The sequence below is a fragment of the Kitasatospora sp. NPDC098652 genome (assembly GCF_044760155.1).
In the GTDB taxonomy this organism is placed as follows: Bacteria; Actinomycetota; Actinomycetes; order Streptomycetales; family Streptomycetaceae; genus Kitasatospora.
This window is the reverse complement of sequence record NZ_JBIWAQ010000013.1, coordinates 166,131-221,233: the sequence shown is the minus strand read 5'-3', so window position 1 is coordinate 221,233 and position 55,103 is coordinate 166,131. Positions and strand designations below refer to the sequence as shown.

Annotated in this window: 51 protein-coding genes (2 of these 51 cut by a window edge); 24 read left to right on the top strand and 27 right to left on the bottom strand. The window is 73.4% G+C overall.

Features of this window, described 5'->3' with window-relative positions; all coding sequences use genetic code 11:
* Positions 1–1,237 carry the 5' portion of a nitrous oxide reductase family maturation protein NosD gene (locus ACIQWA_RS26670; protein ID WP_402486745.1) on the bottom strand. 158 nt of this gene lie to the left of the window's left edge, so the window shows 1,237 of its 1,395 coding nt (coding positions 1–1,237); the start codon lies at positions 1,235–1,237; its stop codon lies off the left edge, out of view.
* A gap of 31 nt (positions 1,238–1,268) precedes the next feature.
* On the opposite strand from ACIQWA_RS26670, the gene ACIQWA_RS26665 reads away from it, so the two are divergent.
* Entirely contained in the window at positions 1,269–2,477 is a 1,209-nt protein-coding gene (locus ACIQWA_RS26665) for a Dyp-type peroxidase (RefSeq protein WP_402486742.1), read from the top strand.
* Between the two features lie 64 nt (positions 2,478–2,541).
* Here ACIQWA_RS26665 and ACIQWA_RS26660 read toward each other — a convergent pair whose 3' ends face one another.
* Both ACIQWA_RS26660 and ACIQWA_RS26655 read right to left on the bottom strand, forming a co-directional pair.
* Complete coding sequence (locus ACIQWA_RS26660; protein ID WP_402486739.1) at positions 2,542–3,774, bottom strand: cytochrome P450; 1,233 nt, start codon at positions 3,772–3,774, stop codon at positions 2,542–2,544.
* Between the two features lie 132 nt (positions 3,775–3,906).
* On the bottom strand, positions 3,907–4,524 hold the full coding sequence (locus tag ACIQWA_RS26655) for a helix-turn-helix domain-containing protein (protein ID WP_360243320.1): 618 nt from the start codon (positions 4,522–4,524) through the stop codon (positions 3,907–3,909).
* 105 nt (positions 4,525–4,629) lie between these two features.
* Between ACIQWA_RS26655 and ACIQWA_RS26650 the strand changes: the two genes are divergently transcribed.
* The gene (locus tag ACIQWA_RS26650) at positions 4,630–5,082 is read left to right on the top strand and encodes a DUF4345 domain-containing protein (protein WP_402486736.1); all 453 of its coding nucleotides are present in this window, start codon (positions 4,630–4,632) and stop codon (positions 5,080–5,082) included.
* Positions 5,083–5,125: 43 nt separating this feature from the next.
* Here ACIQWA_RS26650 and ACIQWA_RS26645 read toward each other — a convergent pair whose 3' ends face one another.
* A complete protein-coding gene (locus ACIQWA_RS26645) occupies positions 5,126–6,769 on the bottom strand; it encodes an FAD-dependent monooxygenase (protein WP_402486733.1) in 1,644 nt (547 codons plus the stop codon).
* Between the two features lie 112 nt (positions 6,770–6,881).
* Here ACIQWA_RS26645 and ACIQWA_RS26640 point away from each other — a divergent pair, with 112 nt between their 5' ends.
* Positions 6,882–7,484, top strand: a complete 603-nt coding sequence (locus ACIQWA_RS26640) for a TetR/AcrR family transcriptional regulator (RefSeq protein WP_402486730.1) — start codon at positions 6,882–6,884, stop codon at positions 7,482–7,484.
* A 171-nt stretch (positions 7,485–7,655) separates the two neighbouring features.
* On the opposite strand, the gene ACIQWA_RS26635 is transcribed toward ACIQWA_RS26640, so the two are convergent.
* From ACIQWA_RS26635 to ACIQWA_RS26610, 6 genes are all read right to left on the bottom strand, one after another.
* Positions 7,656–7,976 (bottom strand): metal-sensitive transcriptional regulator, encoded by a 321-nt coding sequence (locus ACIQWA_RS26635; RefSeq protein WP_402486728.1) that lies wholly within the window; start codon positions 7,974–7,976, stop codon positions 7,656–7,658.
* Positions 7,977–8,049: 73 nt separating this feature from the next.
* Entirely contained in the window at positions 8,050–8,367 is a 318-nt protein-coding gene (locus ACIQWA_RS26630; protein WP_402486725.1) for a heavy-metal-associated domain-containing protein, read from the bottom strand.
* A 134-nt stretch (positions 8,368–8,501) separates the two neighbouring features.
* A complete protein-coding gene (locus tag ACIQWA_RS26625) occupies positions 8,502–9,011 on the bottom strand; it encodes a hypothetical protein (protein ID WP_402486722.1) in 510 nt (169 codons plus the stop codon).
* Positions 9,008–9,397, bottom strand: coding sequence for a hypothetical protein (locus tag ACIQWA_RS26620; RefSeq protein ID WP_402486719.1), 390 nt, complete (start codon positions 9,395–9,397; stop codon positions 9,008–9,010). Before ACIQWA_RS26620 ends, ACIQWA_RS26625 begins: the two co-directional genes overlap by 4 nt.
* Positions 9,394–10,965 (bottom strand): hypothetical protein, encoded by a 1,572-nt coding sequence (locus tag ACIQWA_RS26615; protein ID WP_402486716.1) that lies wholly within the window; start codon positions 10,963–10,965, stop codon positions 9,394–9,396. The genes ACIQWA_RS26620 and ACIQWA_RS26615 overlap by 4 nt, the downstream gene beginning before the upstream one ends.
* The gene (locus tag ACIQWA_RS26610) at positions 10,962–11,279 is read right to left on the bottom strand and encodes a hypothetical protein (protein ID WP_402486713.1); all 318 of its coding nucleotides are present in this window, start codon (positions 11,277–11,279) and stop codon (positions 10,962–10,964) included. The genes ACIQWA_RS26615 and ACIQWA_RS26610 overlap by 4 nt, the downstream gene beginning before the upstream one ends.
* A gap of 234 nt (positions 11,280–11,513) precedes the next feature.
* Here ACIQWA_RS26610 and ACIQWA_RS26605 point away from each other — a divergent pair, with 234 nt between their 5' ends.
* Positions 11,514–12,686 carry a permease gene (locus ACIQWA_RS26605; RefSeq protein ID WP_402486711.1) on the top strand — a complete coding sequence of 391 codons (1,173 nt, stop codon included), beginning with the start codon at positions 11,514–11,516 and terminating at the stop codon, positions 12,684–12,686.
* A 55-nt stretch (positions 12,687–12,741) separates the two neighbouring features.
* Here ACIQWA_RS26605 and ACIQWA_RS26600 read toward each other — a convergent pair whose 3' ends face one another.
* From ACIQWA_RS26600 to ACIQWA_RS26590, 3 genes are all read right to left on the bottom strand, one after another.
* Complete coding sequence (locus ACIQWA_RS26600; protein WP_402486708.1) at positions 12,742–13,512, bottom strand: hypothetical protein; 771 nt, start codon at positions 13,510–13,512, stop codon at positions 12,742–12,744.
* A complete protein-coding gene (locus tag ACIQWA_RS26595) occupies positions 13,496–14,698 on the bottom strand; it encodes a hypothetical protein (protein ID WP_402486705.1) in 1,203 nt (400 codons plus the stop codon). Before ACIQWA_RS26595 ends, ACIQWA_RS26600 begins: the two co-directional genes overlap by 17 nt.
* 283 nt (positions 14,699–14,981) lie before the next feature.
* Positions 14,982–15,899 (bottom strand): hypothetical protein, encoded by a 918-nt coding sequence (locus tag ACIQWA_RS26590; RefSeq protein WP_402486702.1) that lies wholly within the window; start codon positions 15,897–15,899, stop codon positions 14,982–14,984.
* A 248-nt stretch (positions 15,900–16,147) separates the two neighbouring features.
* Between ACIQWA_RS26590 and ACIQWA_RS26585 the strand changes: the two genes are divergently transcribed.
* From ACIQWA_RS26585 to ACIQWA_RS26570, 4 genes are all read left to right on the top strand, one after another.
* Positions 16,148–18,394 (top strand): heavy metal translocating P-type ATPase, encoded by a 2,247-nt coding sequence (locus ACIQWA_RS26585; RefSeq protein WP_402486699.1) that lies wholly within the window; start codon positions 16,148–16,150, stop codon positions 18,392–18,394.
* Between the two features lie 367 nt (positions 18,395–18,761).
* Positions 18,762–19,814 (top strand): iron ABC transporter substrate-binding protein, encoded by a 1,053-nt coding sequence (locus tag ACIQWA_RS26580; RefSeq protein ID WP_402486696.1) that lies wholly within the window; start codon positions 18,762–18,764, stop codon positions 19,812–19,814.
* Positions 19,811–21,349 carry an ABC transporter permease gene (locus ACIQWA_RS26575; protein WP_402486693.1) on the top strand — a complete coding sequence of 513 codons (1,539 nt, stop codon included), beginning with the start codon at positions 19,811–19,813 and terminating at the stop codon, positions 21,347–21,349. Before ACIQWA_RS26580 ends, ACIQWA_RS26575 begins: the two co-directional genes overlap by 4 nt.
* On the top strand, positions 21,346–22,380 hold the full coding sequence (locus ACIQWA_RS26570; RefSeq protein ID WP_402486690.1) for an ABC transporter ATP-binding protein: 1,035 nt from the start codon (positions 21,346–21,348) through the stop codon (positions 22,378–22,380). The genes ACIQWA_RS26575 and ACIQWA_RS26570 overlap by 4 nt, the downstream gene beginning before the upstream one ends.
* A gap of 171 nt (positions 22,381–22,551) precedes the next feature.
* Here ACIQWA_RS26570 and ACIQWA_RS26565 read toward each other — a convergent pair whose 3' ends face one another.
* Positions 22,552–23,130, bottom strand: coding sequence for a TetR/AcrR family transcriptional regulator (locus ACIQWA_RS26565; protein WP_402486687.1), 579 nt, complete (start codon positions 23,128–23,130; stop codon positions 22,552–22,554).
* A 91-nt stretch (positions 23,131–23,221) separates the two neighbouring features.
* Between ACIQWA_RS26565 and ACIQWA_RS26560 the strand changes: the two genes are divergently transcribed.
* Entirely contained in the window at positions 23,222–23,668 is a 447-nt protein-coding gene (locus tag ACIQWA_RS26560) for a DUF1772 domain-containing protein (RefSeq protein WP_360243266.1), read from the top strand.
* A gap of 53 nt (positions 23,669–23,721) precedes the next feature.
* Here the strand turns inward: ACIQWA_RS26560 and ACIQWA_RS26555 are convergent, their stop codons facing one another.
* The gene (locus ACIQWA_RS26555; RefSeq protein WP_402486684.1) at positions 23,722–25,512 is read right to left on the bottom strand and encodes a hypothetical protein; all 1,791 of its coding nucleotides are present in this window, start codon (positions 25,510–25,512) and stop codon (positions 23,722–23,724) included.
* 211 nt (positions 25,513–25,723) lie between these two features.
* Here ACIQWA_RS26555 and ACIQWA_RS26550 point away from each other — a divergent pair, with 211 nt between their 5' ends.
* The 7 genes from ACIQWA_RS26550 to ACIQWA_RS26520 all read left to right on the top strand — a co-directional run bounded on the left by ACIQWA_RS26550 (position 25,724) and on the right by ACIQWA_RS26520 (position 36,466).
* Positions 25,724–29,881, top strand: coding sequence for a hypothetical protein (locus ACIQWA_RS26550; protein ID WP_402486682.1), 4,158 nt, complete (start codon positions 25,724–25,726; stop codon positions 29,879–29,881).
* 178 nt (positions 29,882–30,059) lie between these two features.
* Positions 30,060–30,485 (top strand): hypothetical protein, encoded by a 426-nt coding sequence (locus tag ACIQWA_RS26545; protein ID WP_360243257.1) that lies wholly within the window; start codon positions 30,060–30,062, stop codon positions 30,483–30,485.
* Positions 30,482–31,297 (top strand): nucleotide exchange factor GrpE, encoded by an 816-nt coding sequence (locus ACIQWA_RS26540; protein ID WP_402486679.1) that lies wholly within the window; start codon positions 30,482–30,484, stop codon positions 31,295–31,297. The genes ACIQWA_RS26545 and ACIQWA_RS26540 overlap by 4 nt, the downstream gene beginning before the upstream one ends.
* A 31-nt stretch (positions 31,298–31,328) precedes the next feature.
* Positions 31,329–33,929 (top strand): Hsp70 family protein, encoded by a 2,601-nt coding sequence (locus ACIQWA_RS26535; RefSeq protein ID WP_402486676.1) that lies wholly within the window; start codon positions 31,329–31,331, stop codon positions 33,927–33,929.
* Positions 33,926–34,363, top strand: a complete 438-nt coding sequence (locus ACIQWA_RS26530) for a hypothetical protein (protein ID WP_402486673.1) — start codon at positions 33,926–33,928, stop codon at positions 34,361–34,363. The genes ACIQWA_RS26535 and ACIQWA_RS26530 overlap by 4 nt, the downstream gene beginning before the upstream one ends.
* 92 nt (positions 34,364–34,455) lie before the next feature.
* Complete coding sequence (locus ACIQWA_RS26525) at positions 34,456–34,695, top strand: chaplin (protein WP_360243245.1); 240 nt, start codon at positions 34,456–34,458, stop codon at positions 34,693–34,695.
* Between the two features lie 139 nt (positions 34,696–34,834).
* Positions 34,835–36,466, top strand: a complete 1,632-nt coding sequence (locus tag ACIQWA_RS26520) for an AMP-binding protein (protein WP_402486669.1) — start codon at positions 34,835–34,837, stop codon at positions 36,464–36,466.
* 64 nt (positions 36,467–36,530) lie between these two features.
* On the opposite strand, the gene ACIQWA_RS26515 is transcribed toward ACIQWA_RS26520, so the two are convergent.
* From ACIQWA_RS26515 to ACIQWA_RS26495, 5 genes are all read right to left on the bottom strand, one after another.
* Entirely contained in the window at positions 36,531–36,935 is a 405-nt protein-coding gene (locus tag ACIQWA_RS26515) for a YccF domain-containing protein (RefSeq protein ID WP_402486667.1), read from the bottom strand.
* A 166-nt stretch (positions 36,936–37,101) separates the two neighbouring features.
* Positions 37,102–37,710, bottom strand: a complete 609-nt coding sequence (locus ACIQWA_RS26510) for a hypothetical protein (protein ID WP_402486664.1) — start codon at positions 37,708–37,710, stop codon at positions 37,102–37,104.
* A gap of 179 nt (positions 37,711–37,889) precedes the next feature.
* Positions 37,890–38,492: a hypothetical protein gene (locus tag ACIQWA_RS26505; RefSeq protein WP_402486662.1), complete on the bottom strand. Its 603-nt coding sequence runs from the start codon at positions 38,490–38,492 to the stop codon at positions 37,890–37,892.
* Positions 38,493–38,671: 179 nt separating this feature from the next.
* Positions 38,672–39,211: a hypothetical protein gene (locus tag ACIQWA_RS26500; protein ID WP_402486659.1), complete on the bottom strand. Its 540-nt coding sequence runs from the start codon at positions 39,209–39,211 to the stop codon at positions 38,672–38,674.
* Positions 39,211–39,861, bottom strand: a complete 651-nt coding sequence (locus tag ACIQWA_RS26495) for an alpha/beta hydrolase (protein ID WP_402486657.1) — start codon at positions 39,859–39,861, stop codon at positions 39,211–39,213. The genes ACIQWA_RS26500 and ACIQWA_RS26495 overlap by 1 nt, the downstream gene beginning before the upstream one ends.
* 264 nt (positions 39,862–40,125) lie before the next feature.
* Here ACIQWA_RS26495 and ACIQWA_RS26490 point away from each other — a divergent pair, with 264 nt between their 5' ends.
* The 4 genes from ACIQWA_RS26490 to ACIQWA_RS26475 all read left to right on the top strand — a co-directional run bounded on the left by ACIQWA_RS26490 (position 40,126) and on the right by ACIQWA_RS26475 (position 45,531).
* The gene (locus ACIQWA_RS26490; RefSeq protein ID WP_402486654.1) at positions 40,126–40,530 is read left to right on the top strand and encodes a DUF6153 family protein; all 405 of its coding nucleotides are present in this window, start codon (positions 40,126–40,128) and stop codon (positions 40,528–40,530) included.
* Positions 40,531–40,640: 110 nt separating this feature from the next.
* The gene (locus tag ACIQWA_RS26485; protein ID WP_402486651.1) at positions 40,641–42,278 is read left to right on the top strand and encodes a multicopper oxidase family protein; all 1,638 of its coding nucleotides are present in this window, start codon (positions 40,641–40,643) and stop codon (positions 42,276–42,278) included.
* A 294-nt stretch (positions 42,279–42,572) separates the two neighbouring features.
* Complete coding sequence (locus tag ACIQWA_RS26480; RefSeq protein WP_402486649.1) at positions 42,573–44,528, top strand: amino acid transporter; 1,956 nt, start codon at positions 42,573–42,575, stop codon at positions 44,526–44,528.
* Between the two features lie 241 nt (positions 44,529–44,769).
* Positions 44,770–45,531 (top strand): class I SAM-dependent methyltransferase, encoded by a 762-nt coding sequence (locus tag ACIQWA_RS26475; protein ID WP_402486647.1) that lies wholly within the window; start codon positions 44,770–44,772, stop codon positions 45,529–45,531.
* A gap of 210 nt (positions 45,532–45,741) precedes the next feature.
* Here ACIQWA_RS26475 and ACIQWA_RS26470 read toward each other — a convergent pair whose 3' ends face one another.
* Positions 45,742–46,440, bottom strand: coding sequence for a transglycosylase family protein (locus ACIQWA_RS26470; RefSeq protein ID WP_402486644.1), 699 nt, complete (start codon positions 46,438–46,440; stop codon positions 45,742–45,744).
* Between the two features lie 470 nt (positions 46,441–46,910).
* Between ACIQWA_RS26470 and ACIQWA_RS26465 the strand changes: the two genes are divergently transcribed.
* Positions 46,911–48,539, top strand: coding sequence for a purple acid phosphatase family protein (locus ACIQWA_RS26465; RefSeq protein WP_402486642.1), 1,629 nt, complete (start codon positions 46,911–46,913; stop codon positions 48,537–48,539).
* A gap of 152 nt (positions 48,540–48,691) precedes the next feature.
* On the opposite strand, the gene ACIQWA_RS26460 is transcribed toward ACIQWA_RS26465, so the two are convergent.
* The 3 genes from ACIQWA_RS26460 to ACIQWA_RS26450 form a co-directional block, all read right to left on the bottom strand.
* Positions 48,692–49,099 carry a hypothetical protein gene (locus ACIQWA_RS26460; RefSeq protein WP_402486639.1) on the bottom strand — a complete coding sequence of 136 codons (408 nt, stop codon included), beginning with the start codon at positions 49,097–49,099 and terminating at the stop codon, positions 48,692–48,694.
* Positions 49,100–49,202: 103 nt separating this feature from the next.
* Complete coding sequence (locus tag ACIQWA_RS26455) at positions 49,203–50,531, bottom strand: hypothetical protein (RefSeq protein ID WP_402486637.1); 1,329 nt, start codon at positions 50,529–50,531, stop codon at positions 49,203–49,205.
* Positions 50,531–50,848 carry a type VII secretion target gene (locus ACIQWA_RS26450; RefSeq protein ID WP_402486634.1) on the bottom strand — a complete coding sequence of 106 codons (318 nt, stop codon included), beginning with the start codon at positions 50,846–50,848 and terminating at the stop codon, positions 50,531–50,533. Before ACIQWA_RS26450 ends, ACIQWA_RS26455 begins: the two co-directional genes overlap by 1 nt.
* Before the next feature lie 247 nt (positions 50,849–51,095).
* Between ACIQWA_RS26450 and ACIQWA_RS26445 the strand changes: the two genes are divergently transcribed.
* Both ACIQWA_RS26445 and ACIQWA_RS26440 read left to right on the top strand, forming a co-directional pair.
* The gene (locus tag ACIQWA_RS26445) at positions 51,096–51,737 is read left to right on the top strand and encodes a ClpP family protease (RefSeq protein ID WP_402486631.1); all 642 of its coding nucleotides are present in this window, start codon (positions 51,096–51,098) and stop codon (positions 51,735–51,737) included.
* Between the two features lies 1 nt (position 51,738).
* On the top strand, positions 51,739–52,341 hold the full coding sequence (locus ACIQWA_RS26440) for an ATP-dependent Clp protease proteolytic subunit (protein ID WP_360238510.1): 603 nt from the start codon (positions 51,739–51,741) through the stop codon (positions 52,339–52,341).
* A gap of 48 nt (positions 52,342–52,389) precedes the next feature.
* Here the strand turns inward: ACIQWA_RS26440 and ACIQWA_RS26435 are convergent, their stop codons facing one another.
* Positions 52,390–52,893 carry a helix-turn-helix domain-containing protein gene (locus tag ACIQWA_RS26435; protein ID WP_402486627.1) on the bottom strand — a complete coding sequence of 168 codons (504 nt, stop codon included), beginning with the start codon at positions 52,891–52,893 and terminating at the stop codon, positions 52,390–52,392.
* A 55-nt stretch (positions 52,894–52,948) separates the two neighbouring features.
* Here ACIQWA_RS26435 and ACIQWA_RS26430 point away from each other — a divergent pair, with 55 nt between their 5' ends.
* Positions 52,949–53,401 carry an alpha/beta fold hydrolase gene (locus tag ACIQWA_RS26430; RefSeq protein WP_402486624.1) on the top strand — a complete coding sequence of 151 codons (453 nt, stop codon included), beginning with the start codon at positions 52,949–52,951 and terminating at the stop codon, positions 53,399–53,401.
* Positions 53,402–53,434: 33 nt separating this feature from the next.
* On the opposite strand, the gene ACIQWA_RS26425 is transcribed toward ACIQWA_RS26430, so the two are convergent.
* Together ACIQWA_RS26425 and ACIQWA_RS26420 are read right to left on the bottom strand one after the other, a co-directional pair.
* Positions 53,435–54,139 (bottom strand): sirohydrochlorin chelatase, encoded by a 705-nt coding sequence (locus ACIQWA_RS26425; RefSeq protein WP_402486621.1) that lies wholly within the window; start codon positions 54,137–54,139, stop codon positions 53,435–53,437.
* On the bottom strand, positions 54,139–55,103 hold the 3' portion of the coding sequence (locus tag ACIQWA_RS26420; RefSeq protein ID WP_402486618.1) for a uroporphyrinogen-III synthase. It continues 223 nt past the right edge of the window; 965 of the gene's 1,188 nt are visible here — the last part of the coding sequence; its start codon lies off the right edge, out of view; the stop codon is at positions 54,139–54,141. Before ACIQWA_RS26420 ends, ACIQWA_RS26425 begins: the two co-directional genes overlap by 1 nt.

Sequence of the window (55,103 nt, the reverse complement as noted above, 5' to 3'; positions counted from 1 at the left end):
GGGCTTGGACCGGGGCGGCCCGGCCGGTCGCGAGCGGGCTGCGACTCTGTGCGTCGCAGGCGGCCCGGCTCTCCAGGTCGTCCGGGCTCTGGGTGGCGGGCTGGTTGCCGGTGAAGCAGTTGCCCGGGTCGGCGGAGGCGAGCACGAGGTCGATGCCGTTGCCCTCGGCGCGGTTGCCCTTGACCAGGTTGCCGGCGGCCGGGTGTCCGGGCGGGTCGGTGACGATCACGCCGGCCGAGCGGTTGCCCTTGACCAGGTTGCGCTCGACCCGGTTCGCGGTGCCGCCGCCGATCCCGATGCCGATGCCGAAGCCGCCGTCGGCCTGCTCGGGGGTGTCGGAGGCGTTGTTGTCGGTGACGGCGTTCCCGGCGATCACGGCGCCGTGCTGGGGTGCGAGGGCTTCCAGGTCGTTGGAGTTGACGGTGACGCCGACCCGGTTGCCGACCACCCGGTTGCCGAGGAACCAGAGGTTGTCCGAGGCGTTGGTGATCTCGATGCCGACCGCGTTGCGCTCCACGGTGTTGCGGCGCACCAGGGTGTCGCAGGGCTTGCACTGGCCGACGTAGACACCGGAGTCGGCGCCGCCGGAGGCGTAGGAGTCCTCGATGATCCCGGCCCGGGCGTCGAAGGCGTAGATCCCGTACAGGCCGTTGTTGTAGGCGGTGACCCTCGTCGCCCGGAAGCCCTGGAGGGCGGGGAAGCGGGTGGTGTCCAGCGGGTTGTAGGCGGAGCCGCCGGCGCCGCGCTGCTGGAGCTTCTCGTCGGTGACGCCGGTGAACAGCACGCCGTTGGCGAGGTAGCCGTGCACGGTGAGGTTCTCCACCACCGAGCCGGCGCCGGTGACGGTGACCCCGTTGACCAGCCGCACGCCGCCGTCCAGCACCACCGAGTTGCGGTCGGTGCCGCGCAGCACGATCCGGGGCTTGGTGATCCGCACGCTCTCCTGGTACGTCCCGGGCGAGACCAGGACGGTGTCGCCCTCACGGGCGACGTCCACTGCCTTCTGGACGGACGGGAAGTCCTGCGGGACGCGGACCACGGTGCCCTCCGGGTGGCGGGCGTCCGAGGAGGGGCCGCCGGCCGAGGAGCAGCCGGTCAGGGCGAGGGCGGCGACCAGCAGGGCGGGCAGGGCGCGGACGGCGCCGCGCGGGCGGACCGGACCGCGTGAGCGGCGCGGACGGCGCGGACGGTGCCGCGGTGCTTCGGAAGCGGATTGACGGACGGTCAAAAGTTGCATACGGGGTGTTCTATCGTCTCCAATGTCGGTCATGCATGCCGAAACCGGAAAGGCGCGGAAACAGCCGGGAGCCGCCAGGGGCGGGGTGGACCGGAGGACGCTGATCGCGGGCGGCGGCGCGGTGCTGGCCGCCGGGGTCGGCGCGGGGGCCGTGGCGCTGGGGCGCGGGCCGGCCGCCGCGCCACCGCCGCACCCGGCGCCCCCGTCGCTGCCGGAGACGCCGTTCCACGGGGACCGGCAGGCCGGGGTGACGGCCCCGCAGCAGCCCGCCACCCTGCTGCTCGCCCTCGACCTGGCGCCCGCCGCCACCTCCGACGGGCGGACCGTACTGCGCTCCCTGCTGGGGGAGTTGACCCGGGTACTGGCCGACGCGACGGGCGGCAGCCCGGCCGATCCCCGGCTGCGGGACGGCGAACCGGCGCGACTGAGCAGCCTGGTCGGGGTCGGGCCGGGGCTGGCCGCCCGGCTCGGGCTGAACGTCCCGCCCGCGCTGGCGGAGCTCCCGGCCTTCCCCGGGGACCGGCTGGACCAGGCCCGCGGCGGCGGTGACCTGGTGGTCCAGCTGTGCGCCGCGGACCGGTGGCCGCTCACCGTGGTGGCCGAACTCCTCGGCGGCGCGGCGAAGTCGGCGGGCGCGACGGTGCGCTGGAGCCAGCCCGGCTTCCTGCCGCGCACGCCCCCGGGGACCACCCCGCGCAACCTCTTCGGCTACAAGGACGGCACCGCCAACCCGAGCCCGGCCGAGGCCCAGCAGTGGGTCTGGGGCCCGCCCGGCCCGTACGAGCACGGCACCGTCCTGGTCTACCGCCGGATCCGGATGGACACCGCGGGGTTCGCCGCCCTCCCGGAGGAGCGGCGCGACCTGGCCATGGGCCGCCGGCGCGGCGACGGCGCCCCGCTCACCGGTAGGGCCGAGCACGAGGACCCGGACATCTACGCGAAGAACCCGGACGGCTCGTACGTCATCCCCAACAGCGCCCACGTCCGGCTCAGCAGCCCCCGGCTCGACTCCGGCGCCCGGATGCTGCGGCGCGGCTACAGCTACGACGACGCCCCCGACGACCGGGGGCTGCTGTTCTGCGCCTTCGTGCGGGACCCGGCGCAGTTCACCCGGGTGCAGAACCGGCTGGCGGCCAAGGACGCGCTCAACCCGTTCCTGGTGCACACGGCTTCCGCGGTGGCCTACGTGCTGCCGGGGGTGCGGGAGGGCGGGGTGCTGGGCGAGGGGTTGTGGGGGTGACGGGGCGGGGTCGAGCGGTCGAGCGGCGGGGTTGAGCGGTCGAGTGGGCGGCAGCCGGACGGCCTCACCAGGTGACCGGGATCGCGGCCGGGCTGCGGGTGGTGCCGCCCAGCTGCCAACTCAGCTGCTCCAGCGGGACGGTGAGACGGAGGCCGGGCAGGGCGGTGGCCAACCGGCGGAGCGATTCGCGCAGTTCTAGGCGGACCCGCCAGGCGCCGATGCAGTAGTGCGGGCCGACGCTGAACGCGAGGGTGGGTGCGTCGAGCGGGGTGCCCAGGTCGGCCTCGATCCCACCGGGGAAGACCGCGGGATCCCGGTTGGCGCTGCCGAGGCTCGCGGCGACCACGGCTCCGGCCGGGACGGTCACGCCGCCGACGTCGAACGGCGCGGTGGCGCGGCGGAGGGTGGCCTCGTCGTCCCCCAACGGGATGTAGTGCAGCAGGCGTTCGGCGGTGTGCTCGGTGACCACCGGGTCGGTGAGCCGGCGCCAGTGCTCGGGGCGCTCACCCAGGAGGTAGACCAGGGCGTTGCCGAGGGCGCCGGTGACGCTCTCGTTGCCGCTGGCGGTGAGGCCGAGGACGAGGAAGGCGAGCGCGTCCTCGGGGACGCCGCCGTCCCGGTCGGCGGCCTGCACCAGCCGGCTGACCAGGTCCGGGCCGGGGCTGCGGCGCCGGCGTTCGATCAACTCCTCGGTGAAAGAGCCGAATTCGGCGAGGGCCTCGGTCCGTCCGGCTTGTTCGTCCTGCTCCGGTTCCTGGTCGCCGCCGCCCTGGGCGAGCAGGGCGAGGGTCCAGTGCCGCAGTCGTCCTTCGTCCAGGCGGTCCGGGCCGTCGCCGTCCAGGCCCATCAGCCGGGCGGTGACGGCGAAGGGCACCGGGCGGGTGAAGGCGGTGACCAGGTCGGCGGGCGGTCCGGCGGCGAGCAGCGCGTCCACGGACTGCTGGACGGCGGCCGCGACCCAGGGCTGCCAGCTCGCGATGGCGCGCGGGGTGAACGCCCGCTGGACGGTGGCGCGCAGGCGGCGGTGGGCGGCGCCGTCCTGGTTGAACAGCGAGGCGGGGTTGGCGGCGACGTCCGCGGTGCTGCCCGCGGTGCCGACCTCGTGCAGGTCGCTCCGGGTGAGGCGGGGGTCGCCGAGGACCTGCCGGACGTCGTGGTAGCGGGTGACGAGCCAGGCGGGGGTGCCGTCCGGGAGGGTGGTCGGGTGCGGCGGCCGGGCGGGGGTGAACGGCAGCCGGTGGAGCGGTGGGGGCGGGGTGTCGGTGTCGGTGCCGGTGTCGGCTGCGGGGGAGGACATGGAACCCTTCGGGGTCGGCGGCGCTGCGGGGCACGGGCATCCAACTGTCATATTTTCTGAGGGAATTGGATCCTTCTGACGGTTTTCCCGTTTCGGCCCGATGCTACGCCCCCGAACCCTCCGTACGTGGTCTCAACGCCCCCACTCGGGTGCCGGGTCGACCGGCAGCAGCGGCCGCACCGCGCCCAGCACGGCGCCGATGCAGGTGTCGCGCAGCTCCGTCCGGGTGCAGCTCGGCTCGGTCAGCCAGTCCACGACCAGCACCCGGACGAACACCAGCCAGCTGCGCAGGACTTGGGAGACGGCGAGGCGGCCGTCCTGGTCCGCCAGCGGCAGGACGGCGAGCAGTCGGGCGCGCAGGGCGTCCAGCTCCTCGGTGATGATGGTCTGGACGACCGGGTCCCCGGCCAGCTCGCGGTTGGCGGCCAGCACGGTGTGCCGGTTGGCGACGAAGTGGTCGAGATGGGCGTCCAGGCCCTCGATCAGCTGCTCGACCAGGGTGTCCGCCGGGTCGAACCTGGTCCGGGCCAGCAGGTCGTCCGAGGCCTGCCGGTGGACCGCCGCGAACAGTTCGCGCTTGCCGGCGAAGTGCCGGTAGAGCAGCGCGCGGGAGACCCCGGCCTGCTCGGCGACCTCCTCCATCAGCACGTCGGCGTACGGCCGGGCGGCGAAGGCCCGGGCGCCGACGGCGAGCAGCTGGGCGCGGCGTTCGGCGGGGGAGAGGCGTCGGCGGCGCTCGTGAACGGACATGTGGCACAGGCTACTTGACATGTGTCCAGTAGTGGGCGCTAGCTTGGTGGAAGCGCTGGTGGACACGTGTCTACTGGCGTCCGACGGGTGATGGGTGGTCGGCTCATGGCACAGGCGAGGGCGAAGGCGCAGGCACCGGCGCGGGGAACGGCGCAGGCGCGGCGAGGGGCGAAGGCGAAGGCGCTGCGGGTGCTCGCCTGGACGATGGGGGTCGCCTGCGTGGCGATCGGGTTCGAACACCTGCTGGGCGGGCCGGTGGGCTTCCCCGGGATCCCGGACCCGGGCCCGACGGTCGACAGCTTCGGCCGCTTCATGGGCGCGGTCTTCGCCGGGTACGGCGTGGCCTGGATCCGGGCCGCCCGGCAGATGCCGGTGCCCGCACGGGAGGTGCGCTGGCTGACGGCGGTGCTCCTGCTGGGCGGCCTCGGCCGGGTGCTCGGCCTGGCGGTGGACGGGCGGCCGCACTGGTTCCAGCTGGTGCTGATGGGGATCGAACTCGGTCTTCCGGCGGTGTACTTCTGGCTCGCCGACGCGGACGAGCGGGCCGCCCGGGGCTGAGCCTCCGGGGGCGCCCGTTCAGGGCGGTCGGGGCACGGGCGGGTCAGACCGCGAAGGCCCGCAGGTGCTCGGTGAGGGTGCTCCGGTCGACGCTCGCGCCGGTGAGCGAGACGTACCCGTCCGGTCGGACCAGCACCACGGCCTCGCCGCGCAGCCCGTACGCGCGGGCGGCGTGGCCGTCGGGGTCGCGGACGGCGGCGACCCGCAGGCCGGGGAGGTCCTGGAGCACGGATCGGGCGGCCGGGTCGGCCGGGCCGGACTGGTCGGCCGGGGCCGGGTGGTCGCCGAAGGCCAGCAGGGTGAAGTGCGGGCCGCGGAACAGGTCGAACAGCCGGACCGGTGTGCCGTCCGCCGTGGTGCAGGGCGCGTCCGGGGCCCGGTCGCCGGCCCGGATGCCGGTGGCCTCGTCCAGGTCCCGGCCGAGCGGGCCGCCGCGGTAGTCGATCGAGAGCCCGGTGAGGTCGGTGCCCTGGACGGCCAGGGTGCGGAACTGTTCGGTCAGCACCGTGGCACCGTCGCCCCGGAACGCCGCCTTGTGGTGGGCGGAGGTGGCGGCGAGGCCGGCCAGGGCGATCGGCCGGCGCTCCTCCTGGTAGCTGTCGAGCAGCTCCGCGGGCGCGCCGCGCAGCACGGCGGCGAGCTTCCAGGCCAGGTTGTGGGCGTCCTGGATGCCGGTGTTCATGCCCTGGCCGCCCGCCGCGGACTGGCAGTGGGCGGCGTCCCCGGCGAGCAGCACCCGGCCGTCGCGGTAGCGCTCGACCAGCCGGACGGTGGGGCGCCAGACGGTGGACCAGATCGGTTCGTGCATCCGGACCCCGGGCAGCCCGGCCCGTTCGGCGAAGAGCCGGCGGAAGGTCTCCAGGGTGGGCGCGGGCAGCTCGCCGTGCTCGTCCGGTTCGACGGCAGCGTGCACCGCCCACTTGCCGTCCTGCCGCATCGGGACGATCGCCATGGCGCCGGCGCCGAACTTCGGGTGGTTCCAGAGGTGCATGTGGTCGGGGTCCAGGCCGTCCAGGTCCATCGAGGCCATGATGAAGCGCTCCTCCTCCCAGGTCTCGCCGAGGAAGGGGATGCCCGCCAGTTTGCGGACGGTGCTGCGGCCGCCGTCGCAGCCGACCAGGAAACGGGCGCGCAGCTGCGCCGTCCGGTCGCCCTGCCGGACGGTGGCGAGCACGCCGGCGGTGTCCCGGGCGCCGTCGGTGTCCTGGATGCCAGCGGCGTCCTGGGCGTAGGCGTGGCCGGTGTCCTGGGTGCAGTCGGTCAGTTCGCTGCCGGTCTCGACCTTGACGCCGTACTCGGCGAGCCGGTCGCGCAGGACGGCCTCGGTGTGGTGCTGGGCGATCATCAGCATGCCGGCGTACGGGCGGTCGGGGGTCGTCGGCCGGGTGGCCCCTGGGTCGAACTCCTGGACCAGCCGGGTGCCTTCGTAGGCGCGGACCTTGAGGTCGAGCACGCCCCGGTCGAGGATCCGGGCGACCACGCCGAGGTCGTCGAACACCTCCAGGGTGCGCGGGTTGACGCCCTTGCCGCGGACGCCCGCGGTGCGGAACGCGTCGTCCCGCTCGATGATCCGGCAGTCGACGCCGGCCCGGGCCAGCCCGATGGCCAGGGTGAGGCCGACCGGGCCGGCGCCGACGATCAGCACGTCGGTGGTGGGTGTGGAGTCGTGCGAGAGTGCAGCGCGCATGGCGGACGCCCCTGTCATTCGGCCATAAGATACGGCGCGTTTCCTGTCTTCGACTGTAGGCTGTCCCCGATAAGAAACGCAACGTGTCTACGAGGGTCGGGTGCGGAAACCGGTGGCGAGCGGCAGAACGGGCGCCCCGCGGCGGCGCGGGGACGAACTGGAACGGGCGATCCTGGACGCCGTCTGGGCCGAACTGGCCGAGCACGGCTACGACCGGCTCACCATGGACGGCGTCGCCGCCCGCGCCCGCACCAGCAAGCCGGTGCTCTACCGCCGTTGGCCGAACCGGGTGGAGCTGGTGGTCGCCGCCCTCGGCCGCAACGCCCCGGACTTCCGGGAACCCCCGGACACCGGTGACCTGCGCACCGACCTGGCGGTCCTGCTGGGGAGCCTGCTGCACCGCTTCGACGACCTGCCGACCGACGCCGTCCACGGCTTCCTGGTCGACCTGATGCGCGACCCCGAACTGCGCGTCGTCTTCCACCGGGGCCTCACCACGCACGGGCCGGTGGACGCGCTGGCCACGATCATGCACCGGGCCGCCGAGCGGGGTGAGGTCGACCCGGCCCGGCTCACCCCGCGGGTCCTCTCGTTGCCGCTGGACCTGCTGCGCGACGCCTTCCTGATGGGCGGTTCGGTGCCGTCCGACCAGGTGGTCGCCGAGGTGCTGGACGAGATCGTCCTGCCGCTGCTCCGGGCGCCGGCCGGAGGGTAGGGGCCGGAGGGTAGGGGGCGGAGGTCAGGGGCCGGAGAGAGGGCCCATCGGGCCGCGGATACCCCTACCCCGTAATGACGAACGCCCTCCGGCGGCGATGTGCCGCCGGAGGGCGCCGGTGTGTGCGAGCCCCGGGTCGGGTCCGGGTTCGGGTCCCCGTCCGGGGTCGGGTCAGGAGCGGACCAGGCGGGCGATGGCCTGGTTGGCCTCGCGGACCTTGGCGTTCGCCTCCTGGCCGCCCTCGGCGATGGCGTCGCGGACGCAGCATTCGATGTGCTCGTCCAGGAGTTGCAGGGCGAAGGACTGGAGGGCGCGGCTGGCCGCGGAGACCTGGGTGAGGACATCGATGCAGTAGGTGTCCTGCTCGACCATGCGCTGCAGGCCGCGGATCTGGCCCTCGATGCGGCGAAGCCGCTTGAGGAAGTCGTCCTTGTGGGGGCTGTAGCTGGCCATGGCCGTCTCCGGTTCCCGTGCGGTGAGGAGTTCTCTCACTCTACCGGGGTGGGGTGGGAGGGGAGTCGGCCCGGACGGGGCGCGGGGCGCGGGCGTCCGGGCCGACGGGGCGTCAGGCTTCGAGCCGGCCGACCAGGTCGTAGCCGGCCTCGTCGATGGCGGCGGCGAGCTCGGCGTCGGCCAGCGGGGCGGTGCTGTCGACGGTGACCCGGCCGGTGGCGAGGTCGACCGCGACCTCGGCGACGCCGGGGACCTTCTTGAGCTCGGCGGTCACCGAGCTGACGCAGTGTCCGCAGGTCATGCCCGTCACCTGGAGGACGGTGCGCTCGGCGATGCTGGCGGCGGGGGCCGCGGCGGCGCCGGTGCCGCACGAGCCGCAGCAGGAGCCCTCGCTGGCGGACGGCTCGACGGTGACGGTGGTCTCGCTCATGGTGTGCTCCTGTCGTCAGTGCGTGCGATGCCTTCCGGAGTGTCCCGGGCGGCTGCTTCGCTCGAGAACATACCATACCCCCCTAGGGTAATTGAAGGGGTGTCGGAGGCCGGCCGCGGGGGAGGAACCGGGCGTCAGCGGACGGTGATCTGGACGCTCTTGGAGATGTCGCAGCGCTCCGCCGGGTACCTCGGCACGCCGGCCACGCAGCCTCCCTGACCGAACAGCCAGGTCAGTGTGGTGGTGCCGGGCGTCAGCGCCTCGAAGGTCAGGTCGAACTCCGGGGCGCAGCCGGGTACGGGCGGGTTCGTCGGGCAGGGGGTGATGACGAAGTCCGGCCCCGGGCGCAGCACTTTGCCGTCGCCCGCCGCACCGAGGTACCAGCGGTGCGACAGGGCACCCCCGGTCGTCCGCACCCCGAGCCGCTGTCCGACCGCCAGGGTCACCGTGCTGGGCGGGTACGGGGAGGTGGCGGTCCACCCGTCGCTGGGGAGGGAGACCTCCTGCTGCGGCCGGGCGGCGGCCGAGTTGGCGGCCGAGTCGGCGGCCGGGTCGGAGCCGGACCACCAGCCGTCGAGGTAGGAGACGAGCAGCAGGGCGGCGGCCAGGAGCGCGACCACGGCGGTGGTGATCCGGCGCCTCACCGGCCTTCCTCCCGGACCCGGCGACGCATGGTGATGAGCAGTGCGACCTCGGCCAGCCAGCGGGCGAACAGGACGTCGCGCCGCAGGTCCGCCCCGCCGGCCGCGGCCGCGCGCAGCCAGCCGCGGACCAGCTCGCCCGGCTCCCGGCCGATCACCGGTTCGGACAGGTCGAGCGCGGCGGCGATGCCGCCGGCCCGGACGTACTGGGCGAGGAAGTACAGCGGATGGGGGCCGATGCCCAGGCGCTCGGCCTGGTAGGAGGCGGCGATCGCGGCCTCGGAGAAGAGCACCCGGCGAGGGGTGCCGTCGATCAGCAGGCCGCGGGTGAGGGCGGCCTCGACGTCGTAGCCGGTCATCAGCTCGGTGTCGGGCAGGATGTCGGTCATTTCGGCAGCTCCGCGCCGTAGGGCGTGTTCATTTCCTCATCGTTGGTGATGCCGCCGGCGTTCATCTGGCTGTGGATGAACTGGTCCTCCGTGACCCACTCCGAGTGGCCCCAGGGGTTGTAGACCTGGAGCCGGTCGCCGTCACGGGCGACGATGACCATCTGGTGGGCGCCGGCCTTGCCGGTGGTGCAGAACGGCACGGGCTTGCCCTCGTCCACGGCCTTCTCGATCCGGGCGACGGCCGTGCGCCGGTCGTCGTCGGTGCTCAGGTTGACGTACTCGTAGGTCGAGCCGGTGGCCTTGCCGAGGTTCTGGTCGGCGAGGAAGGTGTTGCCCTTGGGGCCGATCCCCCCGGTGTCGTCGGGGTAGACCTTCTCGTTGCCGTTGGCCAGCTGGCCCTGCTTGTACTGGCCGAGGTACAGCTGCTGGAGGCGCTGCTGGAAGTACTGGGGCGAGTCGGCTCCCGGGACGTCGGGCATGTTGCCGGTGGTGACCTGGAGCATCGTCACCGGGTCGAGCTTGAGGCCCGCGACCACGGTGGAGGCGGCGACGCAGTCGTTGTAGCCGCCCTGGTCGTAGATCTGACGGTTGCCGAGGATCACGGTGCCCTTGTAGGTGAGCCCCACCTGGCTCGTGGTGGACTCCTGCTGGGCGGGGTCCGAGCCGAGGGCCGGGACGAGGTGATCGGACAGCCAGACCGGGTCGTCGCCGTGGGGGTGGATCTGGGCGGCGAACTGCTGGATGTCCGGGATCGAGTGGCCGGCGGCCAGGGCCTTCCAGAGGTAGGCGGCCTCCTCGGGTGACTTGGCGCCGGACACCAGCTGCTGGAAGGCGAGTTGGTCGGCGCCGCCCATCACGGACAGGGCCTGTTCGGCGCGGTCGAGCTGGTTGGCGGAGAGGATGTAGTCGCCGTCCTCGTTGCCGCCGGGCCCCTTCTCGTTGGCCATGACCAGCGCCGCGAGCGGGTCGACCGTCCCCTGCCCCGCCCGTTCGGTACGGGCCTTGGCGGCGAGCTGGTTGAGCAGGCTCGCGGTGCGGGTGCCGCTGCTCTCCGCCGCCTGGGCGGCGGCGATCCGGGTGCCCACGGCGGTGTTGGCGGGATCGATGGCGGCGATGGCCTTGCCCACGTCGAAGGCGTCGTGGCCGAGCGACTTCTGGATGTTCTCCAGGGCGGTGATGCCCTGGGCGTCGGTGTTCCGGGCCGCTTCCAGGGCGTCCGCCCAGGCGTTCAGCTGGGTGGACGCCTGTTCCAGGGTCTTCTGGGAGACGGTCAGTTCGTTCGCCAGCGCCTTGATGGACTGGGTGGCGTTCTGGGCGACCGAGCCGGTCCAGGCGTTCGGCAGCTCCTTGTCGGCGACCGACCCGAGGTCGGTGGAGGCCTTGGCGTAGGCCTTCGCGGTCTCCGCGTACTCCTTGGCCCGCTCGCGGATGGTGCCCGGGTTCCCGGCCGGCCCCGGTACGGCCAGGGCCTTGTCGATCGCGCCGAGCAGTTCGACGCCGAGGAAGAGGCCGGAGCCGGGGTGGGTGATGGCCTGCTGCGCCTTCTGCAGGTCCGCGACCTTGCTCATCGGGCTCCGGCCGGGGTCATCTCGGTGGCGACCTTGGTCTCCGCGGCGCGGTAGTTGGCGCTGGTCGTCGACATCTTCTGGACCAGTTCCGTCACGGCCCGCTGGGTGACCTGCAGTTCCTGCGCCCACTTGGTGTCGAAGCCCGACCAGGCCTGGTCCACTCCGAACTCGCCGAAGTCGGCGGCCGGGTGCACCGCCTTCGCGGTGTAGGCCTGGCCCGCCGACGTCAGGTCGGTCGCGACGTTGCCGAGTGCCGTCGTCACGCCGTCCAGTGCGTCGGGATGGACCGTGTAGCCGGTCGGTTGATCCCCCATCGACCGCTCCCCCTCCTGCAGTTGCCCGCTCGCCGTGCTCGGACGAACACGACCGATGAGCATAGACGCATCCGGGCGAAGTGCGGTTGCGGAGCCGCGCACCCCGCGCCCGGGGGCGGGGGCGGCTGCCTCGGGCGCGGGGGCGGTGTGCGGCGGATCGGCGCGCCGTGGTGGCGGAATACCCCGTACGGGTATACGTTCGCCGACGGGGACTGAGGAAGGCGGACCACCACCATGCACGCGATCCTGCACGCGCTCGCCATCGCCGGGGCGATGACCTGGGAGATCACCTGGGCCCTGGTCCTCGGCTTCCTGCTCTCCGCCGTCGTCCAGGCCGTCGTCCACAAGTCCACCGTGGTGCGACTGCTCGGCGACGACCGCCCGCGCACCCTCGCCGTCGCCTCGGCCCTCGGGGCGGCGTCCTCCTCCTGCTCCTACGCGGCGGTCGCCCTGGCGCGCTCGCTGTTCCGCAAGGGCGCGGACTTCACGGCGGCGATGGCCTTCGAGATCGCCTCGACCAACCTGGTGGTCGAACTCGGCGTGATCCTGGCCCTGTTGCTGGGCTGGCAGTTCACGGCGGCCGAGTTCGTCGGCGGGCCGGTGATGATCCTGCTGCTCGCCCTGCTGTTCCGGCTCTTCCTGCGCGACCGGCTGCTCCGGGAGGCCCGCGAACAGGCGTCGTACGGGCGGGCGGGTTCGATGGAGGGCCACGCCGCGATGGACATGTCCGTCGCGGGGGAGGGCTCCTTCGCCCGGCGGCTGCTGTCCCGACAGGGCCTCACCTCGGTGTCGCACGTGTTCGTGATGGAGTGGGCCGCGATCCTCCGGGACCTGGTGGTCGGGCTGCTGATCGCCGGCGCGATCGCCGCGTGGGTCCCGGACTCGTTCTGGCAGGCCTTCTTCTTCGCCGACCACCCGCTGGCCGGGAAGCTCTGGGGACCGCTGGTCGGACCACTCGTGGCGATCGCGTCCTTCGTCTGCTCGATCGGCAACGTGCCGCTGGCGGTGGTGCTGTGGAAGGGCGGGATCAGCTTCGGCGGGGTGGTCGCGTTCATCTTCGCGGACCTGCTGATCCTGCCGATCCTGAACATCTACCGGAAGTACTACGGGGCGCGGACGGCGCTCTTCCTGCTCGGGACGTTCTACGCGGCGATGGTGGCGGCCGGGTACCTGGTGGAGCTCCTGTTCGGCGGGCTGGGGCTGGTGCCGGACCAGCGGGACGCCGAGATCCCGATGTCGGGCGTGGAGTGGAACTACACCACCTGGCTCAACATCGCCTTCCTGCTGCTGGCGGCGGCGATGCTGGTCCGCTTCTTCCGCACCGGCGGGCGGGCGATGCTGCGGATGATGGGCGGGGCGCCGGAGGCGGAGGGACACCAGGGACGCATGGGGCACGACCATCACTGAGACTGCCTGCGCGAGAAGTCGGACGGGCCGACTTCTCGCGCGGTGCCGGTCAGGGTCAGACGGGCGGCAGCAGGTCGCTCTCGCTGACGGTGTACGTCAGCGGGGGGTAGCTGAAGTCCGTCTCCTGGTTCTCGCGGCGTCGGAGCCGGTAGAACTCGCGTCGCTGCTCCTCGTCGGCCGAGGTGAGGCGGGCGCCCTCCGGGAGGTACGGGCGCCCGTCGCGGAACCGCACGAGGGTCCTCGAGGTGCGGAAGGTCAGGCCCAGCCAGACGTTGTCCGCTGCGGGGACGGGCTTCTCCAGGACGATCCTGTGCCTGAGCCGCCGGTTCGACTCGACGGAGAAGACGACGAAGGTGTCGTGGGCGAGGGGGACTTCGTACCTCTCGCCGTCCGGCTCCTTCGACTCGACGACCAGCTTCCTCGGCGGGCCCGCTTCGGGGTCGCGGTAGCAGGAGAAGACGGCGATGTACGAGCCCTCGGCCAGGTCGAGGGCCTGGTCGGAGTGGGCGCCCATGGTCGTGTAGGCGTTGGTGTAGCTCTCGAACAGGGCGTTGTCGAAGGCGAGCGGAAGCCCGGCGCGCTCCTGGATCCGCTGCGCCAGACGTTCGTGGACGGGGCGGAAGCGCTGCGCCGGGGCGGCGTACCGGGTGGTGGTGCGGACGAGGGGCACGCCGCCCGTCCGGTCGGGCCGGGTGAGCGTGGTGCCCCGGCGGCCCTTCCCGAGGTCCTCCAGGTCGGCCGATGCGGACAGTTCCGCGAAGAGGCCCGGCTCGGCGGGCAGGGTGAAGGAGCGGATCTCGTCCGAGATGCTAGGCACGCGGGGCACGGTAGTCTCCCGCGTTCATGCTGAACAGGAACTGGTCGCCGTAGTCGACGAAGGCCGAGGACCTGTTCTCCTCGGCGTACCGCCTGCGCAGCTCCGCCATGCCGGCCTCGGTGGGCGGCTCCAGCTCCACCAGGCCGCCGGCCGAGGTGAGGAAGGTCCGGCCGTCGCGGTGCACGGCCTCGGTCTTCGAGCAGCGCACCACGTAGCCCAGGCGGGTCGGCAGCAGCTCGGCGTCCAGGGCCGAGGGGCGGATCTCGTGGGTGTAGAGGCGGTTGGTGGACAGCGGCATGAAGAACACCGACCCGGGGTGGAGGGTCAGGGCGAACTGCCGGGGGAGCGCGTGGCCGTACTGTTCCGCGGCCGAGTCCTTGAGGCGGAAGCGGAGGCTGGTCAGCGCGCTGGAGTTCTTCGTGCCGTAGTCGAAGGGGTCGTCAGGGAGGGGCTGGAGCTTGTCCAGGCCGTCGTAGAAGGTGCAGAAGGCCATGACGCCGTTGACGGGCATGTCCTTGGTCTTGTCGGCGTGGGAGGAGATCCTGGCCTTGGACTGCTTGCGCTCGGGCGTGGCCAGGGTGTTGTGGTAGGTCTGCGCGAGGACGTGGTTCAGCGGCGCGTGGCCGCGGAAGACGGTGGCGGCCTCGCGGTTCAGGGCGTCGACGATGTCGGTGTCGGTCGGGCCGAAGTTCTCCGTCGGGCCGGACAGGTTGGTGGAGCAGCGCAGCAGGCGGAAGTGCAGCTCGTCGCCGTCGCGGGTGACGGGGGTGAGGTAGATGCCGCTGCGGTGGGCCGAACCGGGCTTGGTGGACTCCGTCAGGGACTGGAAGGTGTGCTCGGCGCGGATCCGGTGGAAGTGGTCCGCCTCGGGCTCGAAGAAGCGGGGGTAGTACACGCCGGCGCCGTGGACGCGGATCGGGACCCGGCCGAGGCCGACCAGGGGCCAGGGGGCGTCGGAGTGGTTCTGCGCGAGCTCCCGGACGACGAAGACGCGGGCGGCCGAGTCGAGTTGGCTGGTGTCGAGCGTGGCCAGGTCGCCACAGAGATAGACCGTCTTCTGCGCGAGGTCGGTGGAGGCGAGGTCTTCGGGCGCGATCACGGCCCCGAAGAAGTCGATGCGCTGCGCCGTCGAGGGCACAACCAGCACGTTGCCCGCATCGTCGATGCGGGCTTCGGTGGGATCTGTGGTCTGCATCGAGTGCTACCTACCGTTCGCCGGCCGTTCAGGCATGTTCAGGTGGTGGGGAGTTCGTCGGTCGTGACTGCGGTGACGAAGCCGTCCACGCGTCGTCGGGGAAGACGAGCGCCGGTCCGGCGGGGTTCCCTGGATGACGAAGACGACGAGGACGACGAGGACGACGAGGACGACGAGGACGACGAGGACGACGAAGGTGCCGGGCGATCCCCCGCGGATCGCCCGGCACCCCCGGCCTGCCTCATCCCGCCTCGAGGGCGTCGGCGCCCCCAGGACCTCCTCCTCAGTGCTGCTGGTCGCCCGTGGTGACGGTGAAGGCGGCGGTGTGGACGGTGCCCTGGTGCTGGAAGTCCAGGAAGAGCCGGTAGCTGCCGCCGCTCGGGGCGGTGGTGGTGAAGCCGATGCCGGGGCCGGGGGTGGTGGTGTCCGGGTGGACGTGGAGGTAGGCGAGGTCGCCGGCGCGCAGGGCGACCAGGTGGCCGTAGGCGCCGAGGTAGGGCTGGAGGTCGGTGATCGGGGTGCTGTCCTTGCTGATGGTCAAGGTGAGGTGGCTACTGCGGTCGGGGGTGAGGTCGCCGCCGAGGGTGACGGTGTAGCCGTCGACCGTGACGGTGCGGCCGGTGTCGGGCAGCGGGGCGGGGCGCAGGTCGCCGGCGGCGTGGAGGTCGGCGCCGAGGGTGAGGCCCTCGTCGGCTCCGGCCGGGGTGAAGTCGGCGAAGACCCGGTACTCGCCGGCGGCGGGGACGGCGGCGGTGGCGCTCCAGGTGCCGTCGGCGGCGAGGGTGGGGTGCAGGTGCTGGAAGGTGGAGAGGTCGCGCGGGGCGACGATCAGGTGGAGTTCCTTCTCGTGCTCCTGCTGGTAGGCGGTGACGGGCCTGCCGTCCGTGCCGAGGATGCGGAAGCGCAGGTCGGTGGGGGAGCCGGCGGTGACGAAGGGGTTGTCGACGCTGAGGGTGTAGCCGCGCTCGGAGACCTGGAGCCCGCCGGGGAGGTGTTCGGCGGCGGCTGCCCCGCTCCCTGAGTCGTGTCCGCCGTCGTGTCCGCTGTCGTGTCCGGTGTCGGGTCCGCTGTGGGCGGCGTGTCCGGTGGCGGGCCTGGGCTCGGCGGGGCCGGTGCCGGTCGCGTGGCCGACGCCGAGGGCGAGGCCGAAGACGGCGGCGAGGCCGGCGGTGAAGGCGGTGATGCGCAGGGCGGTGTTCACGGCGGTCTCCTGGGACGTTCCGGGTTCCGGCGGGCAGTGCCATGAGTGAATACCCCATGGGGGTATCACGTCAAGCGGTCTCCGCTCCAGGAAAATACCGCCCTGGGGTATCGGCCGGGGCTTGCCCTCAGTACCCCCCAGGGGTATAAATGAACCCGGCACCGCCCGATACCCCCAGCGGGTATGACGGCCCGGCCGCACCGTACCTCGCACGTACCTCGAAGCAGCGACAGTCACCAGGAGCAACGATGACCACCCAGGCACCCGCCTCCACGGAGGTGGAACTCTCGATCGGCGGAATGACGTGCGCCTCGTGCGCCGCCCGGATCGAGAAGAAGCTCAACCGGATGGACGGCGTCTCGGCCAGCGTCAACTACGCCACCGAGAAGGCGAAGGTCTCCTTCGAGGGCGAGGTCGAGGTGGCCGACCTGATCGCCACCGTCGAGGCCACCGGCTACACCGCCGCGCTGCCCACGCCCCCGGCCGCCGCCGGTGGCGAGGGCGCCGAGCCGGGCGAGCCCGCCGACGGACTGGCGCCGCTGCGCCAGCGGTTGTTCACCGCCGTCGCCCTGGCCGTCCCGGTGATCGCGATGGCGATGGTGCCGGCCCTCCAGTTCGACAACTGGCAGTGGCTCTCGCTCACCCTCGCCGCCCCGGTCGTCACCTACGCCGCCTGGCCGTTCCACCGCGCCGCCTGGACCAACGCCCGGCACGGCGCCGCGACCATGGACACCCTGGTCTCGCTCGGTACGGGCGCCGCGTTCCTGTGGTCGCTGTGGGCGCTGTTCTTCGGCGACGCGGGGATGCCGGGCATGCGGCACGGCTTCGAGTTCACCATCGCCCGCAGCGACGGCGCCTCGAACATCTACCTGGAGGCGGCGGCCGGCGTCACCGCCTTCATCCTGGCCGGGCGCTACTTCGAGGCCCGCTCCAAGCGCACCGCCGGGGCCGCCCTCAAGGCGCTGCTGGAACTGGGTGCCAAGGACGTGACGGTGCTGCGCGGCGGAGCCGAGGTGCGGATCCCGATCGCCGAACTCGCCGTGGGGGACCGGTTCGTGGTGCGGCCCGGCGAGAAGATCGCCACCGACGGCACCGTGGTCGAGGGCAGTTCCGCCGTGGACGCCTCGATGCTCACCGGCGAGTCCGTCCCGGTCGAGGTCGGGGTCGGGGGCTCCGTCACCGGCGCGACCGTCAACGCGGGCGGCCGGCTGGTGGTCGAGGCCACCAGGGTCGGCGCGGACACCCAGCTCGCCCGGATGGCCAAGCTGGTCGAGGAGGCCCAGAACGGCAAGGCCGCCGCCCAGCGCCTGGCCGACCGGATCTCGGCGGTCTTCGTGCCGATCGTGATCACCCTGGCGGTGGCCACCCTCGGCTACTGGCTGGGCACCGGCGAGGGCTGGACCGCCGCCTTCACCGCCGCCGTGGCCGTGCTGATCATCGCCTGCCCGTGCGCCCTGGGCCTGGCCACCCCGACCGCCCTGCTGGTCGGCACCGGCCGCGGCGCCCAACTGGGCGTACTGATCAAGGGCCCGGAGGTGCTGGAGTCCACCCGCAAGGTCGACACCATCGTCCTGGACAAGACCGGCACCGTCACCACCGGCCGGATGACCCTGCTCGCCGTGCACACCGCCGAGGGCGTCACCGAGGCCGAGGTGCTCCGTCTGGCCGGCGCCCTGGAGCACGCCTCCGAGCACCCGATCGCCCGGGCGATCGCCACCGCCGCCGCCAAGGCCGGTGAACTGCCCGCCGTCGAGGGCTTCGAGAACGTGCCCGGGCTGGGCGTCCAGGGCGTGGTGGCCGGCCACGCGGTGCTGGCCGGCCGGGAGGCACTGCTCAACGAGTGGTCGCAGTACCTGCCGGAGGCCCTCGCCGAGGCCAAGCGCACCGCCGAGTCGGCCGGCCGCACCGCGATCGCGGTCGGCTGGGACGGCGAGGCCCGGGCCGTCCTGGAGGTGGCGGACGCGGTCAAGCCGACCAGTGCCGAGGCCATCACCAAGCTGCGGGCCCTGGGCCTGACCCCGGTGCTGCTGACCGGTGACAACAGGCTGGTCGCCGAGGCGGTCGCCGCCGAGGTCGGCATCGCACCGGAGCATGTGATCGCCGAGGTCATGCCGCAGGACAAGGTCGACACCGTCAAGCGGCTGCAGGCCGAGGGCAGGGTCGTGGCGATGGTCGGGGACGGCGTCAACGACGCGGCCGCGCTCGCCCAGGCCGACCTCGGCCTGGCGATGGGCACCGGGACGGACGCCGCGATCGAGGCGGGCGACCTCACCCTGGTCCGCGGCGACCTGCTGGCCGCCGCCGACGCCATCCGGCTCAGCCGCAGGACCCTCGGCACCATCAAGAGCAACCTGTTCTGGGCCTTCGGCTACAACGTCGCCGCCCTGCCGCTGGCGGCCGCGGGCCTGCTCAACCCGATGATCGCGGGGGCGGCCATGGCCTTCTCCTCGGTCTTCGTGGTCGGCAACAGCCTCCGGCTGCGCCGCTTCCGCTGAGCTCCCGCCGCAGGCCACGAGATGGCCCCGAGGCCCCGGAACCGCTGACCGGTTCCGGGGCCCTCGCCCGTCCGGGCGCCGCTCCGGCCGCCGTGCGGGCACTACCCACCGTGATGGCGGGCCCGGGCCGCCGGGGATCCGGTTCGTCCGTACTTGCCGGTGATGACCAGTGCTTGGCGGTCGTTTTGCCCGTACTTGGGAGTCCGCTCACCGAAGTCCTACCCTGCCGCGACCGGGCCGAGATGTGACGCTCCGACACTTGTTAGGCAAGCCTTTCCTGCCTTAGGTTCTCGTGCCGTCAGGTCGCCGACCCTCGCATTCCGAGGGCTCCGGCGGCTGTTCCCTGCCCTTCCGGAGGACCCTCACCATGCCCGGTACCGTGCGGCCGCTGGCCGGCCTGTCCCTCGTCGCCGTCTGCGCCCTCGCCCTCACCGCCTGCGGCAGCTCCGGCGGGACGGGGGGCACGGACGGCGCCACCGCCGCGGCGGGCCAGACCATCACCGTCTACAGCGGTCAGCACGAGCAGACCGTCAAGGCGCTGACCGAGGACTTCACCAAGCGCACCGGCATCAAGGTCGAGCTGCGCTCCGGCGACGAGGCCGAGCTGGCCAACCAGATCCTCCAGGAGGGCGACGCCTCCCCGGCCGACGTCTTCTACGCCGAGAACCCGCCCGCGCTCACCGTCCTCGGCGACAAGGGCCTGCTCGCCAAGGTCGCCCCCGACACCCTCAAGTCCATCCCGGCCAACGACAGTTCGGGCAAGGGCGACTGGGTCGGCGTCTCCGCCCGCAGTGCCGCCTTCCTGGCCGCCACCGGCAAGGGCGCCGACACCGCGCCGCCCGCCTCCGTGCTCGACCTGGCCAAGCCCGAGTGGAAGGGGCGCCTGGGCATCGCCCCCGGCGAGACCGACTTCGCCCCGGTCGTCACCCAGGTCCTCAAGGCCAAGGGCGAGGACGCCGCCAAGCAGTGGCTCAAGGGCCTCAAGGACAACGCCAAGGTCTACGACAGCAACGAGACCCTCTCCGCCGCGATCAACAGCGGCGAGGTCGAGGGCGGCGTCATCGACCACTACTACTTCTACCGGATGCGCGACGAGAAGGGCGCGGCCGAGACCCACGCGACCCTGCACTACTTCCCCAAGGGGGACCCGGGCTCGCTGATCGACGTCTCCGGCGCCGCCGTGCTCAGCCACGGCAAGCACCAGGCCGCCGCCCAGGCCTTCCTCGGCTACCTCGCCTCCGCCCCGGCCCAGACCGTCATCGCGAACTCCGCGAGCTACGAGTACCCGCTGGTCGACGGCGTGAAGGGCAAGCCCGAACTGCCCGCCCTGGACGGCATCGGCACCGTCGCCGACCCGGCCCAGCTCGGCGACGGCAAGCAGGCCCTGGCCCTGCTGCAGGACGCCGGACTGCTCCAGTGACGACCCCCCTGCCCCGGCGGCGGTGGCGGGCCGGCGGCCTGCTCGCCCCCGTCGCCGTCGCCGTGGTCGCGGTGGTCGCCGCGCCGCTCGGCTTCGTCACCGCCCAGGCCGCCCAGGCCGGTTGGGACCAGACCCGGCGGCTGCTCGGCCGCCCGCTGATCGCCACCCTGCTCGGGCACACCCTCGGCCTGGCCGCCGCCGTCACCCTCGCCACCGCCGTCCTCGGCTTCGGCGCCGCCTACCTGGTCGAGCGCACCACCCTGCCCGGCCGCCGGGCCTGGACCGTCGCGCTCGCCCTGCCGCTCGCCGTACCGGAGTTCGTCCGCGGCTACTCCTGGGTCTCGCTGTTCCGCTCCGTCCACGGCTACTGGGGCGCCGTCCTGGTGATGACCTGCTCGCTCTACCCACTGGTGTTCCTGCCGGTCGCGGCCGCGCTGCGGCACGGCGACGCCGCCGCCGAGGAGGTCTCCCGCTCGCTCGGCCGCGGCCGGCTCGCCACCCTGTGGCGGGTCACCCTGCCGCTCACCCGGCCCGCCCTGGCCGGCGGCGTCCTGCTGGTCTCGCTCTACCTGCTCGGCGAGTACGGCGCCTTCGCGATGCTGCGCTACACCACCTTCGCCACCGCCGTGTTCACCCAGTACAAGCTCGGCTTCGACGCGGCCTCCGCCTCGCTGCTCACCCTGGTGCTGGTCGGGCTCGCCCTGCTGCTGGTCGCCCTGGAGGCCTGGGCCGGCCGCCGGGCGCGCACCACCCGGCACGGCGCCCTGGCCCGCCCCGCCGTGCCGGTGCGGCTCGGCGGCTGGACCGCCCCCGCGCTCGGCGCGCTGGCCGCGCTGGTCGGCGTCTCGCTCGGGGTGCCGCTGTACGCGCTGGCGTACTGGCTGGTCAGGGGCAGTTCCACCACCCTGCCCTCCGCCTCCGTGCTCGGCGCCACCCTGGCCACCCTCGGGTACGCGCTCGGCGCCGCCGTCGTCGCCACGGCCGCCGCCCTCCCCGTCGCCCTGTACGGCTGGCGGCGCGGCACCCGGCCCGCCCGCGCCGTCGAGCGGATCGCCTACCTCACCCGAGCGCTGCCCGGCATCGCCGTCGCCCTCGCGGTGGTCTTCTTCGCCGTCCGCTGGGCCCGGCCCCTGTACCAGCAGCCGCCGATGCTGGTCCTGGGGTACGTCCTGCTGTTCTTCCCGCTGGCCCTCACCGCCGTCCGCGCCGCCCTCGCCCAGGTGCCGCCCGGCGTCGAGGAGGCCGCCCGCTCGCTCGGCACCCGGCCGCTCGCCGTCCTCTGCCGGGTCACCCTGCCGCTGGTGCTGCCCGGCCTCGGCGCCGCCGTCGCCATGGTCGGCCTCACCGCCTCCACCGAACTCACCGCCACCCTGCTGCTGCGCCCCACCGGCACCCAGACCCTGGCCACCCAGTTCTGGGTCTACACCAGCGGCCTCGCCTACGGGGCGGCGGCGCCGTACGCGGCCCTGATGGTGGCGCTGTCCGTCCCCTCCGTCCTGCTGCTCACCCGCCGTAGCCCAGGGAGCCCCCGATGACCGGACTCTCCGTCGTCGACCTGCACGCCGCCCACGGACGCAGCCCCGTCCTGCACGGCATCGACCTGACCGTGCCGGACGGCGCGCTCGCCTGCGTCCTCGGGCCCTCCGGCTGCGGCAAGTCCACCCTGCTGCGGGTGCTGGCCGGCTTCCACCCGGCCGCCGCCGGGCAGGTCGTGCTGCACGGCCGCGTCCTCGACGACGGCCGCGGCAGGCTGCCCGCCGAACAGCGGGGCATCGGCCTCGTCCCGCAGGACGGCGCGCTCTTCCCGCACCTCAGCGTCGCCGCCAACATCGGCTTCGGACTGCCCCGTTCGCAGCGCCGCGCCCGGGTCGCGGAACTGCTCGACCTGGTCGGCCTGCCCGGCCTGGGGGAGCGCCGCCCGCACCAGCTCTCCGGCGGCCAGCAGCAACGCGTCGCCCTGGCGCGGGCGCTGGCGCCCCGCCCGCGTCTGCTGCTGCTCGACGAACCGTTCGCCGCCCTGGACGCGGCCCTGCGGGCCGACCTGCGCCGCGAAGTCGCCGCCGCCCTGCGGCAGTCCGGCACCACGGCGGTGCTGGTCACCCACGACCAGGACGAGGCGCTCTCCTTCGCCGACACCGTCGCCGTCCTGCGCGACGGCCGGATCGCCCAGGCGGGCAGTCCCGAGGAGCTGTACCACCGCCCGGCCGACGCCGCCGTCGCGGGTGTGCTGGGCGAGGCGAACCTGATTCCGGCCGAGGCCAGGGGAGTCGAGGCGCTGACCGCCCTGGGCGCCCTTCCGCTGGCCGGCCCCGCGGTTGACTCGGGCGGTGCGCTCGCCCTGCTCCGGCCGGGCCAACTGCGGCTCACCGCCGGGCCGGTGGCGGGCGCCGTCCCGGCGAAGGTGCTCGGCAGCGACTTCCGGGGCCATGACCACCGGGTCGAACTCCGGCCCGGGGCACCGGGGTTGCCCAAGGTGCTGATCGTCTCGGCCGACCGCCCGTGGCCGGTGGGCGGCGAGGCCTATCTGGCCGCCGCGGGGCCGGTGCACCTGCTGCCGGGGGAGTGAGCCCGGTTCGTACGGCGGGTGCTCGCGGTTCGTACGAGGTCGCTTGCCGGTGCGGGTCCACGCGCCGTCGGCGGCCGGGGCGGCTTCGACGAGCGCGGCCCAGGGGGCGTGGTGGTGCCCCCGGCTCGCGGTCGACGGTGCGTCGACCGCAGGCCGGGCGGAGGCGGGGCGTCAGAGGACGGCGAGCCGGTCCACCAGCAGTTCCACCCTGCGTTCGGTGTCCTCCGGGGGGAGGCGTCGGGCCCGGGTCAGGGTGGCCACTCCGTGCAGGGCGGCCCAGAACACCTCGGTGAACAGTCCCGGGTGGACGCCGTCGCCGGCCACCTCGCCGAGACTTTCCAGCAGGGCGGCGAAGGCGTCCTTCAGCGGTTCGGGGGTCTCCTCCTGTGCGAAGGCCAGGCCGCCGTCGAGCTGGAACAGGGCGTCGTAGACCGCCGGGTTGCGGGCGGCGAAGTCGAGGTAGCTGCGGGCGAGGGCGGTGACCCGGGTGCGGGGGTCGTCCGTGGCGCGGGCCGCGGCCCGCATGGCCGCGGCCATCTCGGTGGCGCCTTCGAGGGCGACGGCGCCGATGATCTCCCGTTTGCCGCGGAAGTGGCTGTAGAGGACGGGCTGGCTGTATTCGATGCGCTCGGCGAGGCGGCGGGTGGTGACCGCGTCCCAGCCCTGCTGCTCGGCGAGTTCGCGGGCCGTCGCCACGATGAGGCGTTCGCGCTCCGCCCGTTCGCGCTGCTTGCGTTCTTGTACGGACATGATTCGATCCTAGCAGCGCTAGACAAGCGAGTGACAGTAGGTCTAGCGTTGCATCATCATCTAGCAGCGCTAGATCCCAGGAGGGGTCATCATGCTCAACGCACTCCAGGTCTTCACCACCGTGGTCGTCGGCGTGATGGTGGGGGTGGAGTTCTCCGTCGCCTTCTTCATGAACCGGATCTTCAGCGCGCTCCCCGAGGACAGCGGCCAACTCGCCCGCTCCCACGGGGGTCGGATGCTCGGCGCGGTGATGCCGGTCTGGTACATCTCCTCGCTCGTCCTCGCCGCGATCTGGGCCGTCGCCGGGTGGCACCACCACGGCGCGGGCCTCGTCGTCACCGCCGGCGGGCTGCTGATCGTCAGCGTGCTCATGTCGGTCCTGCTGCTCGTCCCGATCAACAACCGGAGCAAGACGTGGACCCCCGAGAACCGGCCCGCGGACTGGAAGGAGCAGAGCGCGCGCTGGGACCGCTACCACTACGCCCGCGTCGCCGTCATCATCGCCGCCTTCGCCCTGCTGGTCGCCGCCCTCGGCTGAGCCCGGTGTGTTGTCGCACCGGCCGCCGGGCAGGCGGGAGTTGAAGGCGGGCCCTACGGCCCCTCCGGCAGCTCCACCGCCTGCCAGCGGTAGGCCGCGTCCTCCTGCCAGACCTGCAACTCGCCCTCCACCACGGCCGCCAGGCACAGCCGCCAGTCGTCCCCCATGGCGAGGGCGACCCGGGTGGCGGGACGCAGCGTCGGCCGCCACCAGCGCGGACGCCGGGAGGCCCCGCCGGCCGGCAGACGCAGCCGTACGCCGCCCGCGCCCGCCAGGGCGACGGTGGGGCCGCCGCGGTGGCCGACCATGGCGATGCCGAGCGAGGGCTCCCCGTCGCCGATCTCGGTGCCGGCCGTCGCCGCGCCCAGGGTGTGCAGCTGGGCGGAGCCGTCCGTCCGCAGGGTGGCGGCCTGCGGTCCGGCGGAGGCGCGGGCCAGCGCCCCGGCGCGCAGGGTGCCGGGCGGGCCGAGCGGGACGGGCGGTTCGCCGGAGCCCGGCCGCCAGCTGAGCACGCGGTCGCGGTGCTCGACCAGGACCAGCCAGGCGCCGGGCCGTTCCTCCTCGGCGGCGAGCACCCGGTCGGCGGGGCAGCCGGGGTGTTCCTGGCCGGTGAGGGTGAGGCCGGGGGCCCAGCGGTAGGAGCGCAGGGCGCCGGCGGCGGCGGTCCAGACGGTCAGCTCCCCGGCCGCGCCGACCGCCCCGGCCAGGCCGCTGACCCCGCGGGCGGCCTCCCACCAGCCGGCCGCGGTGCCGACCCACAGGGTGCCGGAGCGGTCCTCGGCGCAGACCACCAGCTCGCCCTGGCGCCCGGCCCAGCCCGCCGCCAACTCCCGTACGGCACCGGGCCCCTGGCCGGCGGGCAGCCGGTGGCCGGTGCGCCCGGGGCCGGCCAGCGCGGTGCCGTCGGCGCCGGCCGTGACCACCAGCGGCCGGCCGGCCCGGTCCGGGAGTACGGCCAGGCCCGCGGTGCGTGCCACCGGGCGGTGGGCGCGCAGCAGTTCGCGGCCGCGGGCGACCCAGGGGCCGAGCGGGGTGGGGCGCCGGTCGGGCTCGCGGGCGAGCGGTTCGCAGGCCCAGCGGGCCAGTTCCTCGCCGTAGCCGGCCGCCAGCAGTTCGGCGCGGGCCTGTTCGGCGGCGAGCCGGTGGTCGAGTCGGCCGTGGTCGGGCAGCAGCAGGGTGCGGGCGAGGGTGCCGACCGCGAAGAGGTCCTTGGCGGTGGTGGGGAAGCCGCCGACCTGCTCGGCCTCCGGCGGTACGTGCCCGGGGGTGAACACCGCGACGGTCAGGGTGTGGTCGAGCGGGGCGAGGAAGGTCAGGTCGATCAGCTTGACCAGGCCCTGACCGTCCACCAGTACGTTGGCGGGGGAGATGTCGCGGTGCACCCAGCGCTTGCGGTGCAGCTCGTCGACGATCCGGCACAGCCGGGCCAGCACCTCGGCCACCGCGGCCGGACCGCCGCGCTGGCTGCGGGCCCAGGTGTGCAGCGGCACGCCGTCGACCCAGGGCGAGATCTGGTAGCCGAGCAGCCCGCCGGAGGGCACCGCGCCGGGCCGGTGCGGGGAGGGGCCGAGCAGGAAGCTGGGCACCACCAGGTCGGTGATGCCGAGCCGGTGGGCGTTGTGCGAGACGTCGTCCCAGCGGCCGAGCCAGCGCCGCACCTCGGACGGGTCGCGCTCCAGCATGATCTTCGCGGCGACGAGTTCCTTGATCCCGTTGTGCCCGGTGCGCACCGCCCGCCACACCTCGGCCTCGCCGCCCCGGTGGTGGAACTCCAGCAGTTCGTACTGTTCGGGGTCGAACTCGGGCCCGAAGCGGAGCCCGGGTACCCAACGAGACTCTGACACGCAACCCCCGACGCTTCCTCACCGCTGCGGACGCGCGACTGCCGTACGGCCTGCGCGCTGCTCAGGATAGTGCGCATTTCTGTTCGTCTGCCCGGAGGAGGGCCTATTCTGATGGGCGCCCGAGCAACATCACAAAACAACGTCAACTCATGATCGTACGGGGAATGTTGATCATGAAGTAGGACGGCCTCAAGGCACAGGGGGACGGTGCATGCTGCAACTTGCGGTGCTGCTGATCGTGGTGGCACTGGCCGGGGCGGCCGCCGTCGTGCTCGCCCGCAGGCGAACCACTCTGGACCCGGCCGGAGTTGCCAAGGCCCTGGCCACGGCCGCCGGACAACTCGCCGCCGGGAAGGCCCCGCAGGCCCGCCGCCGCTACGCCCGGCTCGCCCGCCGACTCGCCACCGGGCCCGCCGAACTGCGCACCCAGCGCGGCCTCGCCCTGCTCGGCCAGGCCGAGGCCACCATCCCCACCGGCGACCAGCAGGCCACCCTCGCCCTGTTCCGCGAGGCCTTCCCGCTGCTCACCGACCCGGCCCGGCAACTGCCCCGGTGGAGCCTGCGCCGGCTCGCCGAGGAGCGGACGCAGGCCCCGGACGGCGACCTCGGCCCGGTCCTCGCCTACCTCCGGGCCGCCGCCACCGGCACCGAACCCGGCGAGGACACCGACACCGCCGCCCGCACCGTGCAGTGGCTCCAGCGCCGCTGCCGCGAGGGCACCCCCGAGCAGCGCGACCACGCCACCGACCAGGCCCTCGCCGCCCTGCCCGGCCAGGACTGGCCGGTCCTCGCCCGGGCCGCCCTGCTGAACGCCACCGGCCGCACCGAGCAGGCCGAACCGCTGCTCGCCGCCACGGCCCCCGGCGGCAGCGCCGAACTCTGGTTCCGCTGGGGCGCCCAGCTGTTCACCGCGCACCGGGACGAACCCGCCGTCGCCGCCTTCGACGAGGCCCTGCGCCGAGGCCCCGGCGACCCCGGCCCCTGGGGCCGCGGCCCGCTCCTGCGCACCGACAGCCTGCTCTTCCGCGGCCTCGCCCGGCAGCGGCTCGGCGACACCGACGCCGCCTGGGCCGACCTCGCGGCCGCCGCCACCGAGACCCCCGGCGACCCGCGCCCGCGCTACGCCCTCGGCCGGCTCGCCCTGCTGCTCGGCGCCGACGACCAGGCCCGGGAGCAGTTCACCGCCGCACTCACCGTCCAACCCACCTTCGCCCCGGCCCGGTTCGGCCTCGCCCTGGTCCACGAACGGGCCCAGCGGCACGCCGAGGCCGCCGCCGACTACCGCACCGGCCTCGGCCTCGCCCCCGACTGGCGCCCCGCCAGGATCCGGCTCGGCGCCGCCCTGACCGCCGCCGACCGGGCCGCCGAGGCCGAGCCGCTGCTGCGCGCCGAGGCCGACACCGAACCCGACTCCCGCTGGAGCCGGATCGCCGCCTACCACCACGGCCTCGCCCTCGCCCGCACCGGCGACCCGGCCGCCGCCCTCGCCCGCTGGGAACCCCTGGACGACCCCGAACTGCACGTCCGCCAGGCCCTGGCCCGCGACCGGCTCGCCCGCACCCGGCTGGCCACCGACCCGGCCGCCGCCCGCGAACTGTGGCAGCGGGCCGCCGCCGAACACCCCGGTGCCCCCGGCTACCGGTCCGCGCTGCGCGAGGCCGCCCTGCGCGAGGCCGCCCACCTGCTGGTCACCGGCCGGGATCACGCCGCGACCCGGGAGGCCGCCACCGCCGCGCTCGCGCTGGCCGACACCCTGCCTGGCGCCCTCACCCACCGGCAGTCCCGGCTGCGCGCCGCGCTCGCCCTCGCCGAGGGCGCCACCGAGCGGGTCACCGCGCTGCTCGACCCGACGGCCGGGCTCCGCGACCGCTACCACCTGGCCGCCGCCGCCCTGCTGGCGGGCCGTCCGGTGCAGACCATCGCCCTGCTCGGCCCGCTCGACCCCGACCCGGCCGGCGACCCGGCGCTCGCCCGGCTGCGCGCCCTGCTCGCCGAACGGGCGGGCAACTGGGCCGCCGCGCTGGACTGGTACCGGCACTTCCTGACCGCCCCCGCGGGCGACCCCGCCTCTGGTCCCGGCGCCGACCCGGTCGGCGACTGCGCGGCCTGCACCCGCCCCGCCACCGGCGCCTGCGGCGGCTGCGGCCGGGAGGCCTGCGCCGAGCACCTGCACGCCCCGGCCGGATCCGGCTCGCCCCGCTGCACCCACTGCACCGGCCCCGCCCTGCGCGCCGTCCTGGACTGCGCCCGCCGGGCCGGCACCCCCGAACAGGCCGAACCCGTCCTGGCCGCCTGGGCCGAGGCGCTCGGCGACGGCGCCGACGCCGCGCCCGTACGGCTCGACCTCGCCCTGCTGCGGGCCGAACTCGGCCGCCTCGACGAGGCCCTGGCCGACCTGCCGGAGGAGGCCGGCGCGGCCCGGGCGGCCGTCCTGGTCCGCCGGGCCGGCGCCGCACTCGCCGCCGAGCAGCCCGGCCGGGCGGCCGGCGACCTGCGCCGGGCCCTCGCCCTCGCGCCCGGCCACCCGCAGGCGGCCGCCGCGCTGGTGCTGCTCGGCGAGCACGAGGCCCACCAGCACGCCGTCGAGGGCCGCCACGGCGAGGCCTACCGGGCCTACCGCGCGCTGCTGCTCGACGACCCGGCCCACCCCCGGCTGCTGCACGCCCTCGGGCTGGCGGGCTACCGCTTCGCGGCCTCCACCCGGCCGACGGCGGAAGGAGCCCCCGCCGAGGCCTCGGCCGAGGCCGCCGACGAGCAGGTCTGGGCCTGGACGCTCGGCTGCCTGGTCGCCGCCCTGCACCGCGAGGAACTCTGGGCCGAGACCGCCCGGATCACCGGCCGCGAGGCCGACCCCCAGCGGACCGCCGCCGCCCGCACCGCGCTCAGCGACCGCCTCCGCGAGGACCTGCGCGCCCTCGACCGGGCCGCCGGCCGCAGCGGTGACGAGACCACCGCGTGGACGCTGCGCCTGGGCATGGAGTCCCACGCCGCGGACGCCTTCGCCCAGGAGGACGTCCGAATATCCCTGCCCGGCCGCCCCGCCCGCCGACTGGTCCTCGGCCCCGGCCTGGACCGACTGCTCCGCGCCGAGCTGCCCGGCTGGGGCGAGGCCTACCAGCAGGCCGTCGGCGCCTGGCGGCGCGGCCCCGGGGCCACCTCCGGGCCCGCGCTCGGCCGCGCCCTCAGCCTGTTCGGCGCGCTCGGCCCGCAGCAGTACCTGCACCTCCAGGGCCGTCAGGCGGCCGCCGTCGCCGCGCTGGACGCGGTTCCCGACGGCGAGCGCGGCGCCGCCTGGCAGTCGCTGCTCGGCGCGGCCCTGGTCAGCCAGGCCCGGGAGCACCACCGCAACCAGGACTGGCGGGAGGCGCTCGACTGCCTCACCCGGGCCCGGACCGTCCCCGACCTGGTGCTGCCCGCCGACGTGGCCCGGGTCGCCGCCGAGTCCGGGGTCCGGGCCGCCCGCGCCCTGTTGAAGAGCAGCGTGGACGACCAGGAGGGCGCGGCCGGACTGCTGGAGAAGGCCCTCGCGCTGGCCCCGGACGACCCGGAGGTGCGCGGCGACCTCGGCGCGACCTACGCCCAGTGGGCCCGCAAGATCAACAACGAGGAGAAGGACTACCTGCGCGCCCTGGAACTGCTGGCCAAGAGCGCCGAGCTCGCCCCCGGCGACCCGACCGCCCGGCACTTCCTCCGCGCCGCCCTCGGCAACCGGGCCGGTGAGCTCAGCCGGGTGGACGCCTCCGACGCGGAACTCGAGGAGGCCGTCGGCACGTGGAGGCGCCTGATCGAGCTCGACGACGACCCCGAGAACCGCCGGGGCCTCGCCTTCGTGCTGCGCCAACTGGCCCGCTCCGCCGCCTTCGCCGACGACAGCGCCCGCGCCCTCGGCCGGATGCTGGAGGCGCTGGTCTGGGACCCGGACTGGGAGGGCGATGCCGGGCGCGAGGCGGGCCGCCGGATCTCGGTGCTGCTCGCGAACCACGTCATCGACCACATGCAGAACAGCACCTTCCAGGCCCAGGCCGCGATGCTCCAGAAGGCCAGGTCCTACGACGACTCGCCCGACATCCGCGGGCTGATGGTCAGCGTCTGGCGCGGCCGGGCGATCTCGTTCTACGAGGAGCGCCGCTACGTCGAGGCGATCAACCTGCTGCGCGAGGCGCTCGAACTCGCCGCCTCGCCGGAGGACACCGCCAAGCTCAAGAGCGAACTCGGCATCGTCCTCAGCTCGTTCGCCGTTGCCCGGGCCAATGCCGGCAACCACCTGGAGGCCCAGGGGGCGATGGAAATGGCCCTCCAGCACAATCCCCACGACCGCGAACTGCGCGCCCTGGCGGACCGGATCAACAAACTCGGCCGCCGCTACTGACCGAACCGGCAACCGCCGGGCGGCCGGCGCCGTCGTAGCCCGTGCACCCGTGCACCCGTACACCCGTTCGCCACCGCCCGCCCGGCCACCGTCCGCACCAGCCACCGACCCCCGTCACCCAGCCCGCCACCCCAACCCCCCTTCCCCGTCCGGACCGTGAGGAGAGAGACCGCCCGTCATGCCACTGCACGAACCGTCGCCGTACGAGGTCCTGGGCATCCCGCCCACGGCCGGGGTGCGCGAGATCAACCTCTCGGTCGGGAAGGCGCTCAAGGCGGGCCGGTACAACCGCCAGCAGATCCAGGACGCCGCGGCCCTGCTGCGCAACCCGGACCGGCGCCTGGAGGTGGACCTCCAACAGCCGCTTCCGCCCGAACCGGTCGACCAGGCCGCCGAGTTGCTCGCCCCCGCGCTCGCCGAGCCGCTGCTGGTGATCGAGCGCCCCGGCCTCCCGCCCGCCGCGGACCTGCTCGCCCTGCACCGGGCCGAGGCCGCCGCCGACTTCGCCGAGCCCGCCCCCGGCGGCGCCGACCCCGAACCGCCCGTCCCCGCCCGCTACGCGGCCGACCTGTCCGTGCTGCCCCAGATCGAGGTCCCCGAATGACCGACGCACCGACCGCACCGATCGCACCGACCGCACCGACTGTGCCGTCCGGGCCGACCGCACCGGCCGGGTCGACCGCAGCCCTGCTCGACGGCCACCGGCCGCTGGAGGTTCCGCCGGGTGCGGAGGCCGTCGACCTGGAGGCCAAGTTCACCCAACTGCTGTTCCGCTCCTCGCTGCTGGGCAACAAGCTGACCGAGCAGAAGCAGCAGGCCCGGGCCGAGCAGCGGGAACTGCTGGGCGTCCTGGTCGAGGTGGACGACGCGCTGGCCGCCCTCGGGCTGGACCGCGAGCTGGTGGCGCTCGGGCGCGGTGCCGGGCTGGAGGCGACCCGCCGGCGGCTGCTCGGCCGGCTCGCCAAGGCCGGGGTGCGGCCGATGCGGCTGGAGGGGCTGGCGGCGGACCCGGCGCTGACCGAGATCGTCGGCACCGAGGTGCGGCCGGGGGTGGCGCCGGAGACGGTGCTGCAGACGGTGGTGACCGGGTTCTTCTGGGAGCAGGAGGTGCTGCGCCGGGCCCAAGTGGTCGTCGCCGCACCGGAGTCGGCGCCGGGGACGGGGCCGGTCGAGGATCCGCGGATCGTGGCGCTCAAGCCCGAGGAGCCCGAGGAGCGCGAGGAGCCCGAGATCGTCGAGCCGGCGGCCGTCGCGGCGGAGCCCGTCGCAACCGACCCCGTCGAGCCCGGTGAGCTCGTCGACCCCGGCGACCCCGTCGAGCCCGGCGAGGCCCCGGCCAGGCCGGTTCCGCCCCGGGCCCGTCGGCACGCCAGGGCGACGGGCCGGCCGGCCAAGCGCGCCAAGCGCAAGAAGTAGCCAGGACCACGAGGGGCAAGAGGGGAACGACATGTACCGCACACTCGGCATCGACCTGGGCACCACCAACTCCGTGGTGGCCCACCTGCGCCGGGGCGCGCCGGAGATCATCTTCAACCGGCAGAACCAGGAGGCCACGCCCTCCGTGGTCGGCAGCGGCCGCAAGGGCGAGCTGCTGGTCGGTTCGACCGCGCGCAGCCGGATCGCCATCGACGGCGCCAACGTGATCCGCTCGGTCAAGCGCTTCATGGGCCGCAAGTTCAAGGACCCGCAGGTCCAGGCGGCGCTCAAGGAGGTCGACTACAAGGTCACCGCGGGCACCGACGGCGACGTCAACGTCTGGTTCAACGGCCGCTCCTACACCCCGATCGAGATCTCCGCGATCATCCTGCACCGGCTCAAGCAGGACGCCGAGCAGCGCCTCGGGGAGCCCTTCCACCGGGCGGTGATCACCGTCCCCGCGTACTTCGGCGAGCGGCAGGTGGCCGCCACCCAGGAGGCGGGCCGGATGGCCGGCCTGCACGTGCTGCGGATCATCAACGAGCCGACCGCCGCCGCGCTCGCGTACGGTCTGGCGAGCGACGCCGGGGACGAGGGCCGCACCGTCCTGGTGTACGACCTCGGCGGCGGCACCTTCGACATCTCCATCCTGCTGCTGGTGCCCGGTTCGGTCTCGGTGCTCGGCATCGAGGGAGACAACCTGCTCGGCGGCGACGACTTCGACCGGGCGATCACCACCGCACTGCTGGAGGACATCCGCGAGGAGTACGGCTCCGACTACCAGCCGGACCTCCGGGACCGCCCGAAGATCGCCTCCACGGCCGAGACGGTCAAGATCGAGCTGTCCAACCAGCAGTCCTCCGAGGTGATCCTGCCCGGCCTGGGCGCCGGACAGCTGGTGCTGGAGACGGAGTTCGAGCGCGCCCGCTTCGAGGAGCTGATCGAGGCCCAGATCGAGCGGACCATCGAGCTGACCCACAAGGCGATCATGCAGGCCAACCTGACCGTCGGGGACATCGACGAGGTGGTGCTGGTCGGCGGTTCGACGGCGATCCCGCTGGTCGAGCGGCGCCTCGGCGAGGTGTTCGGCACCCGCCGGATCAAGCGCGGCGTCAACCCGATGCAGTGCGTGGCGCTCGGCGCGGCCGTGCAGTCCGCCCTGGTCGGCGAGGTGGAGTGCCCGGAGTGCCGGGCCCCCGGGGACCTCTCGGCCTCCAACTGCGCCAACTGCGCGACCTCCCTGCTCGGCGGCGACCGGGTCTCCTGCCCGACCTGCCACATCCCGGTCGAGGCCGGGGCGCCGGCCTGCCCCAAGTGCGCCCAGGAGATGGATGGTTCGGCCGCCGGCGGTTCGGCCGGGTCCGGTCCGGTCGGCTCCGGCGCGACGATCCCGCAGCAGTCCCAGGCCACCACCGTGCTGCGCGCCGACAACTGCCCGCAGTGCGGCACCCCGGCCGCCCCCGGCGTCACCGCCTGCGAACTGTGCGGTGAGCCGCTCAACTCGGCAGCCCCGGGCCACACCAAGGTGTCCTCCACCGCCGCCGAGGACGTCGGCCTGCGCTGCGCCTCCTGTGCCACCGTCAACCCGCCAGGTAGCGAAGTCTGTTCGGGCTGCGGCGAGTTGATGCAGGTCACCAACCCGTTCGACATCACCCCGAAGAACCTCGGCATCGAGCTCAACGACGGCCGGCTGGCCGTCATGATCCCCAAGAACACCAGCTACCCGACCAGTTCGCCGGTCAGCCGGGAGTTCGTGGTCTCCGGCAGCGGCCGCCAGCGCCTGGAGATCGCCGTCTACGAGGGCGAGCACGAGATCGCCCAGCAGAACGAGCTGATCGGCCACCTCACCCTCCGGCTGCCCGAGGGCCTCGGCGGCCGCACCCCGGTGGAGGTCTCCTTCGGCCTGGACCGCGACCGCACCATCACCCTGTCGGTGCGGATCCAGGGCGGCGCCGAGAAGACCGTCAAGCTGGAGCGGGTCACCCTCGACCCCGAGTTGAAGGTGCAGGTCGAGGAGCAGCAGCGGCAGATCGAGTCCTTCACCGACCGCTGGGGCGGCGAGCTCACCGAGGCCGAGATGCGCGAGGCGCAGCGGCTGATGGACGCCCTGGACGACCTGGCGGCCGGGCAGACCCGCGGCCAGTCGGTGGACGAGGCGCTGGAGCGGGCGCAGCGCCAGCTCAAGGCGCAGCGCTGGGTGCGCGGCTCGGAGGCCTACCTGAGCCTGTTCATCCACTACTGCGAGAAGCACCTGGACCCGAGCGACCTGGACCGGCTGCGCTCGGTGGCCGCCGAGCTGCGGCTGCGCCGGGAGGCGGCCGACTGGGAGGGCGCGATGCGCGCGGCCCAGAAGGCGGACGAGCTGTGCGACTCGCTCGGCCACACCTTCCGCATGCTCACCATGTGCAACGTCTACGTCAACCAGAACATGGTCTCGCCGGCCCTCGGGCAGCGGATCATGGCGGAGCTGCGCGGCCTGGACGAGGCGGTGGAGGCGCCCAACATGGAAGCGGTCAACACCCACATGTCGAACCTGCTGGCGCTGTACGCGCAGGCGCAGCGGGAGCTGGGCAGCGAGCCGGCCGCCGAGTCGCTCGGCCCGGTGCGCCCGGAGGAGGCCGGTCCGCGATGACCACTCCTGAGGTGTCCGAGGCGGCTGGCGCGGCTGACGTGCCCGGCGTGCCCGAGGTACCCGGCGTACGCGACGTGCCCGGCGTAGGCGACGTGCCCGGTGTGCCCGGCGTACCCGACGCGCTGGAGGTCCGCTGCCCGCTGTGCAAGGTTCCGGCGGACCGGCGGTCGCTGGCCTGCCCGTCCTGCCGGGAGGACCTGGGCGTGCTGTTCCGCCTGCGTTACGCCGGTCGGATCGACTACAACCGGGCCCTGGCGGCGCTGGCGGCGGGGGAGGAGGCGCTCGCGCTCGGCCTGCTGCACCGGGCACTGGAGGCCGAACCGGGGCTGGAACCGGCCCGGGAGCTGCTGGGATCACTGAGCGTGTCCGCGGTCGGCGGGCCGGGAGCGGAGCGGCGGGAGGGTCGGCGGGAGGGCGACACGCCCTCTGAGTGACCAATTCGGACGCTTCCGGCCTGCCGTCGAGTTCGATCGGTGCGAGTGTGATCGTCACACGGAGTTCTGCCACCCTCTCAAGGAGTGACGCAATGCGTATTCGCACCACCCTCGCCGCCACCGCGCTCGCCGCGGTGGCCGTCCTCGCCGGTGCCGGCACCGCCGCCGCCGGCGGCGCGACCGCGAACGGTGTCGCCTTCGGTTCGCCCGGTGTGCTCTCCGGCAACCAGATCCAGATCCCGATCAACCTCGAGGCCAACATCTGCGGCAACTCGATCGGCATCATCAGCGTCCTCAACCCGGCGTTCGGCAACACCTGCATCAACGCCTGACCCGCGCGCCGGGGCCGTCCGTCGAAACCGACGGGCGGCCCCGGCGCCGTGCCGGTACCCCCGTTCGGGGGTGGCGGCGCGGGCCCGGGAGCGCCAGCATGGTCCCCTGTCCCGCACCGCCGCACCCAGGAGCCCGCCCGTGCCGACACCGCCCGCCCAGCGCAGCTACGCCTCCGGGACCTCGGACGTCCCGCTGCTCGGCGACACCATCGGCGAGAACCTCGACCGCGCGGTGCGGGCCTTCCCCGACCGCGACGCCCTGGTCGACCGCCCCACCGGCCGCCGCTGGACGTACGCCCAACTCGCCGCCGACGTCGACGCGCTGGCCCTCGGCCTGCTGGAGCTCGGCATCGCCAAGGGCGACCGGGTCGGCATCTGGGCCCCCAACTGCGCGGAGTGGATGCTCACCCAGTACGCCACCGCCAAGCTCGGCGCGGTCCTGGTCACCGTCAACCCCGCCTACCGGGCGCACGAGTTGGAGTACGTGCTGAACCAGGCCGGGATCCGGCTGCTGGTCGCCGCCGAGCGCTTCAAGACCTCGGACTACGCCGGGATGATCGGCGAAGTCCGGCCCCGCTGCGCCGCGTTGGAGCGGGTCCTGCTGCTCGGCAGCCCCGCCTGGGACGAGCTGCTGGCCTCCGGCCGCGCCGCCGACCCGGCCCCGCTGGCCGCCCGGCAGGGCGAGCTGGCCCCCGACGACCCGATCAACATCCAGTACACCTCGGGCACCACCGGCTTCCCCAAGGGCGCCACCCTCTCGCACCACAACATCCTCAACAACGGTTACTTCGTGGGCGAGTTGCTCGACTACACCGAGCAGGACCGGATCTGCGTCCCGGTGCCCTTCTACCACTGCTTCGGCATGGTCATGGGCAACCTGGCGGCCACCTCGCACGGCGCCTGCGTGGTCATCCCGGCCCCCTCCTTCGAGCCCGGAGCCACCCTGGCCGCCGTCGCCGCCGAGCGCTGCACCTCGCTGTACGGCGTGCCGACCATGTTCATCGCCGAACTCGCCGACCCGGACTTCGCCCGCTACGACCTGGGCAGCCTGCGCACCGGCATCATGGCCGGCTCGCCCTGCCCGGCCGAGGTGATGAAGGAGGTCATCGAGCGGATGGGCATGGCGGAGGTGTCCATCTGCTACGGCATGACCGAGACCTCGCCGGTCTCCACCCAGACCCGCACCGACGACCCGGTCGAGCGCCGGGTCTCCACCGTCGGCCGGGTCGGCCCCCACCTGGAGGTCAAGGTCGTCGACCCGGTCACCGGCCGTACCGTCCCGCGCGGCGAGCCCGGCGAGCTGTGCACCCGCGGCTACTCCGTCATGCTCGGCTACTGGGACGAGCCCGAGCGCACCGCCGAGGCCGTGGACGCGGCCCGCTGGATGCACACCGGGGACCTCGCGGTGATGGACGCCGACGGCTACCTCGCCATCACCGGCCGGATCAAGGACATGGTCATCCGCGGCGGGGAGAACCTCTACCCGCGCGAGATCGAGGAGTTCCTCTACACCCACCCCGACGTCCTCGACGTCCAGGTGATCGGCGTCCCCGACCCCAAGTACGGCGAGGAGCTGATGGCCTGGATCCGGATGCGCGAGGGCGCCGAGCCGCTCACCGCCGAGGCCGTGGCCGCCTACTGCACCGGGCGGCTGGCCCACTTCAAGGTCCCGCGCTACGTGCACGTGGTCGACGAGTTCCCGATGACCGTCACCGGCAAGATCCGCAAGGTCGAGATGCGCGAACAGGCGCTCCGCATCCTCGGCCTCTGACCCCGGGAACGCCCGCGGCCCGCCTCCTTCCCCGGGGACGGGCCGCAACCGTTCGCCGCGCGCCTCAGTACCGCGCGCCCCACTCCTGGTCGGTGGAGACGATCTCGCGGCCGAGCGGCATCAGCGAGATCGGGATCATCTTGAGGTTGGCCCACCCGAAGGGGATCCCGATGATCGACAGGAACAGCGGAATGCTGGTCACCAGGTGCGCGATCGCCAGCCACCACCCGGCGAACACGAACCAGATCACGTTGCCGACGCAGGACGCCGCCCCGGCGTCCGGCCGCTCGACGGTGGTCCGCCCGAACGGCCACAGTATGAAGCCGGCGATCCGGAACGAGGCGATGCCGAACGGGATGGTCACGATCAGCACGCAGCAGATGACTCCGGCCACGACGTACCCGATGGCCATCCAGATGCCGCAGAAGAGCAGCCAGATGACGTTGAGGACGAAATTGATGGGCTTCATGCGCGTTACCTTCTCACGCTCGACGGACTGACTGCCACGACCTGCCATGCCCTCTGGCGTGCGCGTTCACTCCCTTAGGGGGCGTTCTTCGGGGGTGCGTCGGGGGCTTTGGAACAGGATGGTCACTGGACCGTCCCGGTTCGGTGCGCGCTGAGCTGACGGGTGCTCAGTGTGAGTCGCGGCAGGCACCGGTGGGGGTGCAGAGGGTGAGGGTGAGCGGGCGGCCGGTCGGGGGGATCCGGTAGTGGTAGGCGGCGAAGGTGACGAGGTCACCGGCGCCGAGGTCGAGGGTGCGGCGCCGGACGGGGCTGACCAGGTGGTCCGGGTCGCCGGAGACCGTGATCTCGCCCACCTGGCCGCGGTAGGCCGTGACGGCGTAGGAGTCGACGCCCGCCGTGGTGTCGGTGGGCATCGGGGTGCGGGGGAGGAGGTCGGCGACGGCGGCGAACCAGACGGTGGTGGGCGTCACGCCCGCGTGGTTGATGACGGCGTAGCAGACGTCGAGGTTGTCCGGCAGCCAGAGGGCCACGGCCCGGGTCTGCCCGTCGGTGTCGAGGACCACCATGGTCGCCAGGGTCGGTTTCGGGCACTTCGGCGGCAGGTTGAGCCCGCCCACGAGGTCCGCGATCCACTGGGCGGAGGGCGGGGCGGCCTCGGGGAGCGGCACCGGGTGGCGGAAGGTGCCGGGGTCGAGGGCCGGGTCGCAGGCGGTGGCCGGGCCGAGTGCCGTCACCAGTGCCAGCGTCGAACAGAGCGCCCCGAGGCGGCGTCTCATCGTGTCCCCTTCCCCCTCCCGGTACGACGGGTGGGCCCCAGGATGCGCCCGGCCGCGGGCGGCGGCAAGGCTCCGGGCGGCCCGGAGTCCTGCCGCCGCCCGGAACCGGGTCGGTCCGGCTCCGGCGCGTTCGAGGCGGGCGCGTTCGGGTGAGGTGCGGCCCCGAACGAGATCCGGGCTCAGGCCGGCGGCGTGCCGTCGGGCCAGACGCAGGGGGAGCCCACCCGGAGGGAGAGGTCGTGACTGGAGTCGGAGACCCCGTCCAGGGTGGCCAGGAAGCCGTCCTTGGGGTTCCTCAGCCTGATCCAGTCGGACCGTGAACCGGCGGCGTCCGGATCCGGCTCGAAGCCGCGGCCGGTCAGGAACTCGCGGAAGGCCTTTGCGGCCTCGGCCTTGCGCTCGGGAGGGACGTCGCCGAAGTCGTACTCCCGGCGGCTCTGCGTCCGGCCGTGCGGGCCGATGTCGTTGGCGTCGCACTCCAGGTCGCTGAAATCCCCGGGGCTCTTCGTGGGCTTGACCGGCAGTGCGGCCAGGGTGTCCGTGAGGTAGCCGTCGATCTGCTTCTTGGCTGCATCGAGCGTGATCGTGGGTTTCGACCGCTCCTGCACGGTGTTCGCCCCGCAGGCGTTGAGAGCCAGCGCCGTGACGGCCGCCAGGGCCAGCATGATCGCGACCCGTGGCGCCCCGGTGACGGCCTGCCCCGTGCCGATGAGGGACGGGGAGCCCCCGTCCAGTTCGCCCGGCTTGACCTCGGACTGCAAGCCCGCGTCAGGTACTGCCATTCGGCGTCCCCCGTCAGTTCCGGACCGGTTGCTGGGGCGGTCCGTGATGATCGAAACTGACGACGCATGCTAGCGGATCATTAACACACAACCCGACGAACGGGGACCACTCGGACGCGCAGGGGCCGCACCTCCTGGAAGGTACGGCCCCGAATGAGATCCCAGGTCGGGCGGGCAGCTCAGGCCGGCGGGGTGCCGTTCGGCCAGACGCAGGGGGAGACGACGCTCAAGGAGACGTTTCGGCTCGCATCGGAAGTTCCGTCCAGGACGGCGACGAAGCTGTTCGCGGGGTTCTTGAGTTTGACCCAATCGCGGTGGTAGTCGGGCGGGTCCGCTACTGGCTGGAAGCCTTGTTTGGTCAGGAGGGTGCGGAATGTGGCGACGGTTTCGGCTCGGGGTGCGGAAGCGATGTCGCCGAAATCGAATCCTCGGCTGGTCTCTGTCCTTCCGTGTGGACCGATGTCATTGGCTTCACACTCCAGATCACTGAATGCGGCTGGCAGTGATGTGGGCTTGACCGGCAGTTTTGCCAGGATGTCCGCGAGGTAGCTGTCGATCTGTTTCTTGGCCTGGTCCAGGGTGATCGTGGGCTTGGAGCGTTCTTCGAGCGTATCCACGCCACAGGAACTCAATGCGAGCGTCGTGATGGCCAGCACGGTTGCGGTTATAGACCTTTTTGCCAGCGAAGGTGCCGCGAAGGTGCGCATGGTGAGGATCATTAGATCGGCTTTCCTGCGATGATCTGGCCCATTGCGACAAGAGACGGAGAGCGCTGATTCCAGTAGGCGGAGTGATCTGTCCCGGGACCGGTGGGGATTATTTGTGCGCCGAACTGCGGGACGCTTGGGTCGCGGCCGAAGGAAAGATGATGGTCAGGATTGCCGACGATACCGAGTGTGGAGCCGATGTTGTTGTCGAGGTTGCTTGCGAATCCCTCCCAGCTCTCAGGAGGCGCGTTCTTGATTCTGTCGATGTCGCCCTGTGCCGCGAAGACGTGGGACGGGGCGACGCCCAGGTCACGGGCGTGTTCGACGCCAGCGCCCGGGCTGGCGATCAAAACAACGTTGTCTACTGGTAGGCCCTTGTCGCGCAGGGTGTAGCCGACGACTGTGGTGCCGTAGCTGTGGCCGAGGATGGTGTTGTTGGACGGCTTGCCTTCGTGCGTGGCGCGGAGTCCCGTCTCGAAGCTGTGCAGTTTATCCTCGGCGCCCCGGGCGAAGATGTCGACTGCGGCTTCTGGGACGATTGACTGCGGCGCGTCGTAGCCAACCCAGGTGATTGACGAGGTCGTGGCCTTGTCACCGGCTTTCTTGTTGGCGTCGTTGGCCGAGGCGACCATCAGGTCCGACCGTTCGATGTCGTCGCCCAACAGACTCCCATGTGCTGCGCGCTCTGGCCGCAGCCGTCCAGTTCACCCGGCTTGACCTTGAACTCCAAGCCCGCGTCAGGAACTGCCATGCATGCCCCCCATGCAGTTGGACCAGCCGTTTGCCGGTCCATGTGTTCGAAAACCAGCGACGTATGCTAACGGATTTCGATGGGCGTAGGGAGAGGGTGTGACGGCAGCCCGGCCGTCGTTCGGTATACCCTGCGGGGGTAAGCGGGCGGTCGGTGGTGGACGGGAGGCGGGGCCATGGCGCAGCAGCGGTCGTACGGTGCTCCGCTGCCCGGGGTGCTGCGGCTGGTGCTGCTCGGGGCGTTGCTGCTCGGCATCGTGACGATGCACACGCTCGGGCATCCGAGCGGTGGCCACGGGGGCCACGGTAGGCACGGTGTCCAGGTGATGGCGGCGCACCAGCCGGTGGGGGAGCGGGTGACCGCGGATCCTGCGGCTGCCGACGGGATGGACCCGATGGCGGTCTGTCTGGCCGTGCTGGCCGGCTGGACGCTGGTGCTGCTGGTCGCCGGTCCGCTGCTGCGCCGCAGCGGTGACGCCGCCGCCGAGGTGCGGGCCCGGCTGTTGCGGGCCGTGCGGGCGCTGCCGCCGCCCTGGGGTGGGCGGATCCTCCTCAGCAGACTTTCGGTGCTGCGTCAGTAGGCGCGCGCCGGTCGTCCCGTGCCCGCGCGCACTTCTGCGTGCCCGCGCACGGAACGGCTGACGCGCCGTCCTGTACGTCCACACCACCCCTGTACGAGGTGCACTCCGTCATGCGCACACCCACCCGTCGTACCGTCCTCGGCGCTGCGCTCGCCGCCGCCGGGAGCGGCCTGATCGCCGCCTGCTCCTCCGGGTCCTCCGACCCGATGAAGGGCATGGACCACTCCTCCATGAACCGCGCCGAGCCGGGCGGCCCCGCCGGCTTCGTCGCCCCGAACGGCCCCGAGGTCGCCGCCGCCGAGGCGCGGCGCAGGCCCGGACCCGAGCGCAAGGTCGCGCTCACCGCCACCGAGACCACCCTCGACCTGGGCGGACGCACCGTCCGCAGCTGGGCCTACGGCGACCGCCTGCCCGGCCAGGAGGTGCGCGCCACCGTCGGCGACACCCTCGCCCTCACCCTCGCCAACCACCTGCCGCAGCCCACCTCGCTGCACTGGCACGGCCTGGCGCTGCGCAACGACATGGACGGCGTGCCGGGCCTGACCCAGGACCCGGTCCGGGCGGGGGCCTCCTTCGACTACCGCTTCGCCCTCTCCCGCCCCGGCACCTACTGGTTCCACCCGCACTCCGGCGTCCAGCAGGACCGCGGCCTGTACGCCCCGCTGATCGTCGAGGACCCGAAGGAGCCGCTGCGCTACGACAAGGAGTGGGTCGTCGTCCTGGACGACTGGGTGGACGGGGTCGACGGCAGCACCCCGGACGCCGTCCTCGCCGAACTCGCCAAGGGCATGGGCGACATGGGCGACGCAGGAGCCACGGGCGGCACGGGCGGTATGGACCACTCGGGGCACAGCATGCCGGGCATGCCGGGTATGGGCACGGGCCCGGGCACGGGGAGCACCCCCACCGGAGCCACCGGCCCGTCCCGGATGCTGATGGGCGCCACCAGTCCGCTGCTCGGCGGTGACGCGGGCGACGTCGCCCACCCCTTCCACCTGGTCAACGGCCGCCTGGCGACCGCCCCCGAGACCTTCACGGCCAAGCCCGGCGACCGGATCCGGATCCGGCTGGTCAACGCGGGCGGCGACACCGCCTACCGGGTCGCCCTCGGCGGCCACGAGCTGACCGTCACCCACACCGACGGCTTCCCGGTCGAACCGGCCACCACCCAGGCCCTGCTGCTCGGCATGGGCGAGCGCTACGACGTGCTGGTCACCGCCAAGGACGGCGCCTTCCCGCTGACCGCCCTGGCCGAGGGCAAGAACGCCACCGCGCTGGCCGTGCTGCGCACCGGCGGCGGCGCCGCGCCGGACGCCTCGACCCGCCCCGCCGAACTGGACGGCCGGCTGCTGACCGCCGGGCAGTTGAAGGCCGACCCGGGCGTCCGACTGCCGGACCGGGCGCCGGACCGCACGGTGGCGCTGGAGCTCACCGGCGGCATGGCGAAGGCCGACTGGGCGTTCAACGGCCGCAAGTACGACCCGGCGCAGCGCCACCCGGTCGCGGCCGGGGAGCGGGTGCGGCTGGAGTTCCGCAACAGCACCGCCATGTGGCACCCCGTCCACCTGCACGGACACAGCTTCGCGCTGGGCGCCGGCGGCCCGCGCAAGGACACCGCGATCGTGCTGCCGGGCACGACCCTGGCGGTGGACTTCGACGCCGACAACCCGGGCCTGTGGATGGTGCACTGCCACAACGTGTACCACGCGGAGACCGGCATGATGACGGTCCTCGGTTACCGGGCGTAACCCTGTCCGCTTCGTGAGACGCCGGGGCGGGGTGCTCCATCGCCCCGCCCCGGCGCGGACCCCGGACCGCCGGGCCACCCGTGCCGACCTGCGAAGCCATGACGTTTTCTTAACGCGGGCCGATGACGCCTCCTTAACGGCCGTCGCATAGCCTGGCGCACTGCCGTCGCCCGACGGCGCTTTACGGGGTCTTTAAACAAGAGGTGCAAGGTGGTTTCGTCGGGTTCGACGGAGACGACGACGGAGGCTCCGTCGTCGGCGCGAATACGGCTCCGCAGTTGGCTCCTGGAGGACATGTCGCCGGAGAAGGCCGCCAAGGACGCCGCCGCGAAGGCGCAGCAGGACGCCGCCGAGGCGCAGCCGGACGGCGCGGAGTCGGGGGACTCCGTCGCCGAGGCCGGTCACGCTGCGCACACGGGCCAGCCGTGGTGGCGCGTGATGTGCCTGACCGGTCTGGACTACTTCTCGACGCTCGGCTACCAGCCGGGCATCGCCGCGCTCGCGGCCGGACTGCTGTCGCCGATCGCCACGATCGTGCTGGTGCTGGTCACCCTGTTGGGCGCACTGCCGGTCTACCGGCGGGTGGCCCAGGAGAGCCCGCGCGGTGAGGGCTCGATCGCGATGCTGGAGCGGCTGCTGTCGTTCTGGAAGGGCAAGCTGTTCGTCCTCGCGCTGCTCGGCTTCGCGGCGACGGACTTCATCATCACGATCACCCTCTCCGCCGCCGACGCCAGCGCCCACCTGGTCGAGAACCCGCACCTGACCGGCGCCCTCGGCGGCAAGCAGATGCTGATCACGCTGATCCTGGTCGCCCTGCTCGGTGCCGTCTTCCTCAAGGGTTTCAGCGAGGCGATCGGTCTGGCCGTGGGGCTGGTCGGGGTCTACCTGGCGCTCAACGTGGTGGTCGTGGCGGTCGGCATCTGGAAGATCATCCAGGCGCCGCACGTGGTCACCGACTGGTCCAACGCGCTCACCACCCAGCACGGCAACATCTTCGTGATGATCGGCGTCGCGCTCGTCGTCTTCCCGAAGCTCGCGCTCGGCATGTCCGGCTTCGAGACCGGCGTCGCCGTGATGCCGCACATCAAGGGCGACGCGGGCGACACCGAGGCGAACCCGGTCGGCCGGATCCGCGGCACCCGCAAGCTGCTCACCACCGCCGCCGTGATCATGAGCACCTTCCTGATCGCGACCAGCTTCATCTGCACCCTGCTCATCCCGGCCAAGGAGTTCGAGAGCGGCGGCCAGGCCAACGGCCGCGCCCTGGCCTTCCTGGCGCACGAGTACCTGGGCGGCGCCTTCGGCAGCGTCTACGACCTGTCGACCATCGCCATCCTGTGGTTCGCCGGCGCGTCCGCCATGGCGGGCATGCTCAACCTGCTGCCCCGCTACCTCCCGCGCTACGGCATGGCCCCGCACTGGGCCCGCGCCGTACGCCCGATGGTGATCGTGCTGACCATCGTCGGCTTCCTGATCACCTGGCTGTTCGACGCCAACGTCGACGCCCAGGGCGGCGCGTACGCCACCGGCGTACTGGTCCTGATCAGCTCGGCGGCCATCGCCGTCACCATCGCCGCCTACAAGAAGCGCCAGCGCGGCTGGACCATCGCCTTCGGGATCATCGCCGCGGTGTTCCTGTACACCACCGTGGTGAACACCATGGAGCGCCCGGACGGCGTCAAGATCGGTGCCTGCTTCATCGCCGGCATCATCCTGGTGTCGCTGCTCTCCCGCCTCAAGCGCGCCTTCGAGCTGCGCGTCACGGACGTGCAGCTGGACGAGACGGCCGAGCGGTTCATCCGCGACTACGCCCACCGCCCGCTGCGCCTGATCGCCAACGAGCCGACCAACCGGGACGTCGCCGAGTACCGCGACAAGATCCGGCAGATCCGCGCCGACAACGACATCCCCGGCGAGGACGACCTGGTCTTCGTCGAGGTGACCGTCCGGGACGCCTCGGACTTCGAGTCCGAGCTGACCGTCCACGGCGAGGTGCTGCACAACCGGTACCGGGTGCTCACCCTGGAGAGCTCCAGCATCCCGAACGCGATCGCCGCCCTGGCGCTCACCGTGCGGGACCGTACCGGGCAGCGGCCGCACCTGTACTTCGAGTGGACCGAGGGGCACCCCTTCGCCCAGTTCCTGCGCTTCATCCTGTTCGGTCAGGGCGAGGTCGCGCCGGTCACCCGCGAGGTGCTGCGCGAGGCGGAGCCGGACCGGACGAAGCGTCCGCGGGTCCACGTCGGCTGACGCCCGCCTGCCGCGCCACGGCTCGTCCGTAGCCTCACGGCCCGCCTGCCGCGTCACGGCTCGTCCGTAGCGCCCCGGCCCGTCCGGTCCACCAGGACCGGGCGGGCCGTCGGCGTTCCGGTGCGGCGGTACCTCTGCCGTTCTGCGGTTCCGTAGGCCCCTCTAGAGTGCGATCGGACCAACTGACCAACTGAACACCTGACCAACGGACCATCGGATCGCGAGAAGGGGCCCGGCCCGCATGAGCACCGCACCCGAGCACTACGACCGTCTCCTCGCCGCCCACTACACCTGGATGCTGGGCGGCGACATCCCCGCCCTCGCCGAGGCGCAGGCCGAACTGCTGGCCGGGCTCGGGGTCGAGCCCGGGGCCGCCGGCCGCACCGCCGTGGACCTCGGCGCCGGCCCCGGCACCCAGACCCTGGCGCTGGCCGCCCTCGGCTTCGACCCCGTCCTCGCCCTGGACACCAGCGCCCCGCTGCTCGCCGAACTGCGTGAGTCCGCCGACAAGGCCGGGTACGCCGGGGCCGTCCGCACCGTCGAGGCCGACCTGCGCGGCGCGCTGCCGCAGCACACCGGGCCGGGCTCGGTGGCGGCCGTGCTCTGCATGGGGGACACCCTCACCCACCTGCCCACCCGCGCCGACGTCGCGGCGCTGCTGCACGACGCCGCTGCCGCACTCGCCCCGGGCGGGCGGCTGGTGCTGTCCTTCCGCGATCTCACCCGCCCGCTGACCGGCACGGACCGCTTCCTGCCGGTGCGCGCCACCGCGGACCGGATCATGACCTGCTTCCTGGAGTACCCGGACGAGGAGACCGCCCTGGTCCACGACCTGATCCACACCCGCGCCGGCGAGGGCTGGACCCAGCAGGTCAGCAGCTACCCCAAGCTGCGGCTGGCCACCGGATGGGTGGCGGGGCAGGTGCGCGCGGCGGGCCTGGAGGTCAGCCACGACGAGACGGGCGCGCGCGGGCTGCACGTGCTGGCGGCCGTCCGGCCGTAGCGCTTCCGGCGATCCGGCGACCAGGTGAACTGGTCGACGGATCAAGGGCGTTGGCTGCTGGGCGCACTGCTGCGCCGCTGGTGACGGCGCCACTGTGAGGCGGCGCCGCTGTGACGACGCCACCGTGACGGCGCCGCTGTGACGACGCCACCGTGACGGCGCCGCCCACGCCGGGGCGCGGCGTGGGCGGCGGGTGTTCTCGCAGACGGTTCAGGAGGGGAGTCGCAGGACCAGCCCGGGCTGGATGAGGTCCGGGTCCTCGCCGACGGTGTCGCGGTTGAGCGCGTACAGCGCGGGCCAGCCGCCGGGGACGTGCAGGGTGGCGGCGAGCTGGTCCAGGGTGTCGTCCTCGCGGACGGTCCACCGGCCGTCCCCGGCCGTGCCCGGGGCGGGCGGCGGCAGGACGGCGTCGCGCCCGTGGTCGCGGGTGGCCTGGGCGGCCTCCTCGTCGCGGGTCCGGTCGCGGTCGCGGTCGCGGTTTCGGTCCGGGGTGGCGGCCCCGTGGGCGTGGCCGCCCAGGGCGCGGGAGCCGCAGACCGGCCAGGGGGAGAGGCCGCGCCGCTCGGCCAGGTGCTGGGCCACCTGCACCTGCTGCTCGCGGCTGGCGAGGTCGGCGCGCGGGGCGTAGGCCAGGCCGCCGTTCTCCCGCCAGGTCGACTGGTCGAACTGGAGGCCGCCGAAGTAGCCGTTGCCGCTGTTGATGTGCCAGTTGCCGCTGCTCTCGCAGTCCGCCACCCGCTCCCAGTCGTACCGGCCGCTGTCCGACCTCCCGCCGTCCGACCTCCCGCCGGGGTCGGTCCCGGTGTCGCCGCCCGGGGGTGCGGCGTGGGCCGCGGGGGCGGCGAGGGCCACGGCGAGGGCGCAGAGCGCGGTGGGGACGAGGCGGCGGAGTCGAGCGGTGGGAGGCATGGGCGGCTCTCAGGTTCGGGGACAAGGCGTGCGCCGTCCGGAGGCGGCGCGTTCCAACCCAGGCACGCCGGATGGGGCGTGCCACCGCCGACACGTCCGAGAGGTCACCCGCCCGGCCGTCCCGCACCACCCCCGTGGCCCGCGGCCATCCGGCCGTACCCCGGTCGTCAGCCGGTTCCCGGAGCGCCCCGGACGCCACTTCGACGAAGGGGGGCGGACGGACGATGACGGTCGATCAGGGCAGCGCGCGGGCCGGGCGGGGAGTGACCGGCGGATCGGGGCTGTAGGCGCTGCGGGAGGGGTGGCCGCCGCGCCGCCGGACGGGGTGGACGCGGGCTGATCCCGTACGCCGGTCCATTGGTGTGGACCAGCGTTCAACTTCCGTTCGCCGTACGCACGATCGATCGTGGTGCGACCGTGTGTTTCGACTGCGAGCCTCCTCGGCGATTCTCGGAGCCCAGGAGGCGGCAGTGGCACATCCCCCGGCACATCCCCCGGCACAACCCTCGCGCAGAACGCTCCTCCGGACGGGTACGGCGGCCGGCGCGCTCGTCGCGCTGCCCGCGTCCACCCTGCTGTGGACCCAGCCGGCCGTCGCCGGCACCCCCGGACCGGAGCAGATCCACCTCCAGTGGGGCAACGAGCCCTCCCGCGAGATGACCGTCTCCTGGGCGACCGGCGCCTCCGTGAAGCGCCCCCGGGTGCGGATCGGCACCCCGCGCGGCGGCGCCGGCCGCAGCGTCGACGCGAGCAGCCGCAGCTACGTCGACGGCCTCAACAAGGTCGAGACCTTCACCCACCACGCCCGCCTCGACGGGCTGCGCCCCGACACCACCTATGTGTACGAGGTGCTGCACGACGGCGCCGAGCCCGTCCGCGGCACCTTCCGCACCGCCCCCGCCCGCGGGCGCGCCGCCTTCCGCTTCACCAGCTTCGGCGACCTCGGGACCGGCGACAACGTGTTCGCGAAGTCCTCCATCCACGGTGCCGCGGCCGTCCGGCAGGTCGAACAGTTCAACCCGCTGTTCCACCTGCTCAACGGCGACCTCGCCTACGCCAACAACAACCCGCAGCGCCAGCCGCAGGCGTGGAACGCGTTCATGAACAACCTGTCCAAGTCCGCCGCCAACCGCCCCTGGATGCCCGCCCCCGGCAACCACGAGGTCGAGGCGGGCGGCGGCGACCTCGGGTACGCCTCCTACCTCACCCGCTTCGAGCTGCCCGACAACGGCAACCGCGACCACTGCGGCAACTGGTACAGCTTCCAGGTCGGTTCGGTGCTGTTCGTCAGCCTGGACGGCAACGAGATCGCCGTCGAGGACGACGCCAGCATCGACCCGGCCACCGGGCAGTCCATCTACATCAGCGGCTACAGCGAGGGCGCCCAACTCCGCTGGCTGGAAGGGGTCCTGGCGCGCGCCCGGCGCGGCAGCGCGGTCGACTGGATCGTCGTCAACCTGCACCAGTTCGCGATGTCCTCCTCCGCCGCCAGCCACGGCGGCGACATGGGCATCCGGGAGAACCTGCTGCCGCTGCTCGACCGCTACTCCGTCGACCTCGTACTGGCCGGCCACGACCACGACTACGAGCGCACCCACCCCGTCCGCGGCACCGAGCCGGGCGGGCTGCTCACCCCGGCCGTCGTCGACGACGACCTGCGCCGGATCGACACCTCCGAGGGCACCGTCCACCTCATCCTGGGCGGCGGTGGCACCGCCGGCCACGACGACGTCTACCTGCCCGCCGACGCGGACGGCGTCCGCCAGGCCAGCGTCCGCACCCAGCGGCTCACCTTCAAGGCCGACCCGGACGCCAAGGAGAAGGCCCACTGGTCGGCCGTCACCGACCCGGACACCAAGTACCCGTACGGCGTCGCCGTCTTCGACGTCGACCCGGGCCGGTACCCCGGCGACCGCACCACCATCACCGTCTCCTACTACCACTCGGTGCCCGCCACCGCCGCCAACCCGCTCCCCACGCCCGTCCTGTACGACCGCTTCACCCTCTACCGCGACCGCAGCGACGGCTGGGGCGACTGGGACGAGGCCGACCAGGGCGAGGACGAGACCACGAACGCGTCGGTGGCCACCGGCCGCTGACAGAGCGTTCGGCACGGGCGAAGCGGCGACCACACCGTGCGAACCCCTGCGCAGGAAGTCGGCCGGACCGACTTCCTGCGCAGCAGTCATGAGAAGGGCAGGCTCGCGTCACCTCGGACGCGGGCCCGCGCTGCGTCGCCGTGCAGGGCCAGTCAGGCCCCCGTGGCCCGCACGTACACGTCGGCCGCGCCGTGATGCTCGGAGGGGTGGGCCACCACGAAGACCTGCCGCCCGGCCCGCCCCTCCGGCAGCAGCACCCCCTCGGCCGGCTCCTCGCCCGGCAGCGCGGCCTTGAGGTCCTCCGGCAGCCGTCCAGAAGCACCGGGCTGCGGCAGGTCGTATGTGTCGAGGAAGTCGTCGATGGTGGCGGAGTCGCCGCCACCGATCCGGTAGTGCAGGTAGGCGACAGACGTCCCGTCGGCGCTCCGGGACAGCACAGCGTCCGCCGGGACGTAGTACCGCCCCTTGCCGGGATGCTGCTCGTAGTACAGACCTGCGAGCTGCTCCGCGCGGTCGGCGTCGGTCAGAGGCGGATCGAGGCTCCGACGGAACTCGGCCACCCCCCACCAGACACACCCCAGGGTAATCAGCACGCACAACCCGAGAAGGCCGCCCAGGAGCCGACGCCTCCACGGTCGGCCATCGACACCTCCGGACGCCACATCAGAGCTTCCTGGTCCTGGCATCGCTAGCGCCCCCCATGTCGAACTCCCTGGCCAAACCGGTCCGGTGGAGGCGCTGGATGTCAGCGTCGGTCACCCGGCCCACGCCCGGCACCTCGGTGCTCTTCCCGTTGTCCCAGTTGTACCGGTCGCGGACGTTCGTCCGGTAGGTGACGGTCACCTCGGGGGGAGCACCGGGCGACGTCGGCTTGACCTCGATCTTCGCCTCCGTGTTGTAGTGGAAGGAGCCGACCGCGTAGAACCAGTCCTTGCTGCTCTCCGGTGTCGCGGACATGGGTTGCCACCCGGTCTGCTGGACGAGTGCGACGGGTTTGCCCGTGCGTCGGTACTCCGCCAGGGCTTCGGCTTCCCAACCGCCGAGGTTGCCGTCCAGGGTGGTGTTCACGCTCGCCTGGAAGCCGGGGATCTCCTTCAGCATGTCCTCGACGTTCAGATTCAGCGGCTCTCCCGTACCGGACAGGTAGTGCGCCATGTTGGCGCTGGCATTGGTGCCCCCGGTCGCGAAGGGCATGCCGGCGATCCCGGCTCCCAACGTCGCCGCCAGTTTGCGGTCTCGGTCAGTAGGGCTCTCGGTGTTGTAGTCGCCTGCGCCCCTGTCGTACGCATCCGGCGGCAGCAGCGCCCCGCCCTCGCCCCCGAAGACCTTCGACAGGTCCCGGGCAGCAGCAAGATCCTCGCCCACCACCTTTTTCGTCCAGTCGTCGAGGTGGCGGTACTTCACGGCATCGTTGATGCGGTCCAGCTCGTGCCCAGCCGTGTTGCTGACATCAGCCGCGTACTTCATGGCGGCCGTCAACAGATTGCGGATGTCTCCGGCAACCGTGGCCAGGCGGCGGGATTCGCCCCCGCTCTCCGGGTCGTTGCTCCCGGTCAACCACGCCGGGAAACCGATGTTCCCGTCATCCTTGATCGTGAGGTCGTTCGTACGGGCGAGGTCGTCCGCCTCGGCCACCCAACGGCGGGCGAGCGCCAGTCCCGTGGCGGCGTTCACCAGGGTGAGCCGCGCGGCCTCCATCTCCTGCTCGGCGATGGACATTTCGTCGAGCAGATCGGAGAGGACCCGCCGCCCCAGGACGGCGGCTTCGCCGCTCCAGCCTTCCTGGAGCGTGGAGAGCACGTCGACGACGAGATAGCGTGCGGAACCGAGGGCGCTCCCGACCTTGTCCCACTCTTCCGCTGCGCGGTTGAAGGCCTCGGGATCGCAGGACCGGATCTGGTGCAGGGTGACCGGTTTTGCGAAGCGGTGGTCATGAACGGGTTCGGCGACCTTGCGGCGGCCGTCGGGGTCCTCGGCATAGATGGACGGCATCAGTCCTTGCCCTCCAACAGGGCAGCAGCGCTCTGCAGTTGCTCCGCAACGGCGGATTCCTGCCGGTAGTAGTTGGTTGCGGTGGTTCGAAGTCCCTCGGCGAGTTTCCGCATCGCATCGGTGATCCTGCCGGTCTCCGTGGACCAGTGGCTGGTGCACGCGCCGAGGGACGAGCCGATGCTCCACTCGCCGTGGCGGGTCGCGGTCGCTGCTGACTCGCCGAAGCCGGTGTCGGCCTGGGAGACCTTGTCCGCTCCCTCGTCCACCTTGGCCGCTGCTACCGGGAGCCGCTCCGGCTCCGATATGTATCCACCCACCCCGAGTCCTCCCCAAGTCCGGTGGCGGTCTTGGTTCTCACGCTAACGAGCGGGTGGTGGGTGCCGCAGGCGAACGGGACGACTCGTGAACGTCGACGGCCCCACGGCGGTGTTCCGCAGCTGACCCGGGCCGTGGGGGCTGGCTCTGCCGTCGGCGAATCTGCGGCGGGCAGAGAGGAGGCGTCCGGGGCCGGTTCGGGGGTGAGAGTGGAGGGGACGGCAGCTCCGCCTCGACCAGGAGGACCAGATGACTCCATTCGCCACCGTGCTCGCGCCCCGCGCGGAGGACGGTGATACCCGGCCCGGCCCCTTCGACGACCACCTCGCCGCCCAACTGCTCGCCCAGCGCATCGTGTTGCTCGGCACCCAGGTCGACGACGTGTCGGCGAACCGGGTGTGCGCCCAGCTCCTGTTGCTGTCGGCGGAGGACCCGCGCAGCGACATCGGCCTGTACATCAACAGCCCCGGCGGGTCGGTGTCGGCCGGGCTGGCCGTCTACGACACCATGCGACTGATCCCCAACGACGTCTCGACGCTGGCGATGGGGTTCGCGGCGAGCATGGGGCAGTTCCTGCTCACCACGGGGGCGCGCGGCAAGCGCTTCGTGCTGCCGAACGCGCGGATCATGATGCACCAGCCGTCGGCGGGCATCGGCGGTACGACCGCGGACATCGAGATCCAGGCGGAGAACCTGCAGTACACCAAGCGCACCATCGAGCAGATCACCGCCGAGCACACCGGGCAGAGCGTGGAGACCATCGCCCGGGACAGCGACCGGGACCGCTGGTTCACGGCCGAACAGGCCAAGGAGTACGGGCTCGTGGACCGGGTGGTGGAGTCGGTCGCCGACATCCGCCCGGCCTCGTCCCGCCGACGGATGGGGTTGTGACATGGGGTCGTACACGGTTCCGTACGTGATCGAGCGGACCGCGCAGGGTGAGCGGTCCTACGACGTGTTCAGCCGGCTGCTGAACGAGCGGATCATCTTCCTCGGCACCGAGATCGACGACGGGGTCGCGAACGTGGTCATCGCGCAGCTCCTGCACCTGGAGTCGGAGAACCCGGAGCGCGAGATCTCGATCTACCTCAACTCGCCCGGGGGGTCGTTCACTTCGCTGATGGCGATCTACGACACGATGACCTTCGTGCAGGCGCCGATCTCCACGTTCTGCGTCGGGCAGGCGGCGTCGACGGCGGCGGTGCTGCTGGCCGGCGGGGATCCCGGGCGGCGGTTCGTGCTCCAGCACGCGCGGGTGCTGCTCGGCCAGCCGGCCAGCGGCGGGCAGCGCGGGACGGTCTCGGACCTCAGCCTCGCGGCCAAGGAGATGGTGCGCATCCGCGCGCAGGTGGAGGAGGTGCTGTCCCGGCACACCGGGCACGAGGTGGCGACGCTGCGAGCGGACATGGACCGGGACAAGGTGCTCAGCGCGGAGGAGGCGGTCGCGTACGGGCTGGCGGACGAGGTGCTGAGCCGGCGACTCGCGTTCAACTGAGCCCGGGCGGCGGCCGGTACTACGGGGGAGTACCGGCCGCCGGTGCGGTCAGGCCGCCATGCAGAGCCCGTCGTACTGCGCCGTGGGCGCGGTGCGGCCCTGGTTCACCCGGGCGTGGCTCACCCGGCCGTGGCCGACCCGGCTCCGGGTGTGCCGGACCAGCTCGTCCTGGGCCAGCGAGAGCAGGCCGCCGAGGCCCAGCCCCAGGGCCTTCGCGGCGGCGGCGAGCACCTCGGAGGAGGCCTCCTTGCGTCCGCGCTCCAGCTCCGACAGGTACGGCATCGAGATTCGGGCGGCTTCCGCGACGTCCTTCAACGTCCGCTCCTGGGCGATCCGTTCGCGCCGCAGTGCGTCGCCGACGAGGTCGCGCCACAGGGGCTCCTTCGGCGTGGGCCGCTGCGGGGTGTGCTCCGGCCGGGCGGCGCGGCCGGACTCGCCGCGGTTGGGCTCGCGGTGGTTGGACTCACCGTGGCTGGACTCACCGCGGCCGGGCGGCGTGGCCTGTGGGCGCAGCGGGATGACGCGGGCTTCGTTCGGCGCATGAGTGCTCACCCCTCCAGCCTAGGGATCCCGGGCGCGGGGGGAAGGGGGCGGCATTCTGCCCTGGGTGAAGCCGGGTGGAGCCGGCGGAAGCCGGGGTGCAGGGCGTGCGTCAGCCGGGGAGGACCCGGCCGAGCCGCTGCGCCCCGCGGTCGGGCGGCTGCTGGCGAACCCGGCGCTCAGCGCGCCGCGCGAGATGATCGCCCCGCTGATGCTCGCGATGCGCAGCTACAAGCCGGGCAGCCGCCCGCCGGCCCGGCCGTTCACGGACGGGGAGTTGGGGTCGATCGGGCTGCCCGTGCTGGTGCTGGTGGGCCGGCGCAGCGCGCTGCTGCGGCCGCGTCAGGTGGTGGAGCGGGTGACGGCCCTGGTCCCGGGCGTGCGGGCGGAGATCCTCGAACGGGCGGGCCACGGGCTCAACTTGGAGCAGCCCGAGGCGGTCAACGAGCGCTTGCTGGCCTTCGTCGGAGCCGCCCCGGAGCCGGTCGCGGAGCCGGCCCCGGAGCCGGTCGCGGAGTAGCCGCAGGGGCCGCCCGCGGCCGCCTCGCCGGTCTCAAGCCGCGCGTGGCAGCGCCGTCGCGGCGCGCGCCTCGTCGTAGCGGTGCAGCACCAGCCGGGCGACGGCCGGGTGGGTGCCGAGCGGGGCGGTCGTCCAGGCGGCCGCCGTGGTGGCCGCGCGGCGGGCGAAGAAGCCGGGCGAGAGCAGGTAGCCGGCCAGCGCGACCCCGGGGTGCCCGGCGGCGCGGAGCGCGGCGACGGCTTGCTGCGGCGTGGGGGCGGCGGCGGACAGGTGCGCGGGGGTGACCGGGCGGCCGAGGCGGCCGGCGAGCAGCCGGGCCATCCGCTCGGTGTCGGCGAGGGCGGCGGGGTCGGAGGAGCCGGCCCCGGCGAGGACCACGGGGGCCCCGGGCGGGGCGCCGGCCTCGGCGAGGCGGTCGGCGAGGGCCTCGGCGAGCAGCGGGTGGGGGCCGAGGGCCGGGGCGAGCCGGGTGCGGGGGAGGCGGGCGGCGGCGAGCGCCTCCGGGAGGTCGACCCGGACGTGGTAGCCGGTGCCGAGCAGCAGCGGGACCAGGACGGTCTCCGTGCCGCGCAGCCGGGACAGCGCCTCGGCGAGCGAGGGGCGGGCGAGGTCCAGGAAGCAGCAGTGGACGGTCAGTTCGGGCCGGAGCGAGCGGACCCGGCGCAGCAGGGCGCGGGTCGAGGCGGCGGCCGCCCGGTCGCGGCTGCCGTGCCCGACCGCGAGCAGCACCGGTGGCATCAGCCCGCCGCCAGCCGGTAGCCCCGCTTGGGGACGGTGCGGATCAGGCCGGCGTGCGGCCCGAGCGCGGCCCGCAGCCGGCCGACCGCCGCCTCGACGGCGTGTTCGTCGGCGGCCGCGTCCGGCCAGGCGGCGCGCAGCAGTTCGGCGCGGCTGAGCACCCGGCCGGGGCGTTCGGCCAGGGCCCGGAGCACGGCGGCGCCGCGCGGGCTGAGCCAGTGGCTCTCGCCGTCGACCAGCGCGGCGTTGCCCTGGAGGGTCAGCACCCGCCCGGCGAGGTCGATCCGACGGCTGGTGCGGCCGGGCAGCAGGTCGGCGAGCAGCCGGACCAGGGCGCCGAGCCGGCCGCGCTCGGGGTGTACGGCCGGCAGGCCGAGGTCGGTGAGCGGCCGGGCGCACAGGGTGCCGACACAGACCGGCAGCACGTCGGCGCGCAGGGCGTCCAGCAGCGGCCCGTACAGGCCCTCGGCCTCGGCGGCGGCGAGCAGCGCGGTGATCGCGGAGGCGCTGGTGAAGGTGAGCGCGTGCACCTGGCGGCGCACGGTCTGGTCGAGCAGCCGGCGCACCGCGCCCGGGTCCTCGGGCGCCGCCCAGCGGTAGACCGGGACGGAGATCACCTCGGCGCCGCGCTCGCGCAGCGCAGTCGCGAAGGCGTCCAGCCGGACGCCATGTTCCTGGACGGCGATCCGGCGCCCGGCGAGCGGGCGGGCCAGCAGCCAGGTGAGCAGTTCGCCGGTGGCCTCGGTGCCGGGGGAGTAGCCCTCGTCGAGCCCGCTGGCGCGGACCGCCCCGGTGGCCTTGGGGCCGCGGCTGAGCACCACCGCGTCCCGGCAGGCCTCGGCGAGGGCGGCGCCCCGGCCCCAGCCCTCGGCGGCGCTCATCCAGCCGCGCCAGCCGACGCCGGTGGTGGCGACCACGTAGTCGAGCGGGGCGGTGAGGCAGCGGTCGGTGGCCTCCCGCAGGG

Bases quoted from the DNA above. Each gene is read 5' to 3' on its own strand.
- ACIQWA_RS26665 (WP_402486742.1), top strand. From the start codon at position 1,269: ATGCATGCCGAAACCGGAAAGGCGCGGAAACAGCCGGGAGCCGCCAGG.
- ACIQWA_RS26660 (WP_402486739.1), bottom strand. From the start codon at position 3,774: ATGTCCTCCCCCGCAGCCGACACCGGCACCGACACCGACACCCCGCCC.
- ACIQWA_RS26655 (WP_360243320.1), bottom strand. From the start codon at position 4,524: ATGTCCGTTCACGAGCGCCGCCGACGCCTCTCCCCCGCCGAACGCCGC.
- ACIQWA_RS26650 (WP_402486736.1), top strand. From the start codon at position 4,630: ATGGCACAGGCGAGGGCGAAGGCGCAGGCACCGGCGCGGGGAACGGCG.
- ACIQWA_RS26645 (WP_402486733.1), bottom strand. From the start codon at position 6,769: ATGCGCGCTGCACTCTCGCACGACTCCACACCCACCACCGACGTGCTG.
- ACIQWA_RS26630 (WP_402486725.1), bottom strand. From the start codon at position 8,367: ATGAGCGAGACCACCGTCACCGTCGAGCCGTCCGCCAGCGAGGGCTCC.
- ACIQWA_RS26620 (WP_402486719.1), bottom strand. From the start codon at position 9,397: ATGACCGACATCCTGCCCGACACCGAGCTGATGACCGGCTACGACGTC.
- ACIQWA_RS26615 (WP_402486716.1), bottom strand. From the start codon at position 10,965: ATGAGCAAGGTCGCGGACCTGCAGAAGGCGCAGCAGGCCATCACCCAC.
- ACIQWA_RS26610 (WP_402486713.1), bottom strand. From the start codon at position 11,279: ATGGGGGATCAACCGACCGGCTACACGGTCCATCCCGACGCACTGGAC.
- ACIQWA_RS26605 (WP_402486711.1), top strand. From the start codon at position 11,514: ATGCACGCGATCCTGCACGCGCTCGCCATCGCCGGGGCGATGACCTGG.
- ACIQWA_RS26595 (WP_402486705.1), bottom strand. From the start codon at position 14,698: ATGCAGACCACAGATCCCACCGAAGCCCGCATCGACGATGCGGGCAAC.
- ACIQWA_RS26585 (WP_402486699.1), top strand. From the start codon at position 16,148: ATGACCACCCAGGCACCCGCCTCCACGGAGGTGGAACTCTCGATCGGC.
- ACIQWA_RS26580 (WP_402486696.1), top strand. From the start codon at position 18,762: ATGCCCGGTACCGTGCGGCCGCTGGCCGGCCTGTCCCTCGTCGCCGTC.
- ACIQWA_RS26570 (WP_402486690.1), top strand. From the start codon at position 21,346: ATGACCGGACTCTCCGTCGTCGACCTGCACGCCGCCCACGGACGCAGC.
- ACIQWA_RS26565 (WP_402486687.1), bottom strand. From the start codon at position 23,130: ATGTCCGTACAAGAACGCAAGCAGCGCGAACGGGCGGAGCGCGAACGC.
- ACIQWA_RS26560 (WP_360243266.1), top strand. From the start codon at position 23,222: ATGCTCAACGCACTCCAGGTCTTCACCACCGTGGTCGTCGGCGTGATG.
- ACIQWA_RS26550 (WP_402486682.1), top strand. From the start codon at position 25,724: ATGCTGCAACTTGCGGTGCTGCTGATCGTGGTGGCACTGGCCGGGGCG.
- ACIQWA_RS26545 (WP_360243257.1), top strand. From the start codon at position 30,060: ATGCCACTGCACGAACCGTCGCCGTACGAGGTCCTGGGCATCCCGCCC.
- ACIQWA_RS26540 (WP_402486679.1), top strand. From the start codon at position 30,482: ATGACCGACGCACCGACCGCACCGATCGCACCGACCGCACCGACTGTG.
- ACIQWA_RS26535 (WP_402486676.1), top strand. From the start codon at position 31,329: ATGTACCGCACACTCGGCATCGACCTGGGCACCACCAACTCCGTGGTG.
- ACIQWA_RS26530 (WP_402486673.1), top strand. From the start codon at position 33,926: ATGACCACTCCTGAGGTGTCCGAGGCGGCTGGCGCGGCTGACGTGCCC.
- ACIQWA_RS26525 (WP_360243245.1), top strand. From the start codon at position 34,456: ATGCGTATTCGCACCACCCTCGCCGCCACCGCGCTCGCCGCGGTGGCC.
- ACIQWA_RS26515 (WP_402486667.1), bottom strand. From the start codon at position 36,935: ATGAAGCCCATCAATTTCGTCCTCAACGTCATCTGGCTGCTCTTCTGC.
- ACIQWA_RS26510 (WP_402486664.1), bottom strand. From the start codon at position 37,710: ATGAGACGCCGCCTCGGGGCGCTCTGTTCGACGCTGGCACTGGTGACG.
- ACIQWA_RS26505 (WP_402486662.1), bottom strand. From the start codon at position 38,492: ATGGCAGTACCTGACGCGGGCTTGCAGTCCGAGGTCAAGCCGGGCGAA.
- ACIQWA_RS26500 (WP_402486659.1), bottom strand. From the start codon at position 39,211: ATGATCCTCACCATGCGCACCTTCGCGGCACCTTCGCTGGCAAAAAGG.
- ACIQWA_RS26490 (WP_402486654.1), top strand. From the start codon at position 40,126: ATGGCGCAGCAGCGGTCGTACGGTGCTCCGCTGCCCGGGGTGCTGCGG.
- ACIQWA_RS26485 (WP_402486651.1), top strand. From the start codon at position 40,641: ATGCGCACACCCACCCGTCGTACCGTCCTCGGCGCTGCGCTCGCCGCC.
- ACIQWA_RS26480 (WP_402486649.1), top strand. From the start codon at position 42,573: ATGTCGCCGGAGAAGGCCGCCAAGGACGCCGCCGCGAAGGCGCAGCAG.
- ACIQWA_RS26475 (WP_402486647.1), top strand. From the start codon at position 44,770: ATGAGCACCGCACCCGAGCACTACGACCGTCTCCTCGCCGCCCACTAC.
- ACIQWA_RS26470 (WP_402486644.1), bottom strand. From the start codon at position 46,440: ATGCCTCCCACCGCTCGACTCCGCCGCCTCGTCCCCACCGCGCTCTGC.
- ACIQWA_RS26455 (WP_402486637.1), bottom strand. From the start codon at position 50,531: ATGCCGTCCATCTATGCCGAGGACCCCGACGGCCGCCGCAAGGTCGCC.
- ACIQWA_RS26445 (WP_402486631.1), top strand. From the start codon at position 51,096: ATGACTCCATTCGCCACCGTGCTCGCGCCCCGCGCGGAGGACGGTGAT.
- ACIQWA_RS26440 (WP_360238510.1), top strand. From the start codon at position 51,739: ATGGGGTCGTACACGGTTCCGTACGTGATCGAGCGGACCGCGCAGGGT.
- ACIQWA_RS26425 (WP_402486621.1), bottom strand. From the start codon at position 54,139: ATGCCACCGGTGCTGCTCGCGGTCGGGCACGGCAGCCGCGACCGGGCG.